This is a genomic window from Microcoleus sp. B6-A1, assembly GCF_036705085.1.
Classification (GTDB): domain Bacteria; phylum Cyanobacteriota; class Cyanobacteriia; order Cyanobacteriales; family Microcoleaceae; genus Microcoleus.
Window position 1 is genome coordinate 12,380 of record NZ_JAUBTU010000020.1, and the last position, 57,671, is coordinate 70,050.

Genomic DNA, 57,671 nt, shown 5'->3' on the forward strand with positions numbered 1-57,671 from the left:
CAAGAACAGGCAAGATGCCTGTTCCACAATACATCACATCTCAAGAACAGGCAAGATGCCTGTTCCACAATACATCACATCTCAAGAACAGGCAAGATGCCTGTTCCACAATACATCAAATTGCTTGTGGGGAGTAGGGGTTGGGCGTCCCGCCATTCTAATTTCTACTAATTTTAGACTTGAATATCGAAGTAATGCGATCGCTCACGGTTTTGGGCAGGTCTTATTGGTGAAATCACAGGTATAAATATAGGGTTTCTGCCAGTTTAGAGGAATTTCTAATAAATCCCTGGTTCCGGTCATTCCCTGTCCCAGAAAGAGCAACACAGCGATCGAGTTCAAGATGACATGGATAGTGCGCCAGCGATTTGAACGGTCTTTGTAAATGTCTTCAATGATGGCAAGGGAAAAAACCATAATTAGCGCAGCGGCGATGCCAATGTAGTAGTGAGACCAATACCATTCATTGGTTCGCCGATAAACGCCATCCTGAGTGCCAAGAATCACCAAACCCGTACCTGTTAGGGTCGCAAATATGCCGCGCCATAAAGCGGGTGTCGCTCGATATAGCATGACCAAAGAACCCACAGTTGCAACAAACATCAGCACAATGAAAATGACCTGAAACGAGTTTTTGCTCCAAACATCCTTGCTCAAAATATGCTCAAAAATCGGGTAGGCTAGACCCACCAACGTCACTCCTACCACAGAACCTGACAGAATTCGACCTGCTTTGACGTGTTCTGAACCGACTACAGGTGGAATTTTGCTCTTGGTGTCGATCGCAATTTGCTTCCGACGCTGCATGGTTTGCCACCCCATATTGAGAACAATACCAAGCATAGGAAAAACAATCGCTACAGCTAAAATAGGATGCAGCAAAGCCAGAAAATCTTTAAATTCCATATATCACCTTTTTGTTGAAGAGGGTTGGCTTCATCGCTTCATCGGGAGCATCTCAATGAAAGCAGCCAATCTAGAAATTGGAGTTAGGAGCCAGGAGTCAGGAGTCAGGAGGAAAGAGGAAGAAGGAAGCACGAAGAAGAAGTCTTTTTACAAATATGAGATGCTCCCGGCTTCATCAACCCGGTTTTTGCGATACATAATATCATACCCGGTGATCTAAGCACAGTAAGTTTGTACTCAGGACTAATAATGATTATTCACCCCCATATAGAGGGCTAAAGTCCTGACTACAAACACGCTTTATGAGGGGTAATTCACCGGAGATGTTGAGCAATAAGAAGATATAGCAATCCTAAATCATTTGTGAATTTCTTACTCCCTCCCCAAGGCATCGGGGAGGGTTGGGGTGGGGTAAAAATTTTACGATTCATTTAGGATTGCTATATAGCAGTTGTCAGTTGGGTGAGCTACAGGTTTCTCAATTACGCAATCGAGCAATTACAATTACCTTGTTCTCAGGGAAATGAAAACTGCTGGCGGTCATGTCAGTGCCGGTTAGCCACTAATTCCCTGCATCACTTTGAGCCTATATGTTACTAGGCTTTCAGTATTGAATAACTCCTAGCGACAGTCAAAGCCCCTCTCCACCCAACTCAAGCAAATGACCCGGATAATTTACAATTTTAAGACCTAATTTGGAACGGTTTAACCCTTGAAGTTTAGGGAGGTCGTCAACTAATTGAACTCACTGCCAAAGAGTTTGATTTGTTAGAATTTATACAGCAAAATTTCCGTCAAATGATAACCCGCGACCTAATTATAGAAAAATTCTGGGGTAACAATAATATGGGCGAGTCACATATTATTGAAGTGTATATTCGTGCGTTACGGATTAAATTAGAAGCAAGTAACTCCAAACGCCTGCTGCCTAGTGTTCGGGGAGCTGGATATGTGCTTCGAGAGCAAAAGTGATGAGGGGCGGATTTACAAATACTTGGCAGATAAAGTATGAATACTGGTGAACCCGCTCCTATTATACTACCTATTTTTTGGTGAAAAATCTACCTATAAATCCGGTCGTTCCTGATAATCTTCCGCAGAACTAGGGTCTAATTCCCACCGACTTTCATCTCGATGTTCAAGCATATCTGTTGTGTGCAAAATAGCCCCATCCGCCATCTCTATGCCCGCAGCGGCTCCGAGTTCGTCAACCATATCCAGGTCGGGAGTAGGCGCGGTTCCGCCCACCGATTGCTCGCCCGTAGCACTTTCTTGTTCTGCAGCCGGATCGCCATCCTCGCCGCCGATTTGGGAAGTGGAAGAGTATTCCGAACTGCTGTCCTGCAGAGTTGTTATGTCGTCTGGGCTCACTCCCGGTTGATCAATGACGCCGGTACCGTAAGATTCGGTAATTTGTTGAGGCAATTCGCCCACATTATCGCGTTCTGTAGTTGTTTTTGGGTTGCGTTTCTTTTGCTGTGCCACAATACTTGCTCCTGTTTCTTTTTGAACTCAATTAAATTTAAAATGTCCCAATTTGGCTTTAAATGAATTGTTTTTAGTAATTGTAGATGGATATAATTAAGTCATATAATAATTCCTAATTTAAGTTTTTAGCTTCTATCCCAGGAAATATATGGATTTTAATCGGCTATTTCATTGGGAATACAAAAAGCGATCGCCCTTTTGCAACGGGCGATCACTTTTTAATGGGGATGTTAATTCTATTCGGGAAAATCAGGAATTATCCATTTGGGGGGTTCCGTCCGTTTCCTTCTCACCGCTTCCTCTGCTATTTCTAGCATTTTATCCAGAGAAGTATTTTCAATAAAGTTGGACGTTGCTTCTGCGTATTCCCGCTTCGGGCACTTGTCGCCCAGAACGCAGCCATTGACGCAAGCTACAGCACAATCGACAGTGTTCTCCACCATAACTTTTTTCCTTTCACGGTTCCAACAACTAATAGGCAGGTACTCTGGGTGAATTTGTCAAGAGACTGCTCTATATCTTTATTTTACTTCACAAATTGTCATCAAAGGTCGATCGCCAGGGCAAAACTGTTATAAAATCAAAGCAACCTACCTAATCTGCCGATCGTGAGTAATTTTCTGCGGCGCTTAAAACTTTTACCTTGGCGAGAAATGCTGCAAATTGCCGCCCTCGTCAACTGCATCGTGGTTGGATTGGAGTTATTTTTAGCCTGGGGTTTCACGCAATCGCGGCCAATCCGCAACGTCGTGACGCTTCTTTACGGCTCATCCCTCGGAACATTGATACCTTTCGCTGCTGCTGTGGGAATGGGAGCTTTAGCAGTGTACTTTTTAGAGTATTGGCAACAACAATTTTTGCTCAACCGAATTAGTTTGTGGGTTTTAGTTTTCTGCGTGCTCTTGGGTTTGGTGTTAAAGTCATTCCTACCCATCCCTCCTTTATTAGCAAGTTTATCGGAAACTGCACTAATCGGAGTTACGGTGGGAGTTTTTTGGAAGGGCCGGCCTTATTGGCGATAGTAATGCCATTTTAAATTTTAAATTTTAGATTTTAGATTTTAGATTTTAGATTTTAGATTGGCTATGACTGATGAATATTCTGGTTTGGGGGTTGTCTATAGTTACATTTTTTTGTGAATCTAGTATAAGGTGCCAATAGCGGACACTAGCCAGAAAAATTGTGCGCTATTGGCACCTTACAGAAGATAAATTGTGCAGAATTACCGATCGACTAAAAACACAATTCTCAATTCCCCAATTTCATCGCATTTCAGGAACTCTCACAGTCTCTGTAGGAGGCATAATTGCCTCTTTAGCATTCAACTTTTGATTCAACTCCCGAATCCGGCGCGACAGCAAACGAATAATATTCACCGCAATTCCCGGCGTTTCATCAATCGCATCGTATAGCTGCATTTGAGTCAGCATCAAACACTCGGATTGTTCGACAGTAGAAATAGAAGCCGATCGAGGTTCTGCATCAAACAGCGACATTTCCCCGAAACAAGCCCCCGCTTTCAACTGTGCCAAATCCCGATCGCCTATATGCACGCGCACCGTTCCCGATACCAAAATATAGAGAGACCGCCCTTCTTGTCCTTCCGTAAAAATCCTGTGCTTGGAAGGAAACGAAAGTTCATCCATTACCGATGCTAGACGCACGAGAAAATCATCCCGCAGTTCCTTAAAAATCGGAACCTCCCTCACAAACAATAGGCGTTCGACGCTTGTTAACATAATGAGATGCAGTGATTAATTTAAACTTAAACAAAGGAAGAGGAAGAGGCATTGGGCATTGGGCATTGGGCATTGGGCATTGGGCATTGGGCATTGGGCATAGTTTCTTTTTGTTCCCTCTTCCTTCTTCCCTCTTCCTTCTTCCTTCTTCCTTCTTCCTTCTTCCTTCTTTACCTTTTCCCCCCAGCACCCAACTCTGCCATCATTTCTTCAACTTGAGCGGATACCAAATTATCGGGGTCATTTTGCAGCCTGGGCAACAATTCGACCAAAGCCCGGGGCGAGGCTATTTTCAAATAGGCTAACACTGCTTCGCGGACAAAACCCGTCGGGTGTTGCAGACAGACGAGAGTTTGTTGAGCCGTAAGACTCCAGCGCGCTTCCCTCGCCAAGTGAAAGCAGCAGGCCAAAGCCCAATCCGAAAGGAAGTGGCGCAATTCTAGCAAGCGGCGCAAACGATCGCTAGGCGCTAGAGGTTTGTAAACCATCAATTCCGAGAGGTTGCTCAATTTTTCTCTTTCCGAGTGTTGATCTAACAAATTGATGAGCGATCGCTTCCTAGCTATATCCACAGTATTGTCGAGAATTTCCAATCCCCTAGCAACCAAAGAAGGTTGGCCAGAAGCGATGTTGAAAGCAGCGGCTTGTACCGTGTCCAACGGATAAAGAAACTTCATCAGCAAAAAACACCGCTCCCTAGCATCAGCTTCCAACCCCGCCAGAGCCCGCTGCAACAATTGAGCCGTATCGTTCCCAGGTGCCCAGGTGCTGTTGGCTTCCCGATCCGAGAAATTGCCGTAGCTCGTTACCCCAGACAAATCTACCAGACCTGCATAAATTTGACCGATAAACATTAACTCCTGTTCGATAAGAGTTTCCAAGCCGCTACGGCCGATGCGGTCTAGAACCCCTTCTATCCCCGCTTCCGAAGGCATTTTCAACAGGATGCGGAGGATATTGCGCCTCGTCGTTCCCCAAGCCGTCATCAAATTGCTCACCAAAATGTCGATCGCCTCCACAGTTCCAATTTGACCCAGAGCCGTCCAAGCTTGCAACCTGACCAAATCCGACTTGTGGATGTCCTCAGCCAAATACACGAGCAAAGGAATCGCGTCGTTGTGAAGTTTGACTATAGCCTGCAAAGCCGCTTCCCTAGTCGATTTGTAACCAAGTCCGCGTAGCAGCGAAGGATAATATTCTTCTGAATGAGTAGACGAAATCACGTCTAACAGAGCGCAGCGCACTCGCAGAGATTCATCTTGCAACAGATTGGGGATATGCAGCCGCAGTCCTTGCAAATAATCAGCTTCTCCCAGAGCCCGCGTCCCCATAACACGTTCCCGCTCTTGCTTGTGTGTCAGCATTTGCCGCAGCGTATTAGTAGCCTCTGCCTTTTGCTGGCGATCGCCCCTTCTCATAATTAAAGCAGCCGCCGTACCCCGCACCACCGGATCGACCGTCGGCTGCAAGTACGGCCGCAAGCTCTCAATATTCGGTTCAGCTTCCGTCAGCCAGATGTAGCGCAAAGCCAAAGCCAGCACCTCCGGCGGCAAGGATTGCTGCGAGAGTGCGCGGACAGATTCTAAATAAGCGGGGTTCGGGTGTTGTAGCATCGTTTCCAAGCTCTGGCGCTGCAAACCAGGGGACAGCGAATCGAGGATGGGAGCGAGAACTTCTCCGACATTTTTGGGGTCAATTTGCGTCAGGAGTTCTATGCAAGAGCGCTTTTCATCTTCGCCCCCCGGCTTTTGTAGAGTTTCCACCACTGCGCGCTTGAGAGCTTTGAGGTCAACGTCTGTGACGCCCAAGCGCCCCCGCTCCGCACTTTTGACCAACAAACCCACGTATTGAGAGCGGATCAACCATACGACAAACACCCACAACAGCGCCAATATGACGATCGCGCCAATAAATATCAAGCTTTGCTGGTCGTGAAATACATTTTCGTCTTGCTGAGGGAGTATCTTGCCTGTCACCCACAGCATAATCAGGATGCCTACTCCTGTAGCTCCGCAGGACAAAGGTTCGCCCACACCGTTGACCAAAGTTTGAATTCCCGATCGAATATTGTCGGGAATCGGTTGAAATAAAACCGGGCTAACGGTTTCCAAAAGCGTGTAGTGGAGCAGTTCGTCTAAAAATCTCAGCAATATCAGGCCGATGAACACAGATACTAGCTGGCCCAGAGATGCTCCTATGGTCAGCACCCCGAGTATAGCGATGCCTGCCGGCAAAATCATCGCCGTCACGAATACACCGATTCTTTCCACCAACCGACTCGAAGCGAACCACTGAGTCGCCACTTGAAACAGGCCTTGTATGCCTTCATAAATGCCCAGGAAGCTAGCGATCCAGCTAGCTCCGTCCCCCGGGTTTTGGTATTCTAGCTGGCTGTAGAATTGGAAATCTACCAGCACGTAGACGACTTCTGCGAGGATGAAGAAACTGACTAGAGGTACGGCGTATTTTTGCAGCGGGCCTGTAACTTTGCGGGCGGTAAATTCTTCTTGGTCGTCGTCTTCGTCGTCATCCGTCCAGTGAGCCGTTTCCGGGAATGCTTGGCTGTATTTTTCCGTGAGGTAGTACAGCAACACCGAGCCTGTCGCCACCATCAACCCCGATATCAGGGTAACGTTTTTGAGTCCGACTACGTACAGCAAAACAGGCAGAGAAAATCCGCTGACTACTCCAGCTACTAGATAGCCGCTACTGACTAGCGGATAGGTGCGCTTGATTTCTCTAATATTAAACAGTTGGTTGGAAGTGATAGAAGTGTTGAGGTCATTGAGGACATAGCAAGCTTCCACCCACAGCCACATCAAAAAAATAGTAATAAAAGCGATGCTGATGCCAGCTATCTTAGTATTTTCGTAGCCAATTCCGAATCGAAACAAAAATAGCGGTACCGACATCATGCCCAGAACCACTACGACGGTGCGCCTCAGCGGCAGGATTTTTTGCAGCCACGAGTAGACAAATCCCAAGCCAGAACCGATAAAGGCGCTGGCTATGTAGATAAAAGGCATTTTGTCGGCACCGTACTCGTCTAAAAACAGACCTACTGTGCTGAGTTCCAGCCAGATCAGCCCGACGGAGGTTAGAGTGTAGACGAGGAACATCAGTAAGGTTCGCTCTACTTCTTCTGATCGCAGGTTGAGCGATCGTAGCACTCCTTGTCTTACTCCCGCCGAACCGCTGATTTGAAAATTTTCCATGCAGCGTTGATTTCCCTGTGTGGTAGCTTATTCCTGACTAACTTCCGAAGTCATCAGCTATCAGTCACCAGTTTATGACTGATGACTGCTCACTAATGACTATCTATTTATACTTTTTTCGGCGACAGCAGCATCATCATACTGCGTCCTTCTTTTTTCGGCGCTTGCTGCACTTCTGCGATTTCCTGCAAATCTGTGGCCATGCGCTTAAGCAAGTCCTCTGCTAGGTTGCTGTGTTGGATTTCCCGACCTCTGAACATGATCGTGGCTTTTACTTTGTCCCCAGATTTGATAAAGCGGTCTGCTAGTTTGAGGCGCACTTGGTAGTCGTGTTCTTCAATTTTGTAGCGCATCTTCACTTCTTTAACATCGGCAGTGTGCTGCTTCCGCTTTGCTTCTCGCGCTTTCTTTTCCTGCTCGAATTTGTACTTCCCATAGTCCATTACCCGGCATACGGGCGGGTCAGCTTTGTCGCTGACAAGTACGAGATCCAGTTCTTTTTCTTCTGCCAGGCGCAGCGCTTCTGCAGGCGTCAATATCCCTAGTTGCGCGCCGTCGGTATCGATTACCCGGATTTTGGGGTATCGAATATTTTCGTTGATCTGGGGTAGGTTGCGATTTTGTCTTCTTTCAATCACAGGCATGAATGGTTTTACAAGCAGTAGTTTAATAGCGAAGCTTTTTGATAGTTACAGGTTTGATCGGTCAATTTTTCACGATTGACGATCAAACTGTTTTATAAGGTGTTACCCTTACCGGACGTACTACCGCGCCCTGTGTCCCCTGCGCTAAAGCCTTGGGGAATATTTGGACTGATCGTAAATGAATTCTTACAATACTTGCTATTCTACTCACTCTGGCTGAGTTTCTGCCTAGTTTTATTTTAACTTCACACACGATCGCCCGCCCCCTTGCCCGATCGATGACAAAACCGTCAAAAATTCAGGGTAAAAGCTTAAGGATGAGGTAAAACCGCTTTTCCTAGCCCATCTCGCCCGGTCTGGCAACTCCCCCAAGTCGCCTGATTTGCCTTGTAGAATAGGTATAAGCAAGTGTAAATTTATGTTGCGATCTGAGGCAAAATTGACAAATTCTCTGCTGTGGCACCAACGGGTGGGAACTCAACGAGACTGGATGTGGCGGGGTTGGCAAACTCGCTACACTTATTTGCGGCCCGATGGGGGACGAAATCAAGGCGCGCTGGAATTTCAAGATTCTGCGGCCGAACCAATTGCCGCGCGCGCATCGGGAACGCCGATTATTTTACTGCACGGGTTTGGAGCTTCGATCGGTCACTGGCGACAAAATCTCGCCCAACTAGCCGAAAACCAAACGGTTTACGCCTTGGATTTGTTAGGGTTTGGCGCTTCCCAAAAAGCTCCGATCGACTACTCTGTGTCTCTGTGGGTCGATCAAGTTTATGATTTTTGGCTAACTTTTATCAGAGAGCCAGTAATATTGGCAGGAAACTCGATCGGCTCGCTAATTTGTCTGGCCGTAGCGGCGGCTCACCCGGACATGGTGGCCGGCACGGTAATGATTAGCCTCCCAGACCCCTCTGTGCGAGCCGAGGCGGTGCCTGGATGGCTGCTTCCGGCGATCGAAGCGGTTGAAAGTTTGTTTGTTTCTCCGATCGTACTCAGGCCTCTGTTTTATTTTGCCCGCAAGCCTTCCTTTGTCCGCCGCTGGGTTGGCTTTGCCTACTCCAACCCCGAAGCTGTTACCGACGAATTAGTGGAAATTCTAGCAGGGCCCGCAGGCGATCGGGGAGCCGCCCGCGCCTTCTGCGCTTTATTTAAAGCTGTAGGCAGTTCAAAATTTTGCCCCAGTGTCAAGATTGTGATGCGAAATTTAACAATCCCCATGCTGTTAATTTGGGGCAAACAAGACCGGATGATTCCCCCTCGGTTCGCCCGACCCCACCAATTTGTCGAATGCAATCCCAATTATGTAGAGCTAGTTGAATTAGACAATGCCGGCCACTGTCCCCAAGATGAATGCCCGGAACAAGTAAATCAAGCAATTTTGAACTGGATGAGCCGGAATTTTGCACCTAGGGGCGAGAGCGAATTGCAGCACTGTTGATTAGACATGGGGCAGTGGATTACTAGGGGAAAAAAATAACTTGCAGGTATCGATCCCGCTCAAAAATAAATTTGCTAGAACTCGATCGCACCGGTGGTATTGTATAGCAGATGTTGAAAGCTCTAGGGGCGAAGCAAAGCGGGTAAAAAGAAGTCCTGCAAGAAGGCGCAATCGACCGCTTAGGTTTCAAAAATTAAGAACGTCCTCACCGTCAGGGCAGTTGCTATAGTACAAAACTTCCCTATCTTGAGAGTCAGTCGATTTGATCTTCGAGATTGACTCCCCAGCGGCTATCTACAGGCTTGAGCTAACCTAAACCACTTGTTTGCTGTGGACGACTCCTGCAGGAAAGTAAGTCTCCGTCTTTCTGTGAAGTCATGTATCTACGGTTATTGATTGCCATTTTTTTAGAAGGTTAATCGATTTTAGATTTTAGATTTTAGATTTTAGAATTGAAGCATTGACCCCACGGATCAATTCGAGGGCTTCTTTATCGGATACAGGTTTTTTATTTCTGGGTCCTGAGTCTGCGAAGGAATGAATCCGAGGGCTTGTATCCTGGATGCTTTCGGTCAGAGATTGACACAATCACCAAGATAGTGTATCTTCTCTAACTGGTAGTACACATCCAAGTTATGCAGTTAGTCGAAAGGCAAGTCATTAAACCAAATCACAGGTTTTACCCAGAAGCCGATCGATTGTCTTTGCTGTCCCACAAACTTTACAACTGCGATAACTACTATATCTACGGTCAAAACTTTTTCTCTGGCCAACCAACCAATGCTCTGGCTGTCGATCGTGCACTCAAAAAGAGCCTAAAACACAAAGCATTGCCGGCCCAAGTAACACACAAAACTCTCCCGTTACTGCTGAAAACATGGACTAGCTATCATAATGTTAAATTGGCGGGCGCGATCGCGATCGCCCCACTAAGTGTCAAGCAGCACCGAAAACCACTGATTAAAAAAATCCAGAAAAAAAGAGAGCAGGGGCGATATGTAGTTGTATTTAACTGTCAATCTCTTAGCAAAAAAGTAGCAAAAAAGCTTTTCCAAAAGAATATGTCAGTTGGTCAGGGACTAACATTTGGTGACCTTGAAAAGTTACCTAAATCTTGGAAATCCGGATTGTTGTCGAGGTAAGTTGTTAAGTTATTGAGGTAGTTTAGGAAAAGTTAGAACAAAACGCAAGTGTAAAGCGGATTATAACCCTGGCCGTAACGAGCTTCGCCAACATTAAAGAGCTATGAAACCCCTCCCTGGAAGAACGGTAAAATTCTACCTTCTAACTTGTACCTTCTAACTTCAAGAAACACCTTGTTTCTTGCTCCTAAAAATAAATACCTTCCCTTGTGCCAACAATCTTTCAGTCTGCTTATAACCGATCGCCCCCAATTATACGGGAAAGTTCAAAAATGCCGGGATCTGGCATTTTGGAGCCTATTAACGCATAAAAAAGTCAATTTAGCCAACAACTGAGGGCTCCCGTGTCCCCGGTCTGCTGGCGGCTAACTGCTGAAAGCCTCTGAGGGCAAGCAGCGCCCTTCCAGCTTTTGGCAGTAACGCAAACGAGGAAAAAACTGTCGTGAAATTCCACTGGCTACTACCGAGTTTCTTAAGTGTATTTTTGCTCGCCGGAGCCGCCGAAGCAGCTAGACTGCAATCTTGGCGGTTTGATGCTTCAGAGAACCGGCTTTACATTACAACAGACGGGGGAGTACAACCCAAGGCTCAACTGATTTTCAACCCGATGCGGTTGGTAATCGACTTGCCGGGGACGAGTCTGGGTCGTCCCTCGGTCAGCAGACCGCTCTCAGGGGCGATCGAATCGGTGCGGGTAGGGCAGTTTGACAACGATACGACCAGAATTGTGGTCGAGATCAGAGACGGGTTTACTATAGACCCCGAGCAAGTAAAATTCCGGGGTATTTCTCCGAGCGAGTGGACAGTGGATTTGCCAACGCCGGTGCGGGGAGGAACTCAAAATCCGATTTCAGAGCCAGGGGGAGAAAGGTTATCGGTTGAACCTTCAGCATCCCAAGCCCAGTCTGGCGAGGCGACTGTAGTTCAGAACGTTCAGGTGACGGCGGACGGTTTTTTAGTCCGCACTGCGGGCGGTCGCCCCCAAATTAATTTTGAACAAAGTCGGGCTGGGGACATCGCCACCCTCGATATTGAAGGAGCGAGTTTAGCGCCGGGCCTAAGCAGCCAACAGCCTCAAACGAACGGTAAGCACGGGGTTGACAAGATTGAAGTCCGGCAACTGCCAACAGACCCGCCCGTTACCCGCGTGACTTTGCGGATGAAGAGTCCTAATACTCAGTGGCGAGCGTCTGTGAGCAATTTGGGCGGGGTTGTGCTATTGCCTGGAAGTGTAAGACAGCCCTCGGTTCCCCGCAGCCTGACTGTAGCTCCTCCGGCGAGACAATCTCAAGGAAATTTAGCGAGAGTTCAGTCAATTGATTTAGCCAGTAACGGCACGCAACTGGTGGTGAGAACTGACCGCCAAGTCTCCTATACCAGCGGGTGGGATCAGGGGTCGAGAGCTTACTGGATTAGGATCGCCTCTAGTGTCCTGACCGGCGAAATTCCTCAGCTCGATGCCAACAGTCCTGTATCGTTTAGTGCCAGCCAAGAAGATGCGGAGACTGTGGTGGTTTGGGTGCAGCCACGATCGGGGGTAGAGGTAGGCAGGGTGACGAGACCCAACCCGCAGTTGCTGTCTTTGCAGTTGCGATCGAATGCTAGCGCGCAGCCTTTGACTCGCACTCCCAATTTGCAGCCTTTGCCGAGAAGGACTTTCGGCACCGATGAGTTGCCCCAAGCTTCAAACCGCCGCGCCGTAGTAGTGATCGATCCTGGTCACGGTGGCCGCGATCCGGGGGCAGTCGGGATTCAGGGCATTCAGGAAAAGGAGATTGTTTTGGATATCTCGCTTCAGGTGGCGAGGCTGCTGGAACAACAGGGGGTGCAGGCGGTGATGACTCGGACTGACGACAGGGAAATCGACCTGGAACCCCGAGTTTCTTTGGCGGAACGGGTGAATGCTAGTTTGTTTGTCAGCATTCACGCTAATGCGATTAATATGAGTCGGCCCGATATCAGTGGGATTGAGACTTATTATTTCAATAACGGCCAAGATTTGGCGAGGGTGATTCACGCCAGTATTTTGGAGGGGACGGGGGCGAGTGACCGCCGAGTGCGGCAGGCGCGATTTTATGTTTTGAGGAAGACTTCTATGCCTTCTGTTTTGCTGGAGGTGGGTTTTGTGACGGGTGCTGATGATGCTGCTAGGCTGTCTGACCCAGCTTACCGCAGTCAAATGGCGGCTTCGATCGCTCGCGGCATTTTGTTTTATCTTCAACAAAGATAATGGGCAGTGGGCAGTTGACTGTTGACTGTTGACTGTTGATTAATGTTATTGGTTATCTGTTATTAGCCACTGCAAACGATTAACAAATGACAACTGACAACTGCCAACTGCCAACTGCCAACTGCCAACTGCCAACTGCCAACAGACAACAGACAACAGACAACTAACTATTAACAAATGACAACAGACTCTGGACAACAAAGAATCGGTATTTTTGACAGCGGCGTGGGCGGTTTGACTGTTTTGACCCAGTTGTACCGACAATTGCCCAACGAATCGATACTTTATTTTGGAGATACGGCGAGGCTGCCTTACGGCACTCGCACGCCGTCAGAAATTGTGGAGTTTGTCCGCGAAATTATGGCCTGGTTGGTGGAACAGGATGTGAAAATGGTCATTATGGCCTGCAACACCAGTTCTGCTTTGGCGATGGAGATGGTGCAGGCTGAATTTGATATCCCGGTGCTGGGAGTAATTCTGCCGGGGGCGCAGGCTGCGGTGCAGCAAGGCAAGCGGATCGGGGTCATCGCAACTCCTGCGACGGCTGCTAGCAATGCTTATCGAAATGCGATTTTGGAGATGGACGATTCTTGCCTAGTTTGGCAGGTTAGCTGTCCGGCTTTTGTGCCGCTGGTGGAGCAAAACCGGATTCACGACCCTTATACTTGTGAGGTGGCTCGGGAATATTTGGCTCCTTTGATTCAGCAGCGCATCGATACGCTGATTTACGGCTGCACTCATTATCCGCTGCTGGCTCCTGTGCTGCGCTCACTTTTGCCTGCTGGGGTGACATTGATCGATCCTGCGGTACGGGTGGTGGCTGCTGCTGCCAGAGAATTGGAGCTTTTAGGGCTGCGGAATCCTGGTACTGCGCTGCCGACTCGTTTTTGCGTGAGCGGCCCCCCGCAGCAGTTTGCCCAGTTGTCGGTGCAGTGGCTCGGTTGTACTCCTGCTGTTGAGAAAATATCCCTGCCGACAGTTGTAAGATCGCCCGTCCCACTGGAATCTGCCGAATAATCCGGAAAATTTATAGATGAATCTAACCCCCCAAAACTCAGGTAAAGCTGGCTCTGGGGGGTTTAATTATTGCGATGTAACCTAGCAATTACACATCAATAGGTAATATTATTGAACAAAAGCTTTGATGAACAATGCAAATAATGTCCTATACGTGCTGGAGCTCTTCAGCCTTGAACCATGTCACCCTATGTATCACAAGCAGTTTTACTTGTAGACGGCTATAACATAATTGGACTTTGGCCTCGACTCCGAGAGAAGCGCGATCGCGACGAACTCGAAACAGCTCGCCGCGAGTTGATTGAGGTTTTAGTTAACTACAGCGCCGTTCAAGATTTTGAGGCTCGACTTGTATTTGACGCCCACTATCGAGATACTCCCGGCGTTAAAGAAATTATTACTAAAAATTTATCAGTGCACTACACTGACTTCGGTCAGACAGCAGATACTTATATTGAAAAATCTTGTGCTAGTTTGCGCTACGAGTTGCGATCGGTCAAAGGCAAAGGCCGCATGATTGTCGCCACCTCAGACCGAGCGCAGCAATTGACCGTAGTCGGCTACGGTGCCGAATGGATGTCCGCCGAACAACTAGCGGCTGACGTAGAATCCACCGCCCGCCGCAGCGAGCGCCGGCACAAATCCCGCAAACAAAATTCCAGTCGCTTTCTCGCCAGTTCCCTCGATCCAGAATCCCAGCAGCGCCTCGCCAAGTTGAGAATGGGGCTGCATTAGCTGCTGAAACCCGCTCCCTGTCTGACAAAAAAAAAGTTTCTCAAAGGCCTTGCCAAATCGAGGAAGTTCAGCTATTGTTAGTAAATGTGGGTAACAAAAACCCCCAATCCTCGGTAGCTCAGTGGCAGAGCGGTCGGCTGTAATGAATGCAAGCCTTTGGTATCAACCAAAAGCCCTAGTGACATAGCAGCTCTATCCGGTAACGGATACTGAAAAATCGGGTGAATTCAAGGAAACCGCAGCACTTCGGGTGGCGGCAATCTTGAGCCAAGTCTGGCGAAAGGCAGCGGTTACGATCGCAAGTAGCCGGAAAGGTGCAGAGACTAGAGATGAGGAGCCTAACCAATAAATCTCATAGCGCCCGACATCCGACGACAAATCACAAACATGATTTGTAGGGATGATGAAATAGTCCGCCCCCTTCGGAAACGTTGGGATAAGTGTAACCGATTGGTCGTAGGTTCAAATCCTACCCGGGGAGTTAGTAAAAGTCTGAAGTTGGAATTTTCCAGCTTCAGACTTTTTGTTTTTTAAGACTTGAGATGGTTTGGGGTCAAGCTTTCTGGTAGCGCCTTAATTCACATCCCTGTGAGTGTGAATTAACTCACCTTCCATAGGTATGGAAATATTCAACTTAGACAACTCCGGGTTTAATATCGCCTTGACAATACCAGAACTCACCATCACCTCCAAGCAACCAAGGGCTTGATGAAGAGCTACTCGTGCGTGTTGCACAGAAAAACGTTCCTTAAACACCAGTACCAACTGCCGATAAATTTGTTCAATGTACTGAGTGCGGCCCAAAATGTCAATCAGCAAACCGTAGAATCCTGTAACAGGCAAGCGCTGACCGTTCTTCACATAACACTTGATCTTGCTAATTTGACCAGCATCATAAACAGCGACAAACTCGACTTCCGCATCCAATAAATCTAACTGAAACACATTGTATGCCGAAAGTAGCCACGGAACCTCCTGCTGCGAAAAGCGTTGCATCACCTGTTTCATAGAACCCAAATCAAATCCAGCAATCACAGCTTGACCCAAAATATCATTCGTGAATCCGCCTTGAGCCAACCACTGAAAAGCTTTTTCCGGGCTTAAATTCAACCCAGAATCCCGCGCGATTTCCCTAGAATGCTCTTGTAAATCAGTGAACTGACCATTAGCAGCGTACCAGTAATCCGCGAACCGAATGTGCTTTTTAACTCGGCTGCGCTGATTGTGATCGTATTGAGTTTTCAGCCAGTTAGCCTCGTGCTTCTGCTGCTCTAGTTCCAAAATTGTGTAAGCGACTTCACGGGCACCAGTGTGAGCTAAAGTCATGCCAGCAGCTAAAATAGGGTCAGCAAAACCTGCCGCTTCTCCGACCAAAAACCAGTTTTCTCCTACTGTTCTATCAGCCAAAAATGACCAATCTTTTGTAGTTTCAATCTTTCCGGTACTGGTAGCATTAGCGATTAACTTGCTGATGCGGGGTTCGCTGTTGAGTGCTTGAGAGTATATATCCTCTGGCCGCTGTTTCATCTGCTTGTAATGTTCCGCAGGGCAAATAAAGCCGATACTGGTGCGAGTGGGGCCCAAGGGAATAAACCAAATCCACCCGTGACTCAAACTCATTACCTGTACGCGGGTGCCACCAACGCCAATTTTATCGGCCCATTCAGCGTTTGTCCAGTAGTCCCAGATAGCGATATTTTGCAACCGCGTCGGGCAGTGTGTTTCAATTCCTAAAACTCGTCGCAGCACGCCGATGTGGCCCGATGCGTCGAGGTAGTAGCGGGCAGTTATTTGTTCTTGCCGCAGGTGCAGGGCGGTAATGCGATCGCCCTCTATATCTACTTTAACAACGGGCGTTTCTTCTCTTACTAAACATCCCATTTCTTCCGCGTGACGCAGCAAAATTTCGTCATATTTTGCTCGATCGACTTGGAAAGCAGTTTGCCGTCTCTGTCCCTCAAATTTAGCAGGACGCCGCTCATCTTTAAACTGTTCAGGCTTGATAAAATTAAAATCCCAAGGATGCGGATCTGTTCCCCAGCGATAGGTAGCACCGATTTTAATTGGGAAGTCGGCTGCTTCTACTTTGTCCCAACATCCCATTTCTTGAAGCACATCACTAATTTGAGGCAATTGACTTTCCCCAACATGATCGCGAGGGAATTTTTCTTTCTCTAGGATTAGCACGCTCAGATTGGGATTGTATTTCTTGATCAGAGTGCCAGCAGTGCTCCCAGCGGGGCCGCCACCCACAATTACAACGTCGTAATGGCTCATATCACAGAGAAATAGTAGATGCTGAATTTGGGTATTGACGAGAAAAATGTCTAACTATTCTTAACTTGTAGGGGTTCCCCTCACCAACCGCTTTAAATGGTACAAACAGGTTAAAGAAACCCGCCCATCATTCGGTGGCTGAATAGTTATTTACAACAGGTTTTAGCTGAGATGTTGCACCAGTATCAAAAATTTGTAGGGGCGGGTTCACCAACCGCTTTAAATGGTACAAACAGGTTAAGTAAACCCGCCCCCACCCACGAAAAAGCCCCCGATCGACATTGGTGCAACCTTTCAGTTTGCAACAGATTTTATCCGACTGCTACTTTCTCATCTTCAGCTATGGGAGAAGTTTGAGCAATATCCAGATTCTCAGTCCAAGTGTGAGCGATATCCAAATTCTCTGTCCAAGTGTGAGCAATATCCAAATTCTCTGTCCAAGAGTGGATCAAATTCGGTTCTAGTTCATTCATGAGCGTAGAAGAATTGCTGTTAAGTTGTGACATGATAGGTCTCCTTGTAAGTAATAGATTTTGTCTAATTCTAAGATTGATCGGGTTCTAAAAGTAGCAAATTTTACATCTCGTAAGCTACGCAGCTTTTAAAGGTTGCAAAATCTCGCGGGGCTGGGCAAAAGGTTGGTCAAAGCTATGGGTTTTTGCATAAACCAGAAGTTCAGCAATCTGTTTCGTGAAAATTTCAAACAAATTCTCAACTATCTCAAAAATCTCTTGACGGCTCTCAATAGTCAGTGGTATGTTTTTGATCGATTGCTCAACATCCGGCGTCCCTGTAGTATGACCTGTTTCCACATCCAAATGAAAACAGCCAAAATAGATAAGCTCCTTTTTAGTAATTGATCGGAGTTCTTCGGCAATTGATGCTGTCGCTGACAAGAACACGTTACCCGATGCTTCTACCACTTCCAAAATTGCTAGCTTAGTGATTGGACTGGCTCCAAAAGCGTATCGAAAAATTTGATATGTTACCAACCGTGAAGCTTTTAGTTGTTCGCTCCAGACAAAATTCAAAGCATCGCTGAACTTCAAGGATTTGTTATTAATACCCAGTGTTTCCATGTCGGCCAAAAACCACAACCAGTGATGATCGTCTTCGTAAGTATGATTGTTGATCATTGCCTGAAGAGGATCGTTGGTTGGTTCTTCTCTGAAAATAGACTGGTTCAATTCACCAAAACTCATTGCAAAGTGAGCAATGCAGGGAGCGAAAGCTAGGCGTTGTCTTGGATCTATACTTTTGTCTCGCATAAACTCAAATAGCTCTGCTTTAGCAAATTCTTGCTTCTTCTTTTCAATCAATTCTAGGACTTCTTCCATTGTGATGCACCTGATTAATGAATCTATAGGCTAGTAACTTAATCACGACGCAAATGTGATTTAAATCAATAATTGTTGTGTTTGACATCACGTTTAATTATGTTCTCGATCGCCTAAACCTGCGTTTTCGTCCTCCGGGCGTCCCCTTCGTTGTTGGTTAGCGGACTCAAACGTTGAGCAAAACCTTGAGTATATAAAAATTTGTCTGTCATGTGTGCGATCGACATCACAGAATTTGTTACAATATGGCAATCAACTCGGTGAGGTGTCAGACCGTACATGATTAAGTCGGAGTTCAAACCAGATGTTTGGCTGTCCGCCCGTCCAGGCACTTTCAAAGTTTAGGCATCTCGCTATCTAAAAAATCCCTGAGTAATTACTTAGATTATAAGGTATCCCAAATTACCATACTTACAAAAAATACTTAAGTAGAGTTCGCCAGAGATTCGATCGACATCAAGCACGATGTTAACCCAACAATTAGTCACAGAATAAAAGCATGAATACACTTCCCGGTTACAAAATCACAGAAGTTGTTCAACTTGGTGTGAAGTCGATCATTTATCGCGGAGTCAGGGAATCCGATCGATCGTCAGTCATTATTAAAACACTCAATACCGAGTACCCCACAATAGAAGAAATTACCCGTTTGAGACATGAATACAAAATTAGCTCGAATCTCAAACTCGAAGGGATTGTCAAACCCCATAGCTTAGAAAAATATAACAACAGTTTCGCTCTGATCTTAGAAGATTGTGGCGGTCAATCTCTCAAGCACCATCAAGCGGGTAAAAGCATTAAACTTCATAAATTTTTGCCACTAGCTATTCAAGTGGCTCAAACTCTCGGAGAAGTGCATCAAAACCAGATTATTCATAAAGATATAAAACCCTCAAATATTATCATAACACCAGATTTAAAACAAGTAAAAATCACCGACTTTAGCATGGCGACGCGCCTATCGAGAGAAGTCCACCAAAATAGCAATACTATGGTGCTAGAAGGCACTCTAGCCTATATATCCCCAGAGCAAACTGGTCGGATGAACCGAGACCTCGACTACCGAACTGACTTGTACTCTCTAGGCATCACCTTTTATGAAATGCTAACAGGAGAGTTGCCCTTTAATTCAACCGACCCGCTAGAATTAATTCACAGCCACATTGCGGTGACGCCAGTTCCTCCCCATCAACTAAACAATCAAGTCCCGCAGATAATTTCATCCCTTGTCATGAAACTATTAGCTAAAAATGCCGAAGACAGATATCAAAGTGCCTTTGGAGTAAAAGCAGACCTGGAAAATTGTCTAACTCAGCTACAAACTACTGGCAAAATTGAAAATTTTATTCCAGGGACACTTGACAAATCTGGTCAATTTTTGATTCCCCAAAAACTTTACGGTCGCACACAAGAAGTCGCTGATTTGATGGCATCATTCGAGCGAGTCAGCTTTGGGAAGACAGAGATGGTGTTGGTAAGCGGTTACTCAGGCATCGGTAAAACCTCAGTTGTCAGTGAAATCCACAAACCAATTGTCAGGCAACGGGGTTATTTTATTGCTGGAAAATTTGACCAGTTTAAGCGGGATATTCCTTATGCTGCAATAACTCAAGCCTTTGAGTCATTGATGCAGCAGTTATTAACAACCAGCTCAGAAGAATTAACAATTTGGAAAGAAAAGCTGTTGTCAAAGCTGGGTAATAACGGTGAAATTATTATTGATGTCATCCCTTCAGTCGAACTAATAATTGGTTCGCAGCCTGCTGTTCCACAATTGGGGCCGACAGAATCTCAAAATCGCTTTAATCGATTGTTTAAAGAATTCATGAATGTGTTTGCCCAAGCCGAACACCCATTAGTTCTATTTTTGGATGATTTGCAGTGGGCAGATTTAGCTTCCTTAAAATTGATTGAGGAATTAGTTACTGACCAAGATAGCCGATATTTTTTACTGATAGGGGCCTATCGAGATAACGAAGTGAATTCGACTCATCCGTTAGTTCAAACTGTCGAAAAAATTCAACAGAGTGGTGCTGCTGTGCATCACATTATCCTCCCATGTTTAGATTTGAGCAGCGTCACTGAGCTAGTACGCGATACTTTGGGTAATCAAACTGAAAACTTAAAATCTTTGACCGAGTTAATTTTTAATAAAACTGGCGGAAATCCATTTTTTATAACTCAACTTCTTTCAACTATTCACTCAGAACAACTGTTAGTTTTTGATTTCACTGTTGGTGCATGGCAGTGGGACATCACGGAAATTGAAGCCGCTGGCATTGCAGATTACAGTGTCGTTGAATTAGTTGCTCGGAATCTGCAACAACTGCCGGAGGAGACGCAGCAAGTATTGAAATTAGCGGCTTGTATGGGCAACCGTTTTAATTTAGAAAATTTGGCGATTGTTAGGGAAAAATCGGGCCCGGAAACGGCGGCTCATTTATGGGATGCACTTCAAGCTGGTTTAATTCTGCCAATGAGCGATGCTTACAAAATTCCGATGCTTGATGAAGAAATAGTGAAAACACACCGGAGGGGCGGGACGCCCATCCCACAAAACAATCAAAATCATCCCGCAATTATGCAACGCTCAATTGATTACAGGTTTTTGCACGATCGCGTACAGCAAGCCGCCTATTCTCTCATCCCTGACTCCGAGAAAAAACAAACTCACTTAAAAATCGGCTCCATGCTATTGCACGGCGGGCACGGGGGCACCGCCCCTACGGCATCGGAGATAGCAGAAAATATCTTTGATATTGTCAACCAACTCAATATCGGGGTGGAATTCATCACAAATCAGGAACAGCGAACTGAACTAGCTAACTTTAATCTCATAGCAGGTAAGAAAGCTAAGAGTTGTGCCGCCTATCAAGCAGCGCTCAAATATTTTAATGCAGGTCTAGAACTTCTACCCGATGGAGCTTGGCAGAGTCACTACGATTTAATCATGGAAATCCATTCCGAAGCACTGGAAGCTTCGTATATAAATACCGATTTTGAGCGCTCATTTCACCTATCAAATGTTATCATGTCCCGCGCCAAAACTTTGCTAGATAAACTCCCCGTTTATGAGCTAAAAGTTATTTTTTACTTCAATCAAAATCAAGCCCAAGCTTCGATAGATATAGCTCTAGAAGCTTTGAGAATGCTGGGAGTGTACATACCTAAAAATCCACAAAAACTAAATATTTTAATGGAGCTATTTCGCACAAAACTAGCTTTAAGAAATAAGCAGATTGAGGATTTATTACAACTGCCACCAATGACTGACCCTAATAAAATTGCGGCTATACGGATTTTAACGAATATGGTTCCGGCTGCTTTTATAGCATTACCCGATATGTTCCCACTGATCGCTTTTAAAATTGTTACTCTTTCTCTTAAGTACGGGAATACGCCACTATCTAGTGTTGGGTATTCAAACTATGCTTCGCTCCAGTGTGGGGTGTTAGGCGATATGGATTCTGGATACCGATACGGTCAAATGGCTCAGGCACTTTTAGAACGATTCCACACCAACTTGTACAACTCTCAAATTTCACTAATTTTTAATGGTTTTATCCGTCACTGGTCTGAGCACGTCAGGGAAAGTCTTAGCGGTTTACTTGAGGGTATTCAGAGTGGACTGGAAACGGGAGATGTCAACAATGCTTGTTATTGTGCTAGTTTTTACAGCAATTATATATTTTTGAGTGGGGAACCTCTGGATTCTGTGGAGACTAAGCAGAGTCACTATATTCAAATGTTGGTGAATTATAAGAATGAATTTATGATTTATCAATCCCGAGTAGGGGCGCAAGTTGTCTTAAACTTGCAAGGTAAAACAGCCAATCCTTGCCTATTGACGGGCGAAAAGTTTAATGAAGAAACTATGCTACCAGGATTAAGGGAGGGTCAAAATAATCTGGTAATATTTGTAGTATATTTTTCTAAATCATGGCTAAATTATCTCTTTAAAGATTATGCAATCTCTGCTGATAATGCCATTATGGCATCAAATTATTCTGAGGCTGTGATGGGCATGATCTATGTTCCCATCCACAATTTTTACTATTCCCTAGCACTCTTAGCTTTGTATCCCACAGCTTCAAATTTTGAACAGAAAAAATATTTAAAAAAAGTTGCTTCGCTTCAGAAAAAAATGAAGCATTGGGCTGTGAACTCTCCGGGAAATTATCAGCATAAATATGACTTGGTAGAGGCAGAGAAAGCGCGAGTATTGGGACAATATGAAAAAGCGGCTCTGTATTACGATCAAGCAGTGAAAGGAGCTTCGGAGAATGAATACATCCACGAAGAAGCGCTAGCCAACGAACGGGCGGCAGAATTTTATCTGGCTCGCGGTCGAAACAAAGTGGCTCAGAGTTATCTAATAGATGCTTACTACGGCTATCTTCATTGGGGAGCAACCGCCAAGGTCAAACATTTGGAGTCAGAGTATCCGATGTCTTTACCCCCTGCATCGGCGGGAAAAGCCAGCGGAGATCGAACTATTACTAGCACTAATTATAGCACGAGCAGCAGTCACAGCAGTTTATTGGATTTGACAACTGTTGTTAAAGCATCTCAAGCGCTAGCTAGTGAAATTGTGTTGGACAAGTTGTTAGAAAAATTAATGAAAATGGCGATCGAGAATGCTGGGGCACAAAAAGGTTTTCTGTTGATGCCCAAGGAAGGCAAATTGCTGATTCAAGCAGCGGCATCGGTGGAGTCTTCGGATGTTGCAGTTGAACAATGCCCTAGAGTATCTCCTGCAGAGGTTTTGCCAATAACGGTGATTAATTATGTGGAAAAAACGCACTTAGATGTAGTTTTAAGTCAGGCTGCTAGAGAAGGTCTATTTACAGACGATCCCTATATTAAAAGGCAGCAAGTGAAATCTGCGCTTTGTACTCCTATTCTGAATCAAAGCAAACTCGTAGGTCTCCTTTATCTGGAAAATAATTTAGCTACTGAAGCGTTTTCTCCAACTAGGTTAGAAGTTTTGAAAATACTTTCTTCCCAAGCTGCTATCTCTCTAGAAAATGCGGTACTTGTTGCTAATTTGTCGGAGGCTAAGGAACAGTTGGAGGATTATTCCCGGACGCTGGAGGTGAGAGTAGAAGAGCGCACGCAGGAATTAAAGACTAAAGAAGCTAAGCTGCAAGAAGCTCAAAAACTGGCGCACCTCGGCAACTGGGAATTTGATTTGGAGGGGGATAAATTAACTTGGTCTGAGGAAGTATTCCGAATTTTTGGCCTTGACCCTAAACTACCAGAACCCACTATTTTAGAACACAGGAAGCAAATTCATCCAGATGACCTAAAGTTGTGGTTAGAGGTAGTAGAGCAGATTAGTCTATTAGGAAATCCTTGCGAGTATGAGATGAGAATTTTGCGCGCTGATGGAGCTGTCAGATATATTTATCTTAAGGCGCAAGCTATTTTTGATGGCGGTAAGGTGATTAAGTTATTTGGGACGATACAGGACATTACGGAGCGCAAGTTAGCGGAGGATGCTTTGCGACTGTCTGAGGGGCAATTGAGAGAAAAAGCGACACAATTAGAAGTTACTTTGTCCCAATTACGCTCGACGCAGACTCAACTAATTCAAACGGAAAAAATGTCTTCTTTGGGGCAGTTGGTGGCGGGAGTTGCTCACGAAATTAATAATCCGATTAATTTCATTTATGGCAATGTTCTCCATGCTAGCGATTATAGCTCAGATTTGCTGGGATTGATTGAGCTTTACCAGGAGTCTTACCCGAATACTAATCCTGAGATTGTTGCTAGAACAGAAGATATTGACCTGGCTTTTATTCAAGAAGATTTGCCTAAAATTCTAAAATCAATGCAGGTTGGGGTCGATCGCGTTCGCAATATTGTGCTGTCACTGCGGAATTTCTCGCGCCTGGATGAAGCCGAGATGAAACCAGTGGATATTCACTCCGGGATTGATTCGACTCTGCTAATTTTGCAGCATAGGTTGAAAAAGGATGCACTCGGACATGGCGTTGAGGTAGTTAAAGAGTACGGTAAACTGCCGAAGGTAAATTGTTATGCTTCTGGGTTAAATCAGGTGTTTATGAATATTTTGAGCAATGCAATTGATGCTGTGGAGTTAGGAGTTGGGCGACCGGATACAACTGCCAAACTCGAAAATCCTTTATCTCCAATCTTTGAGCGAAAGATTAAGATTCGGACTGAGGTATGCGACAAAAACTTGGTGAGAATTTATATTGCTGATAATGGTCGGGGGATGACGGAGGAAGTACGATCGCGAATATTTGACCCTTTCTTTACTACAAAACCTGTGGGCCAAGGTACTGGTTTAGGGTTGAGTATCAGTTATCAGATTGTAGTCGAGAAACACGGCGGGAAGCTAATGTGCTTTTCCGCGCCCGGTGAAGGGGCTGAGTTTGTGATTGAAATTCCCGTGAAGCAGTGAACTTTTTGTAAGGATCGTCAATTAAATAATTTCCCTTTTTTCTTGTGGGATGGGCGTCCCGCCCGCCCAGAAAGGACGGGCGGGACGCCCATCCCACAACAGTCATGAAAAGTGGATTTTATTTAATTCTCATCCCTAAGTTTTTATATATGTTTTTTTAACCGCCGATAAACGCCGATGAACGCAGATACAATTATCTCTGCGTTCATCTGTGTTAATCTGTGTTTATCGGCTGATATGTGCGGTTAAAACTTCTCAATTTAAATATTAAACATCGCGTTCTGTCCGCACCCATTTAGTCTGCCGCTTCAGGAGAAAACCTAGATACAAAGGGATTTTCCAAAGGATGTAAAAAGGTACAGATAAGAGAGTTGAGCCAGAAATATCGGCACGCCCGAATTTTGCCCAAGCGCCGACAATTGAAACTAAAATCAGTAATCCTTGTACTGCTAACAAGACGGCGGGAATTGGGGATGTTCCCAAAATTGCTGCTAGTAAAGAGGCGGCAAAAGCAGCTAGCCAGATAGCGACTAAAAGCGATAGGGGAGGGACGGATAAGTCGAGGGCGATCGCCAATAAGTCAAAACGTTTTTGCTCGACTGAAGCTGCTGTCAGCCGGGGAGTTTGAGTTAACAATGTCTGTATGTGACCGTGTTCCCACCTGGTTCTTTGACTTTTAGCTGCTTGTTGCTGCTGTGGCAAACACCCGGTGACGTTGGCTTCGGGGCAGAATACTGTTGGGTGTCCGGCGATCGCCAAATCCAAACTCATCTGCATATCTTCAACAATATTGCTGCTAGCTAGGGAAACTGATCGAATTATCGACCAGGGAAAAGCCATGCCAGTACCTGTTAGTAATGATGGGAATCCTAACTGTTTTAAGCCGCTGGGACGGACTAAGTTTTTCACAAGAAATGCTAAAGCAGAAATGGAATCTTTGGGAGTAGGATTTGGTGGCTGTTCCATTAAATAAGTCGCTTGTACGGGTCTTTGTTCAGCAATTGCAACCCTGGCTAATTTTTCTATAGAGTCTGGCTGACAGATGCAGTCTGCGTCAACCATGATGACGACTTCGGGGGGGTCTGATTCGATCGACTGCAAGCCAAAATCCAGTGCGTATCCTTTGCCCTTGCGTTGTGTGTCTTGGCGCTCGATCGCACTTGCACCGGAGTTACGGGCGATTTCTGCCGTGGCGTCCGTGCAGTTGTCAGCAATCACTAACAGGCGGTCTTGAGGTGTTAGCTGTGGCAAGATGGTGGAGATGGTGGCGGCAATTCCTGCTGCTTCGTTGTAAGCGGGAATTAAAACTGCTACTTTGGGGCGGGGCGCTTTAGTTTCGGCTGTCTCGCCCTCGCCGGACAAGAAAGCTGCACTGCATTCTAGAAATAGAACTGCAACGGGAATTAGAAGGATCAGGGCGATCGCCAATAGCACAACATCTATCAATAGGAATAGTAGCTGATTAATTTCCACAATTCTAGTACCTTAATTTAATTTTATTTGTCGCGTTCATTGAGTTTATTTAATCTTATTGCACCTTTGTTAACTCACGGCGCCACGCTATCTAAAGTATAGCCATCCTCAATCATTTGTAAATTTCTTACTCCCTCGCCTTGATAAGGGGAGGGTTGGGGTGGGGTCAAAAATTTACGACTCCTGCAAGGATGGCTATATCATCATATCATGCCCGCAAAAAATCACCCTTCTCACATTTGTTGTGAGAACTTAAGTCCTCCTAAAACTACTAGGACTAGCCTCATCCCTACAAATTAATTTGATTGCGGTTGTGTGGTCGCCAATAATATCATATCATGTCAATTCTGACAATGTTAAATCACTCAATTTAATTACACCTCAAACAAGCCCAGACAGCAGAAACCTGGTTTCTTTTAGAAACCAGGTTTCTAGGTGTTCTATTTTTAATCCACTAAACACTTAGTCCATGTTTAACATCAAATCCGGTTGCATCGGAATAATAAAATCGAGTCAAGAGTTAACACTCAACCATTCAGTTTTTCGACACCGAGTCAACTGTCAACTGTCAACTGTCAACTGTCAACTGTCAACTGTCAACTGTCAACAATCATTTCCCTCCTGCAACCGGAATTGATATAACTCATCCCCTGTGGGTGGGCAGTCACAAAGCAATCTCCAAACTGAAAACTATGTTCAAGCTACGCTGCATCGCGGATAGCAACAGGTTCAGATTTTTTGGTGGTGAACTGTGCGGGGGGTGCAAATTCTCTGAGATATCTCGATATCGATCGCAAATATCCCACTTCTGCTTGAATCGAATCCAGGGTAGAAAGACTCTCAACTAAGTCATCAAACTCATCTGCCGTAATTCCAGCACTGTGCAAGACTTCTTGGTTAAGCCGCCCGCAAATTCCTTGTAGGAGGAGTTCGATAATCTCGCTATAGTCAGCGATTTCCGTTCCGTAACCTTGCAATTTCTTGGGATTGATTCCCCACTGCAAAATCTTCAACAAGTCTTCGGGGGCACTCCACGCAAAAGAGGAAGCAATCACTTCTTTTTCCGCTGCGACAAGAGCGTGCTTGATTTGCACTTCGGGGAAATCTGGATCGATGATTAAGCTTTCCAGCTTCGATACTTGTTTATCTAACACGCGCAAAGAAAAAGGAGCTAATTCTACACTCACCATGTCGCCAGCATCGTTAACACTTCTAAAAGGATCTTCCAAGACATTAATTAGAAGGTGAATATCGGTAGGTTTTTTCCAGTCAAATTGTCCTAGGAAAAACGGTTCTTCATATCCCGGCAAAAGTCCTTGAAAATAAATCGGCAGATTTTTGCCTGATTCAAGAATTTTATAAAGAGCTACTTCCAAGGTTTCTGTCGGCCAACCGAGATTACTTACGGCAACAAATTTCAGTTTTCCGGGAACGGAAACAATCAGAGAATTCAGCAATAAATGTACGGCTTCAAAAAGATTTTGAGCAGTTACGTAGCGGTGGGGAGCGTGAACGTTGACAGTTTTACCTTGCTCTACTTTTTTGGACATTTGCTCGCAGAACAAGCTATTTTCTAACATATGAGTAAAGCGAACCATCCCGTAAGTGACATCTCCTTCTTGAGCTGCTTTGGCAAATTGCCATTCGGCAAACTTCTTCGAGGCGGCGTAAACTTCGGTTGTAAAATATCGAGATGTTTTGCCTGTGGAAGAGAAGATGCAGTGTTCTACGCCGTATTCTTCGCAGAGTTGGATGATGTGTTTACATCCTAACAGGCTGGTTGTAACTGTTTCTCGGATTTTGATTTCAGCTAGTCCGGGTTGGCGCTGGGCTGCTAGGTGAAAAACAATTGCTGGTTTTTCTACCTCAAATATGTGTTTGAGCGCCTCGAAGTTGCGAATGTCGGCGGCATAGAAAGTTACTGCACCTTCTTGGGTAAAAAGCGGGAGATTTTCTTCGGCGTTTTGACATCGGGCGTTGTCTGCGGAAATGATTTTAGTTGCGCCTAATTCGAGGAGTTTTGCGATTAAGAAACTGCCGACACATCCTTCTCCACCGGTGATGAGGATGGTTTTTCCTTTGATTTGGCTGCTGCAGGCGGATGCGTATAGGTGAATAGTGCGATCGCGCACGTCGCTAAAAGGTTCGCTTTCTAATTGTCCGTCGGCTTGATAGGCGGAGATTAGCTGTGCGGTGAGAGTTTGTAAAACCGCGAGGATTTCAGGATCTTGGGGTTCCGGGGAACCGGGCGGAACTAGCTGCTGGATGCGATCGATTATTTCGGCTTTGCTGGCACCTTCAAACACTTCTCTTTGGTTAAATGCACTCTTCACTTTTTTGCTCCTTTAAATTCTAGAAATACCGTTGCTGATAAGCGAGTTGTTAAACAAATTATCGAGGGACAGAATCTTTAAAAGTCTGCTTGGTTTTAGGATTTTTTCGACGGAAAGCTACTTAATCGGAAAGACACGCCCTCGGCTCTGCTTGTAGTTTTATTAAGCGCTTTTTTAACTTGCTTATTTCTGCGAGCGGCAAATATCGGCAAAGTCGGAATGTTCTATGTCGAAAATTTGTCACTACAACTATATACTTAAATTGCTGAGTGTTGGCAATACTCCGAAGATATCTTTACTATTTCTTTGCAATAACCTGCGAGTTTTCACGCAATTTTAAAGTTTATGTAAAGTAGGGTCTAGGTTTAAAAAACTTAACAATACACTCGGCATTGATTATAGCATTTTACTATTTAATTAAAATGTATTTTTTGTTACTAACTAAAGGGAGATTTTAAGTAAAAATACGCATGAAAGCCCTCATCAAATATTTTCGTCTGCTGAAAATCTTGTTACTTGATGGGTGGGGTAGTCCTGCTGTGCCTACCCCTGTATGTGTGCTGCTACTAGGCGCGAACGGTGCGTTCTTTTTTGCTGCCTTCAAAGCCGCGAGCGTCGGCAACATCGTAGCCTCCTGTCCGCAAGCGACGGTCTAAATCGCTGGCTTCGGGAGAAATTTTTGCTGCTTCTTCGATCGTCACTCTGCCTTCAAGCACCAGTTTGTAAAGACCCTGGTTGATAATCTGCATTCCTTCGTAAGTATCATGTTCCATTAATCGGAAAGCTTCATCATCAGCACCTTTCATCAAGTAATCGTGCATGGCAGGTGTATTCACCAAAATATCGTGAACTGCTACCCGACGGTTATCAACTGTTGGCAGCAAAAGTTGGGCAATTACCGCTACTAAAGAATCGCAAATTTGAATCCGCATCGCCTGTTGTTCCTCGGGTGGGTAGAGGTTCAACAACCGATTAATAGCGTTAATGGCGCTGCGAGTGTGGAGAGTTCCCAATACTAAGTGACCAGTTTGAGCGGCTTGCAACGCTGTATTGATGGTAACGCGATCGCGCATTTCCCCGATCAGAATTACATCTGGATCTTCCCGCAAAACAGCCCGCAAAGCCTGCTGAAACTCGTGGGTATGCAAGCCGACTTCCCGCTGGCTGACCAAGCATTTTTTAGAAGGGTGAATGAATTCGATCGGGTCTTCAATTGTAACTACGTGCTTTTGCTCCATCTGATTGAGGTGGTCGATCATCGCAGCTACGGTTGTCGATTTCCCCGAACCGGTAGGCCCTGTAACCAATATTAATCCCTGCGATCGCAAAATGATATTTTTGAAAACTTCTGGCAACCTCAAGGAATCGATAGTAGGTATTTCCAAACTAATCAACCGCAATACTAGGGCACCGCCGCTGAGGGAATCAAAACAGTTTAGCCGACACCGCACGAAGCCCGGGTAAAAAATTGCTGAATCTAATTCCTTGGTAGTTGCAAACTGTTTTCGCTGTTCGGGGGTGAGAATTTCGGCTAGGTAATTTTCAAAAATTTCTGGCGTTACTTTGGGGTGGTTAGTTGCTACTTGCATCACGCCCCGAATCCGAAATCGAGGTACTTGGCCGACTCGAATGTGAATGTCGGAAGCTCCTGCGCTATGGGCATCTCTGACCATTTGTTCGATCGTACTGACGGGTGTCTCAACAGACCGCTTCTGGGCTGCGGGGGGCGCACTCGGCGCTGGTGCAGGAGGTGGCGCGGGAGTTGCAGCCAAGGGCGGGGGCGGGGGCGGTGTTCGGCGGGCTTGAGCCTCTGGTCGAAGGGGTGTAGGATTGTTTAATGGGTTCATTTTTTGGTCTCCAGTCAGTCTATTTTAGATTTTAGATTTTAGATTTTAGATTTACTCCACAGATTAATCTGGGAGCAGGAACTAGAGTCTAAAATTTTGGGCTCGACCCTGACTGAGTGTACGTGGCAGGGTATCCGTTTTTGGGCGGGGTCAATGTAGATTTATTGCGAAAAAATGCCAGATTTCTAATCTAATCGCTCTCCGCTAATTCGGTGCTAAATGCTGAGAATAATTTACAATTAGGCTTGATGGGGCGATCGAGTAATTAACAATTTCAACTCCTATGAACATCGGTCACAAAATCGCCGACTGGCTCGAAAATCGCGCTGTTACCCCTGCCTACGCGGGTTGGCTGCTGTCGGGGATGACGGTTTTCTTTTTTGGGTCAGCGACTAATACAATGTCTGGGTGGCTGTACGTGCTCAGCGGTGGGGGTTTAGCGCTGTTGGGAGTAGCGGCGGTTTTGCCGGGAAAATCGCTCCGTTCGCTGGAAGTCCGTCGCCGCCCGATCGAACCGGTGAGTGCGGGCGATCAAATCACCGTCGAACTAGAAATCGAAAATCGCGCCCGCCAACCTAAGACTTTGTTGCAAGTGATAGACATCTTGCCGTTTGTATTGGGAGAACCGGTCGTCCGCCCGATCGAAGTCATAGAGCCGAACAGTATATACAGGGATACATACTATCTGGAAGTCCGGCAGCGCGGCGTCTATCGTTGGCAAGAGGTAAACTTGAGGACGGCGGCACCTTTAGGGTTGTTTTGGTGCCGGCGCAGTCGCGCAGTCAAAGCGCTGGCGGTTGTCTATCCACAAGTTTTGCCGTTGAGCACTTGTCCTTTGATCGATCGCATCGGTCAAGAAGACAGCCCGCAATTTTACAATCGCAGTCGATCGCAAACTGCTACCGAAGGCCTCACCCGCAACCTGAGACCTTACCGCCACGGAGACCCCACCCGCCTGATTCACTGGCGCACCAGCGCCCGCTACGGAGAACTGCGGGTGAGAGAGTTAGAAGTTGCAGCAGGCGGTCAAGAAATTATTATTGCTCTCGACAGCGCTGCGGCGTGGCAGCCAGAAGAATTTGAACGAGCCGTGACAGTAGCTGCGTCTCTTTACTTCTATGCTAGCAAGCGCCTGTTAAACGTCAAACTTTGGACTGCCGGGACTGGACTTGTTTCGGGGAACCGGGTAGTTTTGGAAACTTTAGCGGCGGTTAATGCTGGGGAAGATGCGATCGATAATCGGTCGAAACTGCCGATAATTTGGCTGACTCAAAACTCTGCAAGTTTAAGCACTCTTTCCCCTGGCAGCCGCTGGGTACTCTGGCCGTTGGCAACTGCTGAAACCGGCGAAAAAACGTTAGTCAAACACGATTTACCGGGTTTGAAAATTCGCTCTGACCGACCGTTAGAACTTCAGTTACAAGATACTCTGGAAAGAGCGATTAGTTATTAAGATAGTCCACGAAAAAACCGGTGAAAGAGCGATTAGTTATGAAGATTGACTTGATTAATCTAAAACCTCAAGAACCATGATACACTACAGGAGTGTAATTGATAAAGTTAAGGGTCTTACAGGGTCTGGCAATTGCTTGGCAAGTTAAGAGCAAGAGCAGCTTAGATTACTGTGACTCCGGTCATAAACATCATATCTCATTCACCAAACAGGAGAAAAAATGACTTTCTGGGATAAATTAAAGCAGAACGTATCACAAATCAATGTTTCTCTGCAAACCAATATTTCCAAGTTTAAAAACAATGATTTTGCTGATGCCTCAATGGCAATATGTGCATTGATTGCTGCTGCTGATGGCACTATCAATACCGAGGAAAGACAAAAAACGGCTGCTCTAATAATTTCCAATGAAACACTCCAAATTTTTCCGGCGTCGGAGTTAAAGCAAAAATTTGATTTTTATTGTGAGAAGCTCTCACAGGACTTCGATTTTGGTAAAATTGAGGCTATCCAAGCGATAGGGAAACTTAATAAAAAACTAGACCAAGGTCGTGCCGTCATCCAAATTGGCATTATTATCGGTGGTGCGGATGGTAATTTTGACAAAGATGAAAAGAAGGTTGTCAAAGAAGCTTGCCATGCTGTGGGCATTAATCCTGGGGAATTCGATCTCTAAATTCAGCTATTTCCTGGTTCTAGCCCATCAATTATTCAAGGCTTTATATCTGCGAATAGCATTGTTCATTGAGTTTATTTGCTCTGCATGAAATGAGGGAGGCATTAAGCTATGAACAGTATGAACGAGTCCATTGTGCATGACATCGGTCGGAAGTGCAGAATGATCGAGTCCTAGTGTATGCCCTATTTCATGGGCAATGGTATTTGCAATTAAGTTAGATAGTTGATTGAGACTAAGGCTGGCATTGTAAGAAGCATAGAATACTTGGTCAATCCGAATAATCGCCCGATCTGTAACCATTCCCGATTTGAAGCTAGCCACGCCGAGATAGTCAACCGGCTGGCTATCCACGAATATATAAACATGGGTAAAATCTTCGCCCCACTCTTGGCGATCGGGGGGATCAGATGTCAAAAATACTTTGATGCTTCTAAATGCGCCGTAGAGTTTGGAGAAGGCGTCCATCAACAGGGAAAAGATCGCTTCTTTATTTTCGGGTGCGACATCCATTCCTGATACATCTACCCAAATGCAACGGCGAAAATCGCTATCTTTATCCCTTAGAACTCCTCCACAGGAAGGGCAAAACTCCCACTCAGGCCGGATACGGGAACGACAGCCCTGACAACGGAGTTTGGGGGGTTTAGTCAGGTTTAGCCGTTGAGAGAGGGGGAGTTTTAGCTGGCGATTGTGTTTGGTTAAGTCTAGGCGATCGTACAGAGACATTGACTGATTGTAGGAATTTTTTATCGTAGTATTCTTGTTAATTTGAGCTAATTTTAGCTAAGGCTATGGGTTGAGTTGATAGTTGCCACAGTCTCCAACAAAATGCTCCGATTTCCCTATTTTAATATTCCTTTCAATCTGGCCTGCTTAATCCAAGCGGGAAATTCATTCAGCAGTCTTTCATACAATTGTTCATCAGTGATTTTCCCCAAATCGTCTAAATGAAAAAAGTTAGCGTTATCAACCAGCCGGCCACCCATACTATCTAGTCTTTCCAGAATTCCATAGTTAAAACCAGCCAATCCCACAAATTGCCAAAAAATCGGATATTTTGCAGCTTCAACTATAGATTTTTTAATTTCTGGCTCATTAGTAACGCCTCCATCACTGAGGAAAACAATAAATGTAGGCAGTTTACTAGGCTTTTCCTGAGTATACTTTTTTATGACATCTTGTATTACCAAACTTTCATTGTTTCCGCCGCCTAATTCCAGCATCAGAGAAGGCATTTTAAAAACAAGTAAAGCTCTCTTCATTTCGCCGGCTTTTTTTGTGATATAGCCATCAACATTTGTCTCCGTCACCGAGCTTGTTCTTTTGAATGTTGAGCCAAAAAACCAAACATCTAATGTAGCATCATCATCTAGTCTGCTAGCTACTGGAACTATTCTTTCAAGGAACGCTTGCACTGCACCAGAACTATATTGATGGCTCATAGAGCCAGAAATATCCAAAACCAAAGCAACTCTTGCTAGGATATCATCAATTCCTTTCTTTTTAAGACAAATATCTACTTTGGCTTTTAAAAGGCTGATGTCTGCTTTTTTTGTAATATCAATAGGTTGCTGTTGGGTTTCTTTTTGATGAGTTAGTACAGAACTATCTACTTTCTTCTCTTCCTGTTTAGTCTCGACAAAATACCTATCGACAAAACTTTGCAAGCCGGCTTTATAACCTTCTCCTACTGCTCGAAATCTCCATTTTAAGTCTTTTCTATACAATCTGCCAAACTCCAACGCTGTCTCTTGAGAAAAAGCTTCTTTTAAATCGTACCGAGCTAACTCGACTCCTGTTTCCTGGTTGTAAAGCCTGATAAACGCATTTTTAACTTGGCTGAAATTTTGATTTTTTTCCAGCCCTTCGTGAATAGTGACAACAAAAACTATTTGCTCAATAGCAATCTTGACTTTTGTCAAATCTACGTAGATCGTCTCATCATCATCTTCGCCTTGCCCAGTTCTGTTATCTCCTGAATGTCTTAAAGAGCCATCCAGTGATTTCAGATTATTATAGAATACAAAGTATTTTTCATGAATTATTTTGCCGGCAGCACCTAACATAAACACAGAAGCATCAATATCATAGCTTGGGCCAACCTGGCTCACATCCCAACCTAAGCCAATCGCCACGTGTTTTAAATCGGGAGCAGCTTTAGAAAGATTTAACCTTTCACCTTTGGTTAATTGGATTCCCATTCTATTGGTTTTCCTTCAATGCAAATTCGGCTGATTAGCTATTGTCAACAAAAAAAGGTTTCGATCGTTGTTGTCCACTTCTGATTCCAGGAAGTAAGGAGCATCTATGTACCGAAGGAGTTGTTAAGCATAGGTTTTCACAAGTTCCTGTAACCCATTAACCTTAACACCGTTACCGATGGCTGCCATTTTCCACTCATTATTATGCTTGTAAATTTCTGCCATCAGCATCCCCGTCATGCCTTTGTATTCAGAACCTGATAGGTTATATTTGGCGAGCTCTTGATTATTGGACGTATTAACCAAACGCACAAACGCATTTTGAACTTGTCCGAAGTCTTGCTTGCGTGCAATGCAATCGTAAATGTTAACTGTAAATACCAGTTTGACAATTTGCGAGGGAATTCGAGATAAATCGACGAGAATTTGCTCGTCATCTCCCTCTCCCGCTCCAGTCAGATTATCACCTAGATGCGTAATAGCTCCTGAACGGTGGGAGAGATTGCCAAAATAAACGATATTGGTCATATCATTCACTTTGTCATTTCGATCTAAACAAATCACTGAGGCATCCAAGTCATAATCGGGAGCACTGCTAAAAGCCCCAAACAAACCCCCACCTGAGCGTTTCGCCACATCCCAGCCTAATCCGCAGATCAGTTTTGTTAGCCCTGGCGCTTCTTTGGAAAGCGAGATGCGCTGTCCTTTTTGTAGGTTAATTCCCATGTATTTTACCTTTTAGCTATAGCGATCGAGTAATGCTTGTAAACCACCTTGATAGCCGGCTCCCACTGCATTGAGACGCCACTCACCGTCTTTCCGGTAAAGTTCAGCCATGATCAGTGCCGTCTCTATGGAATAATCTTCTACAAGGTCATAGCGAACAGCTTCCTGTTGTGTTTGGGCATTAACGATCCGCACGAAGGCATTTTGCACCTGACCAAAATTTTGACGGCGTTGCTGTGCTTCATGGATGGTTACAGTTACAAGAATTTTTTGGACATCATTAGGCACTTTTTTGAGGTTGATTTTGATAACTTCATCATCCCCCTCGCCCGCCCCCGTGAGATTATCTCCCAGGTGCTGCACTGATTTGTCGGGATCTGGACTTGTGAGATTGTTATAAAAAATGAAGTGGTTATCAGAAATTAATTTTTCGTTAGCACCTAAGAGGAACAATGATGAGTCTAGGTCAAAGTCAGAACCCGTGTCTGTAGCTTTAACGTCCCATCCCAGTCCTACGAATACTTCTGAGAGACCGGGTGAAATTTTTTCAAGCGATACCCGTTGTCCTTTTGTCAGAGATACTGCCATGATTCAATCTTCCTCTTTATTAGAATTAGAAGTGGTTATGGAGGGAGGCGCGGACTGGAAAACTTTATTAAGTTTTTGCTGGAAATAGTTAAAGAATTTTAAATCTTAAATAATAAGAATATTAGCTAACTGTGCCGATGTCAATAGGGGTTACAACTCTTAATTATTTTTTTTGTATGAGTACAAAGCAATCATGCCCTGCCTCCCACAGTTGTGTAATCTCAGCTTGGGTTATTGTGCTTGTGTATTTTGACAAACTCTCGGAACTTCGCCCTGTTTTGTGATGCCAGTGACCATTACCAGGCCGTTTCCACAAGGCCCTCCGCTGGGAAGTCTCCTGCGTTGCAATACCATCGACTTGTGGCGTCGATGGTGTTGCGACGGATTCCCAACGCTTGAGCAACTTCGATTTTCTTCATGCCATTTAACTCGATCGCTGGAATGACCTGATCAAAAAGGTATAAATGTACAGTTTGGGCCCCAAAGTCGGCGCGATCGCTCTGCAAAACTGGCGACTAATTGTAGTCGATTTTCTAACCGACGAAAGCGGTTGCTATACTTTAATTTAAATGCCGATCGGCTCGAATCGAACTCTTTGCCTGACAATAAAATCTCAATCCCTATCACTCTCTTGTTTCGGGGAGAATTTCGACTACATACTCCGGTACATATTCTGGTCGATTCTCTGGCCGATTCGGGGGCAAATTCTTGGGCAAATTCTCCGGTGGATGTTCTAGTCTGACTCGCCGGATCGGAAGATTTGCAATTAGTGCTGTGGCCCGCTGGTCGCTCTCCAGCGAGAACTCAGACCCGGTGGTATCGATTTCCACGTAGCGAGACACCACCTCTAGAATTTCTCGGCGCATCGACTCAACCATTTCTGGGCTGAGTTCTGAGCGGTCGTGGGCTAGAACCAGTTTGAGGCGCCGTTTTACCTCGTCGCGGCTGTTGTCAGGGGTGCGCGGGAAAAGTCGTTCGAGAAGTGTGTGTATCATGGGTCGGGCTGGTTTGTCAAGGGTTAGGCATAGAAAACGTCATACCATTTTCGATTTTCGAGTTTCGATTTTCGATGGGGGAATAAGTGATTCCCGTCAGGTTGGGAGCTGGTCTACAGTTTCATTCTTTTTGGGAACTGGTGTGAGTGGGGGAAATTTTGGGGTAGTTTTTGTGATGCGGTCGCTGCTGTTAAAGATCGATCGCCAATGAGCACATCACATAATTTTAGTATTTAAGAACTTGCGGAGGCGAGTAAAGAAGTTTTCCCGACGGGGATTGAGATCTAGAAAATCAACTTTTTCGCCTTCTAAGCGGCGGGCAATATTGTCGAAGGCAGTTCCAGCTAAAGAGGCCGTTTCCGACAATACTAATGGTTCGCCTCGGTTGGTGGAAACGATGACGCGCTCGTCGTCGGGAACCACGCCTAACAGCGGAATCGCGAGGATTTCCCGCACGTCTTGCACCGACATCATATCATTTGCCAGCACCATTGCGGGTCTGATCCGGTTGACGATCAGGTTGATTTTCTTGACGTTGTTGGCTTCCAGCAGCCCGATGACTCGATCGGCATCTCGGACAGCAGCGATTTCGGGAGTTGTGACAATTATCCCTTCTTGAGCCGGGGCGATCGCATTTTGAAAACCTTGTTCAATTCCAGCAGGAGAGTCGATCAAAATATAGTCGTACTTTGCTCCCAACATCCCCACAAGCTGCTTCATTTGCTCAGCGCTGATGGCATCTTTCATCCGAGTTTGGGCCGCCGGCAACAGCACCAAGCGCGGCTGCCGCTTGTCTTTCACCAAAGCTTGCTCTAATCGGCACTCTCCAGCGAGAACTTCTAATGCCGTGTAAACAATTCTATTTTCTAAGCCCAGCAGCAAGTCTAAATTTCTGAGACCGAAATCCGCATCAATTACGGCAACGTTGCGTCCCCGCTTAGCTAAAGCCATGCCGAGATTGGCTGTGGAGGTGGTTTTTCCTACCCCGCCTTTCCCTGATGTAACAACAATAATGCGAGCCATAAGCGATTTTTAGATTAGTTATTGCTAATTGGTAATTGGTAATTGGTAATTGGGAATTGGTAATTGGTAATTGGTAATTGGTAATTGCTAATTGGTAACAACTAACAAATGCCAACTAACAACTAACAACTGTCAACTGTCAACTGTCAACTGTCAACTGCCAACTGTCAACTGTCAACTGCCAACTGTCAACTGTCAACTGTCAACTGCCAACTGTCAACTGTCAACTGTCAACTGTCAACTGTCAACTAACCATTACCCCCGACTAACTGCGATTTGTCAAAATCAGAGGCTCTACCGATCCGAATCCCTTGAGGCGTCACATAGGCGACTTCCGGGAAAAACTGAGCGGGTGAGGTTTCTGGGCCTCTGGCAACATACTTAGCAATCCTAATCACCATCGGTTCCATCTGCAAGGTCATAATCACGCTTTTGGTGTTGCCACCGGCACCGGCGTGCACGACTCCCCGCAAACGGCCCCAAACTAGGATATCGCCTCCGGCGATAACTGAGCCGCCGGGATTTACGTCTCCCAAAAGTACGACGGTGCCCGGATGGCGAATTTCTACGCCCGATCGCACTGTCATCTGCAAATATAAAGGTTCCGCCAGCGATTGCGGTTTTTCAGCGGCGGCTTTATTCAGGGAAGAAACCGGAGGCTGCTGTTCTACACAATAGCCTGCTGTAGCTGCGGCAACGGCGGTTTGGCGGCGACTGGTGTGGACTCGTTTGAGTTGCAGTTCCACTTCGGAGAGGGCATCGGCGATTTCTTGTAGTTGGCGGATATCTAAAAGTCGATCGTTCCCCATCAATTGTACTTCTGCGTTTGGCTGCCAAAAGCGTTCTCCCGCATTCAGCCTGACTTTTAGCTGCTGCCAAAGTTCAGTCCAAGTCGAGGCGGAAGCTGTTGCGGGTTCACTATTGGTTTCTGGGGGGAGTAGCAACAGTAGCTGTCCATCTTCGGTTTTGAGTCGGACTTGCAGCTCCAAGCTGACTTCGGGTGTTGATTGAGTGGCAGGGGCGGAAGTAGCTCCGGCGGTGGCATCGGGTGTCATGGACAGGTCTGAGTTCAGGTAGGGACAGGTTAACATCAATATTAGCCTGAGTGGTCATTAGTCATTAGTCATTAGTCATTAGTCATTAGTCATTAGCAGGGCACTCCGCGCGCACTTTAGACAATTATAGGACTTACGCCTGGGGGTCTAGAAACCGGGTTTTTTTTACAAAAATACTTCGTTGCAACCCGCAGATTCGGTAAAAAACCCGGTTTCTTCGATCGGTGTATAAATCTTGAATTACTGATTACCAATTCCCCATTCGCCATAACCAATTCCCCATTCGCCATTACTATATGCAGCAAATAGAACGTTATCGCGGTAGTCTTCTGGGTTTGGCAGTTGGTGATGCTTTGGGTACAACTTTAGAGTTCTGTCGCCCCGGAACGTTTGCGCCTATTAACGATATGGTTGGCGGCGGCCCGTTTCGACTAGAACCGGGCGAGTGGACGGACGATACTTCGATGGCGCTTTGTTTGGCCCAAAGTTTGATTGAGAAGCAAGGTTTCGATCCTGTCCATCAGTTAGAAACTTATGTGCGGTGGTGGCGAGACGGACATTTGAGCAGTACGGGTGAATGTTTTGATATTGGCAATACGGTGCAACAAGCACTTTGGAAGTTTGAAGATACAAGAAAACCTTATTGCGGTTTTACCGATGCTCAGACTGCTGGAAATGGTTCGATTATGCGTTTGGCTCCGGTGCCTTTGTTTTATGCGAAAAATCCTTTGGAAGTCATAGATAAATCTGGAGAAAGTTCGAGAACTACTCACGCTGCTGCTACTTGTGTGGATGCTTGCCGCTATTTTGGTAATTTAATTGCGGGGGCTGTGAATGGGGTTGCTAAAGATGTGTTGCTTTCGGAAAGATATTGTCCGATTGGTGGCTATTGGGCAGCAAATCCGCTGGTGGCGGAGATTGATGAGATTGCGGCGGGTTCTTTTAAATTGCGACAACCTCCTGAAATTAAAGGTACGGGTTATGTTGTCAAGTCTTTGGAGGCGGCACTTTGGGCTTTTTACAACAGTTCTTCTTTTGCGGAAGGCTGTTTGTTGGCTGTGAATTTGGGCGACGACGCGGATACAACTGGTGCGGTTTACGGACAGTTGGCTGGGGCTTTTTACGGAGAATCTGGTATACCGCAAAAATGGATCTCGCAATTAGTCGATCGCACTTTAATTGCATCTTTTGGCGATCGGCTTTTCTCTTTATCTAGTTAAAATCGATGTTTTAAATCAAGGGTGACAATTCCCAGGCATAACATAAATAATTGTAGGGGCGGGTTCACCGAAATATATGACACCCACCGACAAATCAGATAAACCCGCCCCATCCCATTCAGAAACTAGCAACTTGAGTTAAAATAGACAAATTTACACAAAGATTTCTGGTTGAAGGTTAATACAATGGTACTCGAAGCCCCGTCTATCAAAGCCAAACCAACCGTCACCTGGGAACCCCTACCAGCTAACTTCGTATTACCCGACGATCCTGTGGAAAATATTCAACAACCTTCTCTCGCCGCTGGTCTCACCGATGCACTGGGAGCCGCAGGATGTATCCAGCCAGAAACGCTGATTGCCTCTAATTTGGGGCTAGTCGCCACAGTCAATAAAAAGATTGTTGTCAAAGCTCCAGACTGGTTTTATGTGCCGCAAGTGCATCCTCTAGCAGATGGGGTAATTCGCCGTAGTTATACTCCTCACACTGATGGTGCTAATGTGGCGATCGTGATGGAGTTTCTCTCGGAAGCAGAGGGAGGAGAACTATCGGTCAGAGCAACTCCGCCCTATGGTAAACTCCACTTTTACGAACAGATTCTTCAAATACCTACTTATGTCACTTATGACCCCTACGAAGGTATTTTAGAAGTGCGCTATTTGCAAGATGGGCGGTATGTTTTACATTCAGCCAATGAGCAGGGGCGGGTGTGGATTCCACAACTGGAACTATATCTGGGGATTTGGTCGGGGGAAAGGTTGGGACAAACCATGAACTGGCTGCGCTGGTGGGATGATGTAGGTAATTTGTTGCTGTGGAGTTCAGAACAAGCTGAGCAAGAAAGGCAAAGGGCTGAGCAAGAAAGCCAAAGGGCTGAGCAGGAAAGCCAAAGGGCTGACCAAGAAAGGCAAAGGGCTGAGCAGGAAAGCCAAAGGGCTGACCAAGAAAGGCAAAGGGCTGAACGATTGGCGGCTAAGTTGCGCGAATTGGGAGTTGATCCAGATTGAACGTTGATTGAAAGCTAATTTACGATCGCCCTGAATACACAGGACTTACCCAACTATCTACCAGAATAGGCGCAACCACAGGCAGATTGCCCCTACAAAACGCTATATTTTGTTGTTCGTAAGTCCTGAATCGAAAATCACAAATCGAAGAACCCTTGACGTGTGTAGCAATTCGTGATATTTTCATGCGCGTTTATCGGGATATAAAAAATATTTATGAATAAATCTTAAGTTTTAATTAAATTTAGTATTATAATTTTGGTAACTTCCAACTAAGTATTTATTCTCACTATGATAGCGGATCAATTTCCTTGGCTGACCGCAATTGTCATCCTACCCCTGGTAGCTTCCCTCGCCATCCCTTTTCTGCCCGATACAGACGGCAAAACCGTGCGCTGGTATGCCCTAGGCGTAGGTATTGCAGATTTTGTATTAATGTGCTGGGTGTTTTGGACTCATTACGATCCCAGCATCTCTACTTTCCAAATCGTCGAGCAATATCCCTGGATACCTTCTTTAGGCCTCAACTGGTCTGTTTCCGTTGACGGACTGTCTGTTCCGTTGGTACTGTTGGCGGGATTGGTGACGACGCTATCAATCTTTGCAGCCTGGGAAGTCGATCGCAAGCCACGACTGTTTTACTTCCTAATGCTGGTGATGTACTCCGCACAAATAGGAGTGTTCGTCGCCCAAGACATCATGCTGCTGTTCATTGTCTGGGAACTAGAACTAATTCCGGTGTACCTCCTAATCTCGATTTGGGGCGGACAAAACCGTCGCTATGCAGCTACCAAATTCTTGATTTACACCGCAGGCGCTTCCATCTTTATTTTGATAGCTGCCTTAGCAATGGCATTCTACGGCGGAGGCACCCCCACCTTCGACATGGTAGAACTAGGCTTGAAGGACTACCCACTGGGTTTAGAATTACTGCTTTATGCGGGATTGTTCATTGCTTTCGGTGTGAAACTGGCGATTTTCCCCTTCCACACTTGGCTACCTGATGCCCACGGTGAAGCATCTTCTCCCGTGTCGATGATTCTGGCCGGCGTATTGCTGAAAATGGGCGGATACGGACTGATTCGGCTGAATTTGGAACTTCTTCCCCAAGCACACGTTTACTTTGCACCGATTATGGCGGTGCTCGGCGTAGTAAATATTATCTACGGCGCGCTGAATTCCTTCGGCCAATCGAACATGAAGCGTCGCTTAGCCAATTCGTCGATTTCTCACATGGGATTCGTGTTGTTGGGTATTGCCTCCTTCACGGATTTGGGAATCAACGGGGCGCTGTTGCAAATGATTTCCCACGGTTTAATCGCCTCAGTATTGTTTTTCCTGGCTGGCGTTACTTACGATCGCACCCATACAATGATCATGGACGAGATGGGCGAGATTGGGAAAGTCATGCCGAAAGTGTTTGCTTTGTTTACCGCAGGCGCTATGGCATCTTTGGCACTCCCGGGAATGAGCGGTTTTGCTAGCGAATTGTCCGTGTTTGTGGGCGTCGCAACTAGCGATATGTACAGCGCTTCTTTCCGCGCGGTGACAGTGTTCCTGGCGGCAGTAGGACTGATTTTGACGCCGATTTATTTGCTCTCGATGCTGCGACAGTTATTTTACAACTGTGGAACCCTAGCGGCTTGCGACCTTGAGGATCTAAATTTGCAGAATCAGAGAAACAATCTGGATGAAGCGGTTTGTTTTGGTAATAGTTGCGTTTTGCCGGGTGATGCAGCGTTTATTGATGCTAAACCTCGGGAAGTGGCGATCGCATTTTGCTTTTTGATACCGATTGTCGGCATTGGTTTTTATCCCAACATGGCGATGCAAGTATACGATGCCAAGACTGTCGCAGTCAACGCAGAAGTCAGGCAATCTTACATCCAAATTGCTCAACAAAATCCTCGGATTTATGCGAATCAACTTTTGGTTCCCAAAATTGCCCAAGCTCAGAAATCGCCTGCTTTGGACAAAATTACAGGGTCTGAATCTGCATCGGTTTTTGGCATTGTCAAATAATTTTACCGAATTCTGTTTTTGTTGAAAATTGGGCGATCGCTTTTGTCAAAGGGCGATCGCTTTTTTCTTAGCGCTGAATTTCTGAAATAATCTGCGCCAGATTCTCCCTAGCATATCCCACCTCAAGAATCGATTTATCATCGAGATCAGAGGCAACTTTCTTCAATATCTTTAGCGGTTCTTCAAAGCCTGTCGTCTTCAAAAACAACACTTGCAACCGATTTTTTACTAATGCTAAAATAGAGCTACTTGGTTCGCCTTTATCCCCTTTCCGTTTAGCAATGTTGATGCTCAATTTGTGAGTTTTCAACAGCCTCATTCTTTCTATTCCTTGGGTCTTAACCGTCTCCAAAACCTCCGCTCTAATCTGATCGACTAATCTGTCGGTCACATATTGCACGATCAAAGGCTGAAGCATAAAAACAGTTTCCCCGCCCTCACTAATTTTGTCAATCAGTGAGCGACGACCCAGAGAATCGAGATTTTTCAGCAAATCTGAAAGCGATGAATTGACCAACATCTGCTCTCGCAAAGTCGCCAGGGAAATCGGGATTTGAGCAATAGCAATCCAGTAGGCAATCTCTTGTTCAGAACTCGACATTCGATCGAACTGCTGCGCGAGCAAATTGCTGATATGTTCTTCAATAAATAAAGCCGTAGCTTCCAAAAGCTTTAAAACATTCCCCTCAAAAAACTCCTTAATTGTTGTCGCTACAATCTTTAATGCTAACAGATTGCCTCCGTACCGAGATAACAAGATTTCCAACTCTCGATCTTGAGGCGACAAACCTTTTTCGTGGAAAATTTCCCGCGCTATTTCCTCGGAAATAGCAGGTTTTAAAGACCGCACTTTTTCTCCCGTCAGCAAAGCCAGTTCCGTAGGCTCTTCCGAACTAACTAGCAGTAAACAGCTATTGTGATTGACCTCACACAGTCGCACGATTAAATCTCGATATCCTTCGTAGCCTTCGCGGTAGTGTCCCGCTAATTCTTCGGGTCTGAGAACCGCTTCAAAATCATCTAAAATTACCAGACAGCGGTGTTTCCGCAGATACTCTACCAATCGCGAAATTTTGCTGTTGAGGTCGATCCTCTTCGTTGGCGTAGCCCCCGTAGGGGCGGGCTCCGCTAACGGCACATCGGGTTTTTGTTGATTAGAAAAAAGTTGAATTAAGCTTCCTAGGAAGTCGGATGGTGCTGGTGTCGATCGCAGCGATCGCCAAATCACAAAATCAAACTCATTCTGTACCTGTTTTGCCAACTGCACCGACAGAGTTGTTTTGCCACTACCAGCCAAACCCAGCAGCGCTACTAGGCGACAATTATCTGATACAATCCACTGCTTTAAAATAGTTAATTCTTCAGTCCGTCCGTAAAAAACCGAAACATCCGGTGCTTGGCCCCAATCTTCCTCTCGGTGTCCGATGGCCATCTTCAATAGAGAGCCTTTACCTCCACTAAAATCGCTCCTTCCCTGATCGATGTGGTATGAAAACAGCAACTGATGCCTCAATTCCGAAAGCTTTCCAGGGCCGTTCCCCCCGATCTGAAACTTTTTGTAAACTTCGCCGAGTCTTTTGCGAACGGCGATGTCGCTAATGCCAAGCTTGGTGGCGATCGTCGCTGTAGATTGACCGTCGAGAGCCATAAACACAGTTTCTAACTCGGCATCTGTGACACCGCGCTGTTTGGCGATCGTTTGCACAAAGTTTTGAGGAATCGGAGTAGTCAAGGTAGGAATCTCGTCTATACTAAAAATCTATCTTCTATTATATTGTGTGAGTTCTCGCAGGCGAGCAATTGAATCGAATCTACCAACGTTCAGCTTGCTTTTTGTTGTTTGGGCCGTTTTAGATATTTATACCCAATTATCGATTGTGATACCAGTTTAAAAAATTGCTACTCTCGGCCCGTGCTCCAAACCAATACACAATCAGTCATTCCCAATTCTTTAATCCTTTAATCTAAAATGGTATGAGAAACGGGGAGTTAATCTGCATTAATTGTTGCTATTTCCCTCCCCGTAAAACCTATTGTAGAGTGGACGCGCGGCGCTTAATTTATAGCACCAAACCATAAATCTCCAACCGCACCACAGCCCACCGCGAACCAACAAGCGCGTAAATTCACAATGTTGGAAAGCAGCGCTGTATCAGACAAAATTTGTCGCACTAGCGCGGTATTCTTGGGCAGAAAGCAGCCGCCAACTCCCATCGCCCATAAGTTCCAAAACCTGCTGGTGATATTTCACTAAGCTCAATCGGTGGCCGACACTCACAAACGTAGTTTTAGTGGCTTGCAACTGCTCGTATAAATGTTGCTCGTTCTTCAAATCCAAAGCACTTGTCGCCTCATCCAAAATAGTGTATCTCGGTTCCGTCAATAACAATCTAGCAAAACCTAAACGTTGCTGTTCTCCCAGCGACAAAATCTCACCCCAATCTAAATCCGCATCAAAACCGCCCAATCTGTCCGGCAAATCTGCTAAATTTACTGATGCCAAAACGCGGCGCAATTTTTCCTCATCAACCTCGCTGCTGCTGTTGGGATAGAGAAGTTGCGATCGCAAACTACCCAAAATCATATAAGGACGCTGTGGCAAAAACAGCATTTCCCCCAATTCCGGCCGCGCCAAACGACCTGTTCCCGATTCCCACAAACCCGCAATTGCCCGCAGCAAAGAACTCTTCCCAGCACCGCTTTGCCCGACAATTAACAGTCCTTCACCGGGCTGCACTGCTACCGACAAATCGCTAATTAAAGTCTTTTGATGGTGTGGAGTATCTAAAGTAACGTGTTCCAGTGTCAATTGCGAACTTATAACTGTATCGATTGTTCGGGAGTCTAGTTGAACCGCACTTTTTTCATCTCTTAAAGACTCATTAAACGTGGCTAAGCGATTAATTCCCGCTGCAAAGAAACTCAAGCTTTCAATCCTATATACAACCAAAGAAAAGGCATCAGAAACCTGACGAAAAGCAAATTCAGCTTGAGTAATATCGCCGTATCTGATCTCACCGGCAAAGTAGATAGAAGCCAGGAATAAAGATGGAATAATATAAGTTGCATATCTATAGCTAACTCTAAAATATCCCAGATTCCGCTGCCAACCAATTAGGAAATTGAAGTTCCGAACTGCTTCTAAAAATCGGTGTTTCACCTGAACAGATTCCTGTGCTTCTCCCCGGTAAAAAGCAATTGATTCTGCATTGTCCCGAATGTGAACCAATCCATAGCGAAAGTCAGCCTCTTTCGAGAGCTGATTGAAGTTAAAAAATATCAACCTTTTGCCAAAAAATACCATGACTGTCGTGCCAAAAACAGCATAAATAATTAGTCCGATCGAAAGACCTTTGGAAATAGACCACAGAATGCCTGTAAAAGAAATAATATCGATCACTGCCCCCAATATCAGCAGCAAAAACTCTAAACTTGTGCTAGTGAAAGATTTGATATCTTCAGCAATCCGCTGGTCGGGATTGTCGATTTCCTTCTGAGAATTGATTTCGTAATAAGCGCGGTTTTGAAAATAACTACCCAGGAAACTATCAGTCATCCACTCTCGCCAGTACAATCCCAGTTTATCTTGGGTATAGCTGTAAATAACCACTATCGGGGTACCGATAATAAAAACTCCAGCATAAACCCACATAAACCGCCAAAAAGTCATCTGATCTTTTTCAGCCAGTGCGGTCGTAAAATAATTACTAATATAGCTAATGACTACGTTAATTCCGCTAACAGACAGTGACAAAAATAGCAGCAGAGCTAACATTAGCCACTGCTTCCAGCGCGGTATCAACTTGCTTCTGAAAAAAACAAAAGCAGCCAGCGGTAGGATTAGCATTAAACCAACGATCGCAATTGTCGGTGAGTAGATAATTCCTTTAATCAAAGTAGCTAAGCCAGCCGCCACCCCGTTAAAAGCCTCTGGAAATAAAACTTGAGTACCCAAACATACAGCACTGACGAGCACAAACATCGCAGCGAAGAGAAATATCAACAACAGCGCCACTAATCCCAAAAATACCCTGCCTCCCCCAGGCTCTAAAGGATAAAAGTAAGGCTGAGCGATCGCAATAAATCTCTGCCACAACTGACGGTCAAATCGATTCATCTTTGCTGTTTACAAAACTACTTTTACTGTTCTAACATATCAAGTCTTGTGACAAAATGCAGCAGTAATTTATGTCGGAGTTTCGCGAAAAAATTTGTCTCACCCACAGACGGAAACTTGTTTTCCGAGTTAACTGGTGGAGACCAAAAATTTGGGAGCTTAGTTCAAGCTCTTATATTCATCTGTTGAATCAATTCTTTAATCTCAAATCTCAAATCGCTCTAGCTGGAAGAAGTTGCGCTATCGCCGGCCAAGTCCGACTGCAATTGGCTCCTATAAAATCGTTGGCTAATCCCTAAAATTACTTGTTTCATTAGCCAATACAAAACAGCAATTACTACAAAAGTGACAGCCATTACTAAAACCGGACGCTTGCCTATCAAATCGTTCATTACACTGTTAACCAGGGCATCGGGGTTAGTCAGAATGTCCCAAGTGTTGAAGCGGATAAATCGCCCTAAATAAATGCCGATCGCCGAAAGTGCGTGTATAGTTATCTCCGTTGCCAGGATAAATTTACTCCAACCCTGTTGCTTCAAATAGTAACCCAAATTCATCACCGACAGCACGTAAGCCCCAAACCCTGCCAGCATAAACGCTAGATACTGCGGGATCAAAGCTAGAGTCACAATCCACACCGAGTTCCCCTCTTTAATCTGGCGGATCAGGTGAATGATATCCGTCAAAACGTAGGGCGCATTCGGCAAAAATCCGATAAACCAGAAAAAACCGCCCCACCAGCGGAGAGAGCGAACTCCGCGCTGCCGCAGTACCCAGATGTCTACAGCCATCAATGCGAGTGTAATGGCGATCGCCCCCAAAACGTAAGTTTTGCCCACATCTTGCACTATGTGCCTCAGATACGCAAAAACAGGGCGCGTACTGGACAAAAAAGTAGCGCCTAGGAGAAAGCCCGTACCCCACAGCAGCCAGCGCGATCGAGGTTTGCGGAACAGCCAAAAACTCAGGCCCAGCGGTACTAAACCCAAAAACAAATTCCAAGACATCCAGCGGACATTGTGTCCCATTGCTTGCAGGGCTTCCAGGATTAATCCCATCATGTCAATTTTTATACAATTAAAGGTTTGATGCAGCACCGCTTCATTCGCAGCTTCCGTCTATTTTAGTCCTTAACTTGCAGGGTGAGTTAGCCTCTGGCTCGGGGCGCTGCGCCTGAAAATCAAGAACTGCTGATGCACCCTACCACTGTGGAGTCAATCTCAAATCTCAAATCTCAAATCTCAAATCGACTGACCCACCCTACCACTGCGGAGTCAATCTCAAATCTCAAATCTCAAATCTCAAATCTCAAATCTCAAATCTCAAATCAACTGGCGCACCCTACTATTTATACACTTTGTCGATCGGAATCTCAATCTTAAAAGTTGTTCCGCATCCTATGGAAGAAATGCACTCAATCTTACCCTTGTGCTTTTCCACCACAATCGAGTGCGCGATAGACATTCCCAACCCCGTACCCTTCCCCACAGCTTTCGTAGTAAAAAACGGGTTAAAAATTCGATCCACTATCCCCTGCGGAATGCCCGTACCATTGTCCGAAATTTCCACTATCACAGTGTTCTGGGGCGTTACACCAGTGCAAATAGAAATCCGGCCACTCGTATCTGCTTCCCGAACGGATAACTTTTGATATTGTTCTTCAATAGCATCAATTGCATTAGCAATAATATTCATAAACACCTGATTCAGTTGGCTCGCATAGCACTCCACCAGCGGCAGTTTCCCAAACTCCTTAATTACTTCAATTTCCGGGCGGCTGTCCCGACTCTTCAAGCGGTGCTGCAAAATTAACAAAGTGCTCTCAATTCCCTCGTGAATATCCACTGGCTTCATTGCCGATTCGTCCAGTCGCGAAAAATTTCTGAGGGACAATACAATTTGCCGGATGCGCTCGCTTCCTACCTGCATCGAACCCATAACTTTTCTTAAATCCTCAGCCATGAAATCCAAATCTATCTCTTGAATGCGATCGACAATTTTTGAATTAGGTTCGGGATACTCATCTTCGTAAAGAGTCACCAGATCTAGCAACTGTTTTGTATACTGGTTGAGATAATCAATGTTAGCGTGAATGAAGTTAACGGGATTATTAATTTCGTGAGCTATCCCGGCAACTAATTGCCCCAATGAAGACATTTTTTCTGTTTGAATGAGTTGAGTTTGAGTAGAGCGCAATGACCGCAGAGCTGACTCTAAATCTCTGGCTTTTTCTCTTTCTCGTTCCTCGCTTTGCCGCAGTGCTTCCTCTGCTTGCTTGCGAGTCGTAATATCCTGGGAAACTCCAATTATTACCTTAGCCTGACCCTCCGCATTCCTACTAAAAATAGTATCCCGGCTTTGCAGCCACAACAATTGACCGTATGCTCCCCGTACCCGGTACTCAATTTCCCTAGTTTCGCCATCTTCAACTTCTGCAAAGCTCGCGTGATGTTCCACAATTTTAGGCAAATCTTCGGGGTAGATTAACTGAGGCATGAGTGACGAATCCATCGCTGTAATGTCGTCAAGGGTATATCCCAAAAGCCCGAACAGTGAAGTATTAGTGTAGATATTTCGCTGTTCTTCCAAGTCGTAGAGATACAAAATACCGGGAGTAGCCTCCGCTACTTTTTGAATAAACTGCTGGCTTTCTTGCAATGCTAATTCAGCTTGTTTGCGATCGGTAACATCAACGGCGATGCCGTCCCAAAGAATATCGCCGTTTTCCTTAGCTTCAGGACGCGAATTTATCTGAAACCAACGAATGTTGCCGTTGGGCAGCACCATCCGTCCTTCCCACTCCCAAGGTTGCAGATTCTGGGCTGAAATAGCAACAAATTTGTCATGATTTTGGCGGTCTTCGGGATGAATCAAATCTGTGACCAAAACGGCATTTTTCAGAACATCTTCTGGTTCTAACTCAAAAAGTTCTCGGCAAGCAGCACTTATGTAAGGAAAACTGAAAGAGCCATCTGAACGCAACAAAAATTGATAAATTATTCCCGGCACATTAGCAGACAGCTTTTGGAATTTTGCCTCGCTTTCCCGCAGTGCTTCCTCTGCTTGTTTGCGCTCAGTAATGTCAGTAATTGAACCAACCATGCGGACTGCTTTTCCAGATGCGTCCCACAAAGCTTGTCCCCGACTCAATATCCATTTGTAGGCGCTGTTGTAGCACCACAAGCGGTATTCAGTGATGTAATGCGGGGTTTTTCTCTCCAAGTGTTCTTGAAGAAGTTGCTGAGAAATCACTAAATCATCGGGATGTAAACTCGTATTCCATGTCTTATTGTAATCGCTAATGTCACTATCTTCGTAACCAGTGATTTCCTTAAAGCGATCGGAAACAAAAAATTCACCTGTTTGCAAGTTCCAGTCCCAAATGCCGTCATTGTTGCCTTTGAGTGCTAACTGCCAGCGTTCTTCAGTTTGCATCAATTGAGCTGTTCTCTGTTTTACTCTCTTTTCGAGTTCTTGATTGAGCTGTTTGAGATTTTCTTCGGCTTGGTTGCGTTCGATCGCAATTCCTGCTAAATTCATCGCCGCCTCTATCAATTGCAGCTCAAAAAAATGAGGGCTACGCGGTTGGGAATAATATATTCCAAAAGTTCCCAAAACTTGACTCTGAGATGAGAAAATAGGAGTTGACAAGCAAGCTCTCAGTCCAAAACTAAAGGCTAAATCTCGATAATTTTTCCACAAAGGATCGCTGGCAATATCTGTAACGATCACCTGTTGGCGGTTAAAGGCAGCAGTGCCACAGGAACCGACATCCGGGCCGATAGCTATGCCATGAATAGCCGCATTGTAACTGTCGGGCAAACTGGGCGCGGCTCCGTGTAGTAAATGTTCGCCATCTGGGGCTAGAAGCAATATCGAACCGATGACATCTCTAGATTGCTGCTCGATAAGTTTAACTAAAGTATTTAAAGTATCGCCCAGAGGAGCGCCCTTAGCAATCATTTCTAAAATTTGTTTCTGACCCGTTAACCAATTTTCAGCTCGCTTGCGCTCTGTAATGTCGCGAGCCACCCACAGAGCCGTGTTTTCTTTCATTGGTGAAATGGTAGCGGCAAACCACTTTTGTACCCTAGCAATTTCCAGGTTATATTCAAAAGTACAGGTTTGATTTGTAGCGAGGGCAGTGCGAATTTGCTCCAAAAAAAAATCTCCCTTTTCTAGGTCGAATAAATCGTTAATTTTTTTACCGACAAATTCTGCAGTCGGCTTGTACAATAATTGGGGATTGGTCGGGGCAACTTTCAGGAACCGTCCCTCAATATCGAGCTCAAAAATTACATCGTTCATGGCAGCAAACAAAGCTCGCAGTTCCGCTTCAGAAGCTTGCAGGGCGATTTCAGCTTGTTTGCGATCGCTAATATCCGTCCCGATACAAAGCAGTCCTGCCACATTTCCCTTCGCATCTAGTAAAGGTTTATTTGTCCACGCTATCCACACCCTTTCTCCATTGCTGCGGATGTTTTCATTTTCGTTTTGGAAGTATTTTTGCGGCTGTGCCAAACAGTCTCGAATCTTTGTCGCGAGGTCACTTTCAAATAAATCTGTTTTCGGTATAATTGTACCGATCGCACTTTTGCCGATGATTTCTGCTTCTGAATACCCGAAAAAAGTTTCAGCAAACTCGTTAAAAAAAGTAATCTTGCCTTCACTGTCTAACTGCACAATCATGCTGTTAGCATTCTCAACTAATAGCCGGTACTTAACTTCGCTCTCCCGCAGTTTCGCACGGCCGTACACCCAGCTAAATACCGCCGCCCCGGTGAAAACAGCCAGCAAGCCGCCTCCAAAGAGCAGCCACCCCCGAAACGGCGAATTCGCACGCCATCCCCCCGCCGGAATTGCTGCCAACTGCCAGGAACCGTTGGGCAAAGTCACTTCCAGCAGCACGGGATTCTGCTCAAAAATTGACCCGTCACCGAAAAACACAGGCCCGGATGCTCCCGAACCGTCTTTGCCCCGCAGAGCGTATTGCAGCTTCGCTGAGGAGTCGTTGAGTCCTGCTTCCTCAATCATGGAATTTTTGTCGATGATCAGACCTGTCAAGCCCCAGTAAACTCCTGTTTCAGGCTCGGCACCGGAGGGTGTGAGAAAAATCGGCGATCGGCTGATGAAAGTCTCGTCCCCCTCCAATAATTTCACGGGCCCGGCTAGCAAAGTTTTTCTGGTTCGGATGACCTCTTTGACCATTTCCCGCTGTTCGGGTAGCGCCGTCAAGTCAACTCCGATCGCCGATTCATTTCCATCCCGCGGATAAATGTAAGCGACCGTCGTGCCTTTAACTAAAGTTATGGCGCGAATGCCCGGTTGCTGTGCCACCAGAATTCTCGCCGTCGCTGTAAACTCGCCTTCGGTGATGTTTGGGTTGTTGGAAATGTAAGCCCCCAAACCCCGCATCAAAAACAGGCGGGAATTCAAAGAGCCTTCCAGCTTTGAACGGACTGTGCTGAGGCGATCGAGGGTGCTAGCGCGGTTGTAGTGAAAAAACCGCCGCTGTTCCGATCGATCTAAAATGCCAACTCCGACCAAAATTGCTATTGATGCCGAAATTGCTGCTAAATACGGTGAAATTTGGAATTTTTTAACCTTAAAGTATTCCATCGGCCGGCAGTTAAGGTATGTTTTTACGTCTTTAGATAGATTTAGTTTAGTTTGATTTCTCTAGGCAGATGCAAGATTTCCGCGATACCGGGCTTTTGGCAAGCGGGCGCGAGTTTTTTGTGTTCTAGGGCGCCCGCCGAATGTCGGCGATCGGCAAGCTTCTAATCATCAGTTGTGTGGACAAAGTTTTAAATCTCAAATCGACTGACTCGCCATTTATCGGGTAGGGTGCGCGCTGCAGCACCAGAGCGGTGGGGGAACGCGCACCCGAAAGACGCGAGTTATTAGCTAAAATAAGGTTAGCAATAATTTTTTTCAGCGCTACGCCGAATCATTCATAGGGGCAATTTGATGCAAGAACAGTTGATGGAAGCGATCGCACCTTACCGCAATCGCGTAGATTATCTAGAAGTTCGCCTCGAACAAAGCGAGTCAACTGCGATTAGTTTTCGCGGCCCTCAGTTAGATGCTGTCAACCGCAGTTTTAGTCTCGCCGGCGGCATCCGCGCCTGTCACAAAGGTGGCTGGAGTTTTGTAACTTTTAACGGTTTAGATGAGTTAAAAGACCGCATTGAAGAAGCTGTAGTGCAATCTCGTTTGGTTGGTAGCGAAAAAACTCTACTAGCAGATGTCACCCCGATTCAAGATTATGTAGCGGTGGAATTGGGCCGCGACCCGCGCTCTATTACTCTAGCCGAAAAGCGGAAATTGCTCGAATCTTACAACCAGTTGCTGTTAGATTATGACCCGCGAATTCAGACGACAATGGCCGGTTACAGCGACAGATTTGGGATTACTTATTTTGTGAATTCTCAAGGGACTTGCATCGCTCAAGAGCGCTTGGACGTGACCGGGCGTTTCGGAGCGATCGCCCGCGGCGAGGGCGGTGTCGTCCGCCAAGGGTTTGAGTCGATTCACTCGCGATCGGATTACGATGTCTTGACAAATATTGAAGATCGTGTTAAGAGTGCGGCCGTTCGAGCTGTAGGCCAACTAGAGGCAAAATCGGTGAAAGGTGGTCAGTATCCGGTGATTTTAGACCCTTATTTGTCGGGGGTTTTTATTCACGAAGCTTTCGGGCATTTGTCGGAAGCAGACGGCATTTACGAAAACCCAAAAATGCAGGAATTGTTGACTTTGGGCAAGCCTGTGGCGATCGAACAATTAAATGTAATTGACGACGCAACTGTGCCGGGATTACCCGGAACTTTGAAATACGACGACGAAGGCGTGCCGGCTCAGTGCAAGCATTTAATTAAAAATGGAGTTTTAGCCGCTCGGATGCACAATCGCGAGACTGCGGGCAAAATGGGCGAAAGTCCGACGGGAAATGCCCGGGCTTTGAGCGCTACTTTTATGCCTTTGGTGCGGATGACTAATACTGCGATCGAATCTGGCGAACATTCTTTTGACGAAATGGTTGCCGACATTGACGAAGGAGTTTATGCAGTGCGGATGTTGGGAGGACAAACCAACGGCGAAATGTTTACCTTTGCGGCGGCTCAAGGGTTCATGATTCGCGACGGCAAATTAGCCGAACCCGTGAGCGATGTCACCTTAAGTGGCAATGTATTTCAGACGTTAAAGGATATTGAGTCTATAGGAAACGACTCGGTTTATGCCTACGGCGGTTGCGGTAAAAATGGCCAGAGTGGTTTACCCGTAAGCGTCGGCGGCCCCCATCTGCGGATTAAAAATGTTGTAGTCGGAGGAAGGTAATCATTAGTCATTAGTCATTAGTCATTAGTCATTAGTCATTAGTCATTAGTTCAAGACTTACGCAATTGGCACATGGTGAAGGCGTGCTCGCGCCCTCACGCCTCACCTTAACCAGTGCGGGACACTGACAAGTTGACAAACCACTGAAAATCTACTATTGAGGGCTTCAGCGAGGTCGTTCGGTGTTTGGGAGACTTCAGAAATTACAGAGAAATTGGGGAAGTGCGATCGCGATTATATAGCAATCCTCGCATCAGTTTCAATAACTGGTTAACTGGTTCCCAAGCTCTGCCTGGGAACCGATGTAAGCGAGGCTCTGCCTCGGCCCAGACTATGGAGGCTCTTCCTCCGGATATGCGTTACCAGGCAGAGCGTGGTAACGAGTATAACCATTTAGGATTGCTATAGACTTTACCAGGCTTTCCCCTAATTTTTTGTTTAATTCCCCTTAAGTTTCTTTCATATCTACCCGATTATTCTGCCTAATGGGAATCTCAATCACAAATTATGCACCCCGTTCTGTTGGCTGTGATAAACACTTCAAATCTCCGCCGCGCTTCTCCACCACAATCTGATAGGTAATCAAATAATCCCAAACCAGTGTCTTGACCCGCAGGTTCAGTTGTAAAGAAAGGACTAAATAGATGGGTTCTTACCTCCCTTGTTATTCCCAGCCCATTGTCTTTCACACCGATTCTTACCCCATCCTAATTCAGCATATAAGTACAAATCGTAATCGTACTATGGTCATTTTTAATTTGCTCCGAGGTGCGTTTTTGGTCATAGCAATTCAAGGCATGAATCGCATTGCTCAGCAAATTCATAAATATCTGATTCAACTTACCGACATAACATTCTATTTTTGGCAAATCTTTTTGGGACGAGGCGCACTCTACAGATAGAGTTTGTGCGTGCAGGAGTGTTCCCTCTTTCTTCTTCCTTCTCAATAAAAAATCCCGGTTTCTTGAAGAAACCGGGATTTTTCCTACCAACTAAGAGAGGAGTCAAAACTTCACAGGTAGTGGTTGCCGGAATTCTGCATTTCTCGCACAACCCTCTAAACCAAACTACGGGCAAATTCTAGTTGCAGCTTTTTTAAAGCTGTCTCATTTCCTCTTCAAGCACCCGAACCAAATCTTGATTGCCACTGGATCTCGCTACTTCTATGCGGTGCATCAGTTGCTTGTGAATGTTAGCGCGGTGGGTTTCTGCTACTTTTTTTACGTTTTGACGATTTGTGTTCATGGTGGACGTTCCTTATATTAAATTTGGTGTACCTGCTACTTCTCTAATATAGCGCTAAATTCCAAAAAGTATCTAAATTTACAAAAAATTTACAGTTGTTGACCGATCGACCAAACTCCTGTATAAGATTGGTCATAAGTCAATAGCGATATCTTGACAATCAGAAGTCATTAGTCAGTAGTCAGTAGTCATTAGGCCGATGCCCGATGCCCGATGCCCGATGCCCGATGCCCAACATTTACATTTAGTCAAGCGGTGCGCGGTACGTACCCAACATTTACTCAAAACTCCAAACTTGCAGCAGCGCCTCTACCAACTGCTGAAGGTGTGCGAGCTCGTGAGTTGCCATCAGCGAAATCCGAATTCGACTCACGCTTACAGTCGGAGGCCGAATCGCCGGAGCAAAAATACCCATTTCCTTGAGTTTGCTGCCCACTGTTAAAGCGGAGGCTGCATCTTTTAACGGAAGAGTGAAAATTGGGGAGAGGGAATTGCTAATTGGTAATTGGTGATTGGTAATCGCGCAATATTTGAAAGTTTCGATATTTTGTCGCAACCGAACTCGGCGTTCTGGTTCTTGCTGTACAATCCTCACAGCTTCCAAAGCAGCCGCCGCATCAGCAGGCGTCAATGCTGTAGTATAAATCCAACTCGCAGCTCGATTACGCAGAAAATCAATTAAAGCAGCAGAGCCCGCAACGTAACCACCTAAACTTCCCAAAGCTTTGCTGAGTGTCCCCACTTGAATCAGCGGTGTTCCCGTACACCCGAAATGTTCTGCACAACCGGCACCGCTAGCACCGAAAACTCCTGTAGCGTGAGCTTCATCTACTAATACCATGCAGTTAAAGGTTTCGGCCACAGCCAACAACTGCGGCAGCGGACACAAGTCCCCATCCATGCTAAAGACGCTATCGGTAATAATTAAACACTTGCGGTACCTTGCGCGATTTTGCTCTAGCTTTGCCTTTAAATCCTCAAGATTGCAGTGACTGTACTCTAGGCCTGTTGCACCGCTGAGTGCGGCTCCGTTTTTCAGGCTCGAATGGTTGTACTTGTCAGATAATATCAAATCGCGCTTGCCGACAACGGATGCGATCGCCCCTAGATTCGCCAAATATCCCGAACTGAATACTAAAGCATCTTCAGTTTGTTTTAAATTAGCAATAGCTTGTTCTAGCTGTCGGTGCAAATCGCGGTGTCCGCTGACCAACCTCGAACCCGTCGCACCCGTACCAAATTCCTTAGTTGCAGCCATAGCAGCTTGGATTAACCTGTCATCGCCGGCAAGTCCCAGATAATCGTTGCTGGCAAAGTTAATCAGCCTGTGGCCTGCTAACTTTACCACAGGCCCAGGGGAACTTTCGATCGATTGTGGCGATCGATACCAATCGGCACGGCGAACTGTGTCCAGGGCCTTCTCTATCCAAGCGTAAGGGTCTGTGTTCATATTGTCCAGCGATCGGGTAATACGTTATATTAGCTGGTGATCAGTTCCTCCCTATCACAGAAGCATATGCCACTCACTAAAAAATACAGATTAGTCACCCGCAGCGATTTTGACGGTCTTGTCTGTGCAGTTTTGCTCAAAGAACTCGATATGATCGACGAGATTAAATTCGTGCATCCTAAAGATATGCAGGATGGGAAAATCGAAATAACAAATAACGATATTAGCACCAATTTACCCTATGTTGAGGGAGTTCATCTAGCTTTCGATCACCATTTCAGCGAAACTCTTAGACAC

43 protein-coding genes (1 of these 43 cut by a window edge) are annotated in these 57,671 nt (G+C 45.6%); 16 read left to right on the forward strand and 27 right to left on the reverse strand.

Annotated features, from left to right (window positions below; translation table 11 throughout):
* Positions 1–204: 204 nt before the first annotated feature.
* Positions 205–906, reverse strand: a complete 702-nt coding sequence (locus QUB11_RS09580) for a DUF4079 domain-containing protein (protein WP_333206874.1) — start codon at positions 904–906, stop codon at positions 205–207.
* Between the two features lie 738 nt (positions 907–1,644).
* Here QUB11_RS09580 and QUB11_RS09585 point away from each other — a divergent pair.
* Entirely contained in the window at positions 1,645–1,878 is a 234-nt protein-coding gene (locus QUB11_RS09585; RefSeq protein ID WP_333206879.1) for a winged helix-turn-helix domain-containing protein, read from the forward strand.
* Between the two features lie 93 nt (positions 1,879–1,971).
* Here QUB11_RS09585 and QUB11_RS09590 read toward each other — a convergent pair whose 3' ends face one another.
* Together QUB11_RS09590 and QUB11_RS09595 are read right to left on the reverse strand one after the other, a co-directional pair.
* Positions 1,972–2,391 (reverse strand): DUF6335 family protein, encoded by a 420-nt coding sequence (locus QUB11_RS09590; RefSeq protein WP_333206875.1) that lies wholly within the window; start codon positions 2,389–2,391, stop codon positions 1,972–1,974.
* A 239-nt stretch (positions 2,392–2,630) separates the two neighbouring features.
* Positions 2,631–2,837: a hypothetical protein gene (locus QUB11_RS09595; RefSeq protein ID WP_190740439.1), complete on the reverse strand. Its 207-nt coding sequence runs from the start codon at positions 2,835–2,837 to the stop codon at positions 2,631–2,633.
* Between the two features lie 165 nt (positions 2,838–3,002).
* Between QUB11_RS09595 and QUB11_RS09600 the strand changes: the two genes are divergently transcribed.
* On the forward strand, positions 3,003–3,416 hold the full coding sequence (locus tag QUB11_RS09600; protein WP_333206876.1) for a peptide chain release factor 1: 414 nt from the start codon (positions 3,003–3,005) through the stop codon (positions 3,414–3,416).
* Between the two features lie 240 nt (positions 3,417–3,656).
* On the opposite strand, the gene QUB11_RS09605 is transcribed toward QUB11_RS09600, so the two are convergent.
* From QUB11_RS09605 to infC, 3 genes are all read right to left on the reverse strand, one after another.
* On the reverse strand, positions 3,657–4,133 hold the full coding sequence (locus tag QUB11_RS09605; protein WP_333042796.1) for a Crp/Fnr family transcriptional regulator: 477 nt from the start codon (positions 4,131–4,133) through the stop codon (positions 3,657–3,659).
* 170 nt (positions 4,134–4,303) lie between these two features.
* The gene (locus QUB11_RS09610; protein ID WP_333206877.1) at positions 4,304–7,348 is read right to left on the reverse strand and encodes a HEAT repeat domain-containing protein; all 3,045 of its coding nucleotides are present in this window, start codon (positions 7,346–7,348) and stop codon (positions 4,304–4,306) included.
* A gap of 107 nt (positions 7,349–7,455) precedes the next feature.
* Positions 7,456–7,992 carry a translation initiation factor IF-3 gene (gene infC, locus QUB11_RS09615; protein WP_006635262.1) on the reverse strand — a complete coding sequence of 179 codons (537 nt, stop codon included), beginning with the start codon at positions 7,990–7,992 and terminating at the stop codon, positions 7,456–7,458.
* 418 nt (positions 7,993–8,410) lie between these two features.
* Between infC and QUB11_RS09620 the strand changes: the two genes are divergently transcribed.
* From QUB11_RS09620 to QUB11_RS09640, 5 genes are all read left to right on the forward strand, one after another.
* A complete protein-coding gene (locus QUB11_RS09620; protein ID WP_333206878.1) occupies positions 8,411–9,433 on the forward strand; it encodes an alpha/beta fold hydrolase in 1,023 nt (340 codons plus the stop codon).
* A gap of 635 nt (positions 9,434–10,068) precedes the next feature.
* Positions 10,069–10,575, forward strand: coding sequence for a hypothetical protein (locus QUB11_RS09625; protein ID WP_333203813.1), 507 nt, complete (start codon positions 10,069–10,071; stop codon positions 10,573–10,575).
* Between the two features lie 442 nt (positions 10,576–11,017).
* Positions 11,018–12,805 carry an N-acetylmuramoyl-L-alanine amidase gene (locus tag QUB11_RS09630; RefSeq protein ID WP_333203815.1) on the forward strand — a complete coding sequence of 596 codons (1,788 nt, stop codon included), beginning with the start codon at positions 11,018–11,020 and terminating at the stop codon, positions 12,803–12,805.
* 177 nt (positions 12,806–12,982) lie between these two features.
* Positions 12,983–13,822, forward strand: coding sequence for a glutamate racemase (gene murI, locus QUB11_RS09635; RefSeq protein WP_333203817.1), 840 nt, complete (start codon positions 12,983–12,985; stop codon positions 13,820–13,822).
* A gap of 180 nt (positions 13,823–14,002) precedes the next feature.
* Positions 14,003–14,557 carry an NYN domain-containing protein gene (locus QUB11_RS09640; protein WP_006635267.1) on the forward strand — a complete coding sequence of 185 codons (555 nt, stop codon included), beginning with the start codon at positions 14,003–14,005 and terminating at the stop codon, positions 14,555–14,557.
* Between the two features lie 573 nt (positions 14,558–15,130).
* On the opposite strand, the gene QUB11_RS09645 is transcribed toward QUB11_RS09640, so the two are convergent.
* From QUB11_RS09645 to QUB11_RS09660, 4 genes are all read right to left on the reverse strand, one after another.
* Positions 15,131–16,834 carry an NAD(P)/FAD-dependent oxidoreductase gene (locus QUB11_RS09645; protein WP_333203819.1) on the reverse strand — a complete coding sequence of 568 codons (1,704 nt, stop codon included), beginning with the start codon at positions 16,832–16,834 and terminating at the stop codon, positions 15,131–15,133.
* 311 nt (positions 16,835–17,145) lie between these two features.
* Positions 17,146–17,340, reverse strand: coding sequence for a hypothetical protein (locus QUB11_RS09650; RefSeq protein WP_333203821.1), 195 nt, complete (start codon positions 17,338–17,340; stop codon positions 17,146–17,148).
* An 84-nt stretch (positions 17,341–17,424) separates the two neighbouring features.
* Positions 17,425–18,171 carry a hypothetical protein gene (locus QUB11_RS09655; protein WP_333153733.1) on the reverse strand — a complete coding sequence of 249 codons (747 nt, stop codon included), beginning with the start codon at positions 18,169–18,171 and terminating at the stop codon, positions 17,425–17,427.
* Between the two features lie 113 nt (positions 18,172–18,284).
* Positions 18,285–18,509 (reverse strand): hypothetical protein, encoded by a 225-nt coding sequence (locus QUB11_RS09660; RefSeq protein WP_333257499.1) that lies wholly within the window; start codon positions 18,507–18,509, stop codon positions 18,285–18,287.
* A 161-nt stretch (positions 18,510–18,670) separates the two neighbouring features.
* On the opposite strand from QUB11_RS09660, the gene QUB11_RS09665 reads away from it, so the two are divergent.
* Entirely contained in the window at positions 18,671–24,601 is a 5,931-nt protein-coding gene (locus tag QUB11_RS09665; RefSeq protein WP_333203825.1) for an AAA family ATPase, read from the forward strand.
* Positions 24,602–24,868: 267 nt separating this feature from the next.
* Here the strand turns inward: QUB11_RS09665 and QUB11_RS09670 are convergent, their stop codons facing one another.
* The 3 genes from QUB11_RS09670 to QUB11_RS09680 all read right to left on the reverse strand — a co-directional run bounded on the left by QUB11_RS09670 (position 24,869) and on the right by QUB11_RS09680 (position 30,254).
* Positions 24,869–26,074, reverse strand: coding sequence for a glycosyltransferase family 2 protein (locus QUB11_RS09670; protein ID WP_333203826.1), 1,206 nt, complete (start codon positions 26,072–26,074; stop codon positions 24,869–24,871).
* 701 nt (positions 26,075–26,775) lie between these two features.
* Positions 26,776–28,407, reverse strand: coding sequence for a polysaccharide biosynthesis protein (locus QUB11_RS09675; RefSeq protein WP_333203827.1), 1,632 nt, complete (start codon positions 28,405–28,407; stop codon positions 26,776–26,778).
* A 566-nt stretch (positions 28,408–28,973) separates the two neighbouring features.
* Positions 28,974–30,254 (reverse strand): PilT/PilU family type 4a pilus ATPase, encoded by a 1,281-nt coding sequence (locus tag QUB11_RS09680; protein ID WP_333203829.1) that lies wholly within the window; start codon positions 30,252–30,254, stop codon positions 28,974–28,976.
* A gap of 283 nt (positions 30,255–30,537) precedes the next feature.
* Here QUB11_RS09680 and QUB11_RS09685 point away from each other — a divergent pair, with 283 nt between their 5' ends.
* Positions 30,538–31,707, forward strand: a complete 1,170-nt coding sequence (locus QUB11_RS09685) for a DUF58 domain-containing protein (protein WP_333203831.1) — start codon at positions 30,538–30,540, stop codon at positions 31,705–31,707.
* A 220-nt stretch (positions 31,708–31,927) separates the two neighbouring features.
* Positions 31,928–32,383, forward strand: a complete 456-nt coding sequence (locus QUB11_RS09690) for a TerB family tellurite resistance protein (RefSeq protein ID WP_333203833.1) — start codon at positions 31,928–31,930, stop codon at positions 32,381–32,383.
* A 27-nt stretch (positions 32,384–32,410) separates the two neighbouring features.
* Here QUB11_RS09690 and QUB11_RS09695 read toward each other — a convergent pair whose 3' ends face one another.
* From QUB11_RS09695 to minC, 7 genes are all read right to left on the reverse strand, one after another.
* Positions 32,411–33,112: a zinc-dependent metalloprotease family protein gene (locus QUB11_RS09695; protein ID WP_333203835.1), complete on the reverse strand. Its 702-nt coding sequence runs from the start codon at positions 33,110–33,112 to the stop codon at positions 32,411–32,413.
* Positions 33,113–33,228: 116 nt separating this feature from the next.
* Entirely contained in the window at positions 33,229–34,587 is a 1,359-nt protein-coding gene (locus QUB11_RS09700) for a VWA domain-containing protein (RefSeq protein ID WP_333203836.1), read from the reverse strand.
* 123 nt (positions 34,588–34,710) lie between these two features.
* Positions 34,711–35,313: a TerD family protein gene (locus QUB11_RS09705; protein WP_333203838.1), complete on the reverse strand. Its 603-nt coding sequence runs from the start codon at positions 35,311–35,313 to the stop codon at positions 34,711–34,713.
* A gap of 12 nt (positions 35,314–35,325) precedes the next feature.
* Positions 35,326–35,901, reverse strand: a complete 576-nt coding sequence (locus QUB11_RS09710) for a TerD family protein (RefSeq protein WP_333203840.1) — start codon at positions 35,899–35,901, stop codon at positions 35,326–35,328.
* Between the two features lie 623 nt (positions 35,902–36,524).
* A complete protein-coding gene (minE, locus tag QUB11_RS09715) occupies positions 36,525–36,896 on the reverse strand; it encodes a cell division topological specificity factor MinE (protein ID WP_333157722.1) in 372 nt (123 codons plus the stop codon).
* A gap of 216 nt (positions 36,897–37,112) precedes the next feature.
* Positions 37,113–37,919 (reverse strand): septum site-determining protein MinD, encoded by an 807-nt coding sequence (gene minD / locus QUB11_RS09720; RefSeq protein ID WP_006635273.1) that lies wholly within the window; start codon positions 37,917–37,919, stop codon positions 37,113–37,115.
* 248 nt (positions 37,920–38,167) lie between these two features.
* On the reverse strand, positions 38,168–38,974 hold the full coding sequence (gene minC, locus QUB11_RS09725) for a septum site-determining protein MinC (protein WP_333203895.1): 807 nt from the start codon (positions 38,972–38,974) through the stop codon (positions 38,168–38,170).
* Positions 38,975–39,270: 296 nt separating this feature from the next.
* Between minC and QUB11_RS09730 the strand changes: the two genes are divergently transcribed.
* The 3 genes from QUB11_RS09730 (at position 39,271) to QUB11_RS09740 (ending at position 43,224) form a co-directional block, all read left to right on the forward strand.
* Positions 39,271–40,194: an ADP-ribosylglycohydrolase family protein gene (locus QUB11_RS09730; RefSeq protein WP_333203842.1), complete on the forward strand. Its 924-nt coding sequence runs from the start codon at positions 39,271–39,273 to the stop codon at positions 40,192–40,194.
* Positions 40,195–40,380: 186 nt separating this feature from the next.
* Positions 40,381–41,202 carry a Uma2 family endonuclease gene (locus tag QUB11_RS09735; protein ID WP_333203843.1) on the forward strand — a complete coding sequence of 274 codons (822 nt, stop codon included), beginning with the start codon at positions 40,381–40,383 and terminating at the stop codon, positions 41,200–41,202.
* A gap of 291 nt (positions 41,203–41,493) precedes the next feature.
* Positions 41,494–43,224, forward strand: a complete 1,731-nt coding sequence (locus tag QUB11_RS09740) for an NAD(P)H-quinone oxidoreductase subunit 4 (protein ID WP_333203845.1) — start codon at positions 41,494–41,496, stop codon at positions 43,222–43,224.
* Positions 43,225–43,291: 67 nt separating this feature from the next.
* Here the strand turns inward: QUB11_RS09740 and QUB11_RS09745 are convergent, their stop codons facing one another.
* The 4 genes from QUB11_RS09745 to QUB11_RS09760 form a co-directional block, all read right to left on the reverse strand.
* Positions 43,292–44,956: an NB-ARC domain-containing protein gene (locus QUB11_RS09745; protein ID WP_333390377.1), complete on the reverse strand. Its 1,665-nt coding sequence runs from the start codon at positions 44,954–44,956 to the stop codon at positions 43,292–43,294.
* A 420-nt stretch (positions 44,957–45,376) separates the two neighbouring features.
* The gene (locus QUB11_RS09750; protein WP_333390380.1) at positions 45,377–47,341 is read right to left on the reverse strand and encodes an ABC transporter ATP-binding protein/permease; all 1,965 of its coding nucleotides are present in this window, start codon (positions 47,339–47,341) and stop codon (positions 45,377–45,379) included.
* A gap of 221 nt (positions 47,342–47,562) precedes the next feature.
* Positions 47,563–48,402: a DUF1361 domain-containing protein gene (locus tag QUB11_RS09755; RefSeq protein WP_333390382.1), complete on the reverse strand. Its 840-nt coding sequence runs from the start codon at positions 48,400–48,402 to the stop codon at positions 47,563–47,565.
* Between the two features lie 283 nt (positions 48,403–48,685).
* Positions 48,686–52,960, reverse strand: coding sequence for a PAS domain S-box protein (locus QUB11_RS09760; protein WP_333390384.1), 4,275 nt, complete (start codon positions 52,958–52,960; stop codon positions 48,686–48,688).
* Between the two features lie 351 nt (positions 52,961–53,311).
* On the opposite strand from QUB11_RS09760, the gene QUB11_RS09765 reads away from it, so the two are divergent.
* Complete coding sequence (locus tag QUB11_RS09765; protein ID WP_333390387.1) at positions 53,312–54,679, forward strand: TldD/PmbA family protein; 1,368 nt, start codon at positions 53,312–53,314, stop codon at positions 54,677–54,679.
* 494 nt (positions 54,680–55,173) lie between these two features.
* On the opposite strand, the gene QUB11_RS09770 is transcribed toward QUB11_RS09765, so the two are convergent.
* Positions 55,174–55,368, reverse strand: a complete 195-nt coding sequence (locus QUB11_RS09770) for a hypothetical protein (protein ID WP_333203858.1) — start codon at positions 55,366–55,368, stop codon at positions 55,174–55,176.
* 54 nt (positions 55,369–55,422) lie between these two features.
* Here QUB11_RS09770 and QUB11_RS09775 point away from each other — a divergent pair, with 54 nt between their 5' ends.
* Positions 55,423–55,581 carry a hypothetical protein gene (locus QUB11_RS09775; RefSeq protein WP_333085104.1) on the forward strand — a complete coding sequence of 53 codons (159 nt, stop codon included), beginning with the start codon at positions 55,423–55,425 and terminating at the stop codon, positions 55,579–55,581.
* A gap of 193 nt (positions 55,582–55,774) precedes the next feature.
* Here QUB11_RS09775 and pirA read toward each other — a convergent pair whose 3' ends face one another.
* A complete protein-coding gene (pirA, locus tag QUB11_RS09780; protein WP_172185012.1) occupies positions 55,775–55,924 on the reverse strand; it encodes an arginine synthesis PII-interacting regulator PirA in 150 nt (49 codons plus the stop codon).
* A 277-nt stretch (positions 55,925–56,201) separates the two neighbouring features.
* Positions 56,202–57,374, reverse strand: coding sequence for an 8-amino-7-oxononanoate synthase (gene bioF / locus QUB11_RS09785; RefSeq protein WP_333203860.1), 1,173 nt, complete (start codon positions 57,372–57,374; stop codon positions 56,202–56,204).
* A gap of 66 nt (positions 57,375–57,440) precedes the next feature.
* On the opposite strand from bioF, the gene QUB11_RS09790 reads away from it, so the two are divergent.
* On the forward strand, positions 57,441–57,671 hold the beginning of the coding sequence (locus QUB11_RS09790) for an exopolyphosphatase (RefSeq protein WP_333203862.1). Its footprint extends 705 nt past the window's final position; the window shows 231 of its 936 coding nt (coding positions 1–231); it begins with the start codon at positions 57,441–57,443; its stop codon lies beyond the right edge, outside the window.

Bases quoted from the DNA above. Each gene is read 5' to 3' on its own strand.
- QUB11_RS09580 (WP_333206874.1), bottom strand. From the start codon at position 906: ATGGAATTTAAAGATTTTCTGGCTTTGCTGCATCCTATTTTAGCTGTA.
- QUB11_RS09595 (WP_190740439.1), bottom strand. From the start codon at position 2,837: ATGGTGGAGAACACTGTCGATTGTGCTGTAGCTTGCGTCAATGGCTGC.
- QUB11_RS09605 (WP_333042796.1), bottom strand. From the start codon at position 4,133: ATGTTAACAAGCGTCGAACGCCTATTGTTTGTGAGGGAGGTTCCGATT.
- QUB11_RS09610 (WP_333206877.1), bottom strand. From the start codon at position 7,348: ATGGAAAATTTTCAAATCAGCGGTTCGGCGGGAGTAAGACAAGGAGTG.
- infC (WP_006635262.1), bottom strand. From the start codon at position 7,992: ATGCCTGTGATTGAAAGAAGACAAAATCGCAACCTACCCCAGATCAAC.
- QUB11_RS09620 (WP_333206878.1), top strand. From the start codon at position 8,411: ATGTTGCGATCTGAGGCAAAATTGACAAATTCTCTGCTGTGGCACCAA.
- QUB11_RS09625 (WP_333203813.1), top strand. From the start codon at position 10,069: ATGCAGTTAGTCGAAAGGCAAGTCATTAAACCAAATCACAGGTTTTAC.
- murI (WP_333203817.1), top strand. From the start codon at position 12,983: ATGACAACAGACTCTGGACAACAAAGAATCGGTATTTTTGACAGCGGC.
- QUB11_RS09640 (WP_006635267.1), top strand. From the start codon at position 14,003: ATGTCACCCTATGTATCACAAGCAGTTTTACTTGTAGACGGCTATAAC.
- QUB11_RS09645 (WP_333203819.1), bottom strand. From the start codon at position 16,834: ATGAGCCATTACGACGTTGTAATTGTGGGTGGCGGCCCCGCTGGGAGC.
- QUB11_RS09650 (WP_333203821.1), bottom strand. From the start codon at position 17,340: ATGTCACAACTTAACAGCAATTCTTCTACGCTCATGAATGAACTAGAA.
- QUB11_RS09655 (WP_333153733.1), bottom strand. From the start codon at position 18,171: ATGGAAGAAGTCCTAGAATTGATTGAAAAGAAGAAGCAAGAATTTGCT.
- QUB11_RS09665 (WP_333203825.1), top strand. From the start codon at position 18,671: ATGAATACACTTCCCGGTTACAAAATCACAGAAGTTGTTCAACTTGGT.
- QUB11_RS09680 (WP_333203829.1), bottom strand. From the start codon at position 30,254: ATGAACCCATTAAACAATCCTACACCCCTTCGACCAGAGGCTCAAGCC.
- QUB11_RS09685 (WP_333203831.1), top strand. From the start codon at position 30,538: ATGAACATCGGTCACAAAATCGCCGACTGGCTCGAAAATCGCGCTGTT.
- QUB11_RS09690 (WP_333203833.1), top strand. From the start codon at position 31,928: ATGACTTTCTGGGATAAATTAAAGCAGAACGTATCACAAATCAATGTT.
- QUB11_RS09695 (WP_333203835.1), bottom strand. From the start codon at position 33,112: ATGTCTCTGTACGATCGCCTAGACTTAACCAAACACAATCGCCAGCTA.
- QUB11_RS09700 (WP_333203836.1), bottom strand. From the start codon at position 34,587: ATGGGAATCCAATTAACCAAAGGTGAAAGGTTAAATCTTTCTAAAGCT.
- QUB11_RS09705 (WP_333203838.1), bottom strand. From the start codon at position 35,313: ATGGGAATTAACCTACAAAAAGGACAGCGCATCTCGCTTTCCAAAGAA.
- QUB11_RS09710 (WP_333203840.1), bottom strand. From the start codon at position 35,901: ATGGCAGTATCTCTGACAAAAGGACAACGGGTATCGCTTGAAAAAATT.
- minE (WP_333157722.1), bottom strand. From the start codon at position 36,896: ATGATACACACACTTCTCGAACGACTTTTCCCGCGCACCCCTGACAAC.
- minD (WP_006635273.1), bottom strand. From the start codon at position 37,919: ATGGCTCGCATTATTGTTGTTACATCAGGGAAAGGCGGGGTAGGAAAA.
- minC (WP_333203895.1), bottom strand. From the start codon at position 38,974: ATGACACCCGATGCCACCGCCGGAGCTACTTCCGCCCCTGCCACTCAA.
- QUB11_RS09730 (WP_333203842.1), top strand. From the start codon at position 39,271: ATGCAGCAAATAGAACGTTATCGCGGTAGTCTTCTGGGTTTGGCAGTT.
- QUB11_RS09735 (WP_333203843.1), top strand. From the start codon at position 40,381: ATGGTACTCGAAGCCCCGTCTATCAAAGCCAAACCAACCGTCACCTGG.
- QUB11_RS09740 (WP_333203845.1), top strand. From the start codon at position 41,494: ATGATAGCGGATCAATTTCCTTGGCTGACCGCAATTGTCATCCTACCC.
- QUB11_RS09750 (WP_333390380.1), bottom strand. From the start codon at position 47,341: ATGAATCGATTTGACCGTCAGTTGTGGCAGAGATTTATTGCGATCGCT.
- QUB11_RS09755 (WP_333390382.1), bottom strand. From the start codon at position 48,402: ATGATGGGATTAATCCTGGAAGCCCTGCAAGCAATGGGACACAATGTC.
- QUB11_RS09760 (WP_333390384.1), bottom strand. From the start codon at position 52,960: ATGGAATACTTTAAGGTTAAAAAATTCCAAATTTCACCGTATTTAGCA.
- QUB11_RS09765 (WP_333390387.1), top strand. From the start codon at position 53,312: ATGCAAGAACAGTTGATGGAAGCGATCGCACCTTACCGCAATCGCGTA.
- QUB11_RS09775 (WP_333085104.1), top strand. From the start codon at position 55,423: ATGGTCATTTTTAATTTGCTCCGAGGTGCGTTTTTGGTCATAGCAATT.
- pirA (WP_172185012.1), bottom strand. From the start codon at position 55,924: ATGAACACAAATCGTCAAAACGTAAAAAAAGTAGCAGAAACCCACCGC.
- bioF (WP_333203860.1), bottom strand. From the start codon at position 57,374: ATGAACACAGACCCTTACGCTTGGATAGAGAAGGCCCTGGACACAGTT.